The organism is Enterococcus sp. AZ063 (genome assembly GCF_051715045.1).
In the GTDB taxonomy this organism is placed as follows: domain Bacteria; phylum Bacillota; class Bacilli; order Lactobacillales; family Enterococcaceae; genus Enterococcus_D; species Enterococcus_D casseliflavus.
On the sequence record NZ_JBIOTA010000001.1, the window covers coordinates 812,844 to 870,514 of the forward strand.

General features: G+C 41.5%; 51 protein-coding genes, 1 tRNA gene and 1 pseudogene (1 of these 53 only partly in view). 41 read left to right on the top strand and 12 right to left on the bottom strand.

Going from position 1 to position 57,671, the window contains the following annotated elements; translation table 11 throughout:
* Positions 1-544, bottom strand: the start of a protein-coding gene (locus IGK61_RS03695; RefSeq protein WP_005225272.1) for an APC family permease. The gene continues 884 nt to the left of window position 1, outside the view; only the first 544 of its 1,428 coding nucleotides appear in the window; the start codon lies at positions 542-544; the stop codon falls past the left edge of the window.
* Between the two features lie 509 nt (positions 545-1,053).
* Entirely contained in the window at positions 1,054-1,641 is a 588-nt protein-coding gene (locus IGK61_RS03700; protein ID WP_438844691.1) for a hypothetical protein, read from the bottom strand.
* A 140-nt stretch (positions 1,642-1,781) separates the two neighbouring features.
* Here IGK61_RS03700 and IGK61_RS03705 point away from each other — a divergent pair, with 140 nt between their 5' ends.
* From IGK61_RS03705 to IGK61_RS03725, 5 genes are all read left to right on the top strand, one after another.
* A complete protein-coding gene (locus IGK61_RS03705; RefSeq protein WP_074536391.1) occupies positions 1,782-4,259 on the top strand; it encodes a vitamin B12-dependent ribonucleotide reductase in 2,478 nt (825 codons plus the stop codon).
* An 87-nt stretch (positions 4,260-4,346) separates the two neighbouring features.
* Entirely contained in the window at positions 4,347-4,736 is a 390-nt protein-coding gene (locus IGK61_RS03710) for a DUF4430 domain-containing protein (protein WP_005225275.1), read from the top strand.
* Positions 4,737-5,272: 536 nt separating this feature from the next.
* Positions 5,273-5,761: an AAA family ATPase gene (locus IGK61_RS03715; RefSeq protein WP_074536392.1), complete on the top strand. Its 489-nt coding sequence runs from the start codon at positions 5,273-5,275 to the stop codon at positions 5,759-5,761.
* 396 nt (positions 5,762-6,157) lie between these two features.
* Positions 6,158-6,409: a type II toxin-antitoxin system Phd/YefM family antitoxin gene (locus tag IGK61_RS03720; protein WP_074536393.1), complete on the top strand. Its 252-nt coding sequence runs from the start codon at positions 6,158-6,160 to the stop codon at positions 6,407-6,409.
* On the top strand, positions 6,394-6,660 hold the full coding sequence (locus IGK61_RS03725) for a Txe/YoeB family addiction module toxin (protein ID WP_074536394.1): 267 nt from the start codon (positions 6,394-6,396) through the stop codon (positions 6,658-6,660). Before IGK61_RS03720 ends, IGK61_RS03725 begins: the two co-directional genes overlap by 16 nt.
* 158 nt (positions 6,661-6,818) lie before the next feature.
* On the opposite strand, the pseudogene IGK61_RS03730 reads toward IGK61_RS03725, so the two are convergent.
* Positions 6,819-8,120, bottom strand: a pseudogene (locus tag IGK61_RS03730) (ISL3 family transposase).
* Between the two features lie 443 nt (positions 8,121-8,563).
* Between IGK61_RS03730 and IGK61_RS03735 the strand changes: the two are divergent.
* From IGK61_RS03735 to IGK61_RS03765, 7 genes are all read left to right on the top strand, one after another.
* Complete coding sequence (locus tag IGK61_RS03735) at positions 8,564-11,338, top strand: sigma 54-interacting transcriptional regulator (RefSeq protein ID WP_074536864.1); 2,775 nt, start codon at positions 8,564-8,566, stop codon at positions 11,336-11,338.
* Positions 11,339-11,421: 83 nt separating this feature from the next.
* On the top strand, positions 11,422-11,841 hold the full coding sequence (locus IGK61_RS03740) for a PTS sugar transporter subunit IIA (RefSeq protein ID WP_074536866.1): 420 nt from the start codon (positions 11,422-11,424) through the stop codon (positions 11,839-11,841).
* A 10-nt stretch (positions 11,842-11,851) separates the two neighbouring features.
* Positions 11,852-12,322 (top strand): PTS sugar transporter subunit IIB, encoded by a 471-nt coding sequence (locus IGK61_RS03745; RefSeq protein WP_074536863.1) that lies wholly within the window; start codon positions 11,852-11,854, stop codon positions 12,320-12,322.
* 17 nt (positions 12,323-12,339) lie between these two features.
* Positions 12,340-13,125: a PTS mannose/fructose/sorbose/N-acetylgalactosamine transporter subunit IIC gene (locus IGK61_RS03750; RefSeq protein WP_074536862.1), complete on the top strand. Its 786-nt coding sequence runs from the start codon at positions 12,340-12,342 to the stop codon at positions 13,123-13,125.
* Positions 13,112-13,930, top strand: coding sequence for a PTS system mannose/fructose/sorbose family transporter subunit IID (locus tag IGK61_RS03755; RefSeq protein WP_170920130.1), 819 nt, complete (start codon positions 13,112-13,114; stop codon positions 13,928-13,930). The genes IGK61_RS03750 and IGK61_RS03755 overlap by 14 nt, the downstream gene beginning before the upstream one ends.
* Positions 13,931-13,942: 12 nt before the next feature.
* Entirely contained in the window at positions 13,943-14,992 is a 1,050-nt protein-coding gene (locus IGK61_RS03760) for an SIS domain-containing protein (RefSeq protein ID WP_074536861.1), read from the top strand.
* A gap of 11 nt (positions 14,993-15,003) precedes the next feature.
* Complete coding sequence (locus tag IGK61_RS03765) at positions 15,004-16,008, top strand: SIS domain-containing protein (RefSeq protein WP_074536860.1); 1,005 nt, start codon at positions 15,004-15,006, stop codon at positions 16,006-16,008.
* Between the two features lie 688 nt (positions 16,009-16,696).
* Here the strand turns inward: IGK61_RS03765 and IGK61_RS03770 are convergent.
* Positions 16,697-16,769 (bottom strand) — tRNA-Lys (locus tag IGK61_RS03770).
* A 269-nt stretch (positions 16,770-17,038) separates the two neighbouring features.
* Here IGK61_RS03770 and IGK61_RS03775 point away from each other — a divergent pair.
* From IGK61_RS03775 to IGK61_RS03820, 10 genes are all read left to right on the top strand, one after another.
* Positions 17,039-17,605: a DUF1836 domain-containing protein gene (locus IGK61_RS03775; protein ID WP_010747605.1), complete on the top strand. Its 567-nt coding sequence runs from the start codon at positions 17,039-17,041 to the stop codon at positions 17,603-17,605.
* The gene (locus tag IGK61_RS03780) at positions 17,598-18,458 is read left to right on the top strand and encodes a DegV family protein (protein ID WP_005225280.1); all 861 of its coding nucleotides are present in this window, start codon (positions 17,598-17,600) and stop codon (positions 18,456-18,458) included. The genes IGK61_RS03775 and IGK61_RS03780 overlap by 8 nt, the downstream gene beginning before the upstream one ends.
* 132 nt (positions 18,459-18,590) lie before the next feature.
* Complete coding sequence (gene yycF, locus IGK61_RS03785) at positions 18,591-19,295, top strand: response regulator YycF (RefSeq protein WP_010747607.1); 705 nt, start codon at positions 18,591-18,593, stop codon at positions 19,293-19,295.
* A 3-nt stretch (positions 19,296-19,298) separates the two neighbouring features.
* Complete coding sequence (walK, locus tag IGK61_RS03790; RefSeq protein ID WP_074536548.1) at positions 19,299-21,140, top strand: cell wall metabolism sensor histidine kinase WalK; 1,842 nt, start codon at positions 19,299-19,301, stop codon at positions 21,138-21,140.
* Positions 21,137-22,447, top strand: a complete 1,311-nt coding sequence (locus IGK61_RS03795) for a YycH family regulatory protein (RefSeq protein ID WP_016610546.1) — start codon at positions 21,137-21,139, stop codon at positions 22,445-22,447. The genes walK and IGK61_RS03795 overlap by 4 nt, the downstream gene beginning before the upstream one ends.
* Positions 22,448-23,302 (top strand): two-component system regulatory protein YycI, encoded by an 855-nt coding sequence (locus tag IGK61_RS03800; protein ID WP_005225285.1) that lies wholly within the window; start codon positions 22,448-22,450, stop codon positions 23,300-23,302. It begins immediately after the preceding gene.
* Positions 23,303-23,357: 55 nt separating this feature from the next.
* On the top strand, positions 23,358-24,164 hold the full coding sequence (locus IGK61_RS03805) for an MBL fold metallo-hydrolase (protein WP_005231151.1): 807 nt from the start codon (positions 23,358-23,360) through the stop codon (positions 24,162-24,164).
* Between the two features lie 43 nt (positions 24,165-24,207).
* On the top strand, positions 24,208-24,945 hold the full coding sequence (locus IGK61_RS03810; RefSeq protein ID WP_074536547.1) for a MurR/RpiR family transcriptional regulator: 738 nt from the start codon (positions 24,208-24,210) through the stop codon (positions 24,943-24,945).
* Between the two features lie 155 nt (positions 24,946-25,100).
* Complete coding sequence (locus IGK61_RS03815; protein WP_074536546.1) at positions 25,101-26,393, top strand: PTS sugar transporter subunit IIC; 1,293 nt, start codon at positions 25,101-25,103, stop codon at positions 26,391-26,393.
* Positions 26,394-26,418: 25 nt separating this feature from the next.
* Positions 26,419-27,849, top strand: coding sequence for a 6-phospho-beta-glucosidase (locus IGK61_RS03820; RefSeq protein ID WP_074536545.1), 1,431 nt, complete (start codon positions 26,419-26,421; stop codon positions 27,847-27,849).
* Between the two features lie 42 nt (positions 27,850-27,891).
* On the opposite strand, the gene IGK61_RS03825 is transcribed toward IGK61_RS03820, so the two are convergent.
* Positions 27,892-28,536 (bottom strand): CPBP family intramembrane glutamic endopeptidase, encoded by a 645-nt coding sequence (locus tag IGK61_RS03825; RefSeq protein ID WP_074536544.1) that lies wholly within the window; start codon positions 28,534-28,536, stop codon positions 27,892-27,894.
* A gap of 217 nt (positions 28,537-28,753) precedes the next feature.
* On the opposite strand from IGK61_RS03825, the gene groES reads away from it, so the two are divergent.
* Both groES and groL read left to right on the top strand, forming a co-directional pair.
* A complete protein-coding gene (groES, locus tag IGK61_RS03830; RefSeq protein ID WP_005225291.1) occupies positions 28,754-29,038 on the top strand; it encodes a co-chaperone GroES in 285 nt (94 codons plus the stop codon).
* Positions 29,039-29,070: 32 nt separating this feature from the next.
* Positions 29,071-30,699 carry a chaperonin GroEL gene (groL, locus tag IGK61_RS03835; protein WP_005237384.1) on the top strand — a complete coding sequence of 543 codons (1,629 nt, stop codon included), beginning with the start codon at positions 29,071-29,073 and terminating at the stop codon, positions 30,697-30,699.
* Between the two features lie 206 nt (positions 30,700-30,905).
* Here the strand turns inward: groL and IGK61_RS03840 are convergent, their stop codons facing one another.
* Entirely contained in the window at positions 30,906-31,103 is a 198-nt protein-coding gene (locus IGK61_RS03840; protein WP_074536543.1) for a hypothetical protein, read from the bottom strand.
* A gap of 399 nt (positions 31,104-31,502) precedes the next feature.
* Here IGK61_RS03840 and IGK61_RS03845 point away from each other — a divergent pair, with 399 nt between their 5' ends.
* The 3 genes from IGK61_RS03845 (at position 31,503) to IGK61_RS03855 (ending at position 34,173) form a co-directional block, all read left to right on the top strand.
* Entirely contained in the window at positions 31,503-32,249 is a 747-nt protein-coding gene (locus IGK61_RS03845) for a YcjF family protein (protein ID WP_016610552.1), read from the top strand.
* 98 nt (positions 32,250-32,347) lie between these two features.
* Complete coding sequence (locus tag IGK61_RS03850; protein ID WP_074536542.1) at positions 32,348-32,854, top strand: hypothetical protein; 507 nt, start codon at positions 32,348-32,350, stop codon at positions 32,852-32,854.
* Entirely contained in the window at positions 32,854-34,173 is a 1,320-nt protein-coding gene (locus IGK61_RS03855) for a glycosyltransferase family 2 protein (RefSeq protein ID WP_015509139.1), read from the top strand. The genes IGK61_RS03850 and IGK61_RS03855 overlap by 1 nt, the downstream gene beginning before the upstream one ends.
* A gap of 64 nt (positions 34,174-34,237) precedes the next feature.
* Here the strand turns inward: IGK61_RS03855 and IGK61_RS03860 are convergent, their stop codons facing one another.
* Positions 34,238-34,936: a GntR family transcriptional regulator gene (locus IGK61_RS03860; protein WP_034858220.1), complete on the bottom strand. Its 699-nt coding sequence runs from the start codon at positions 34,934-34,936 to the stop codon at positions 34,238-34,240.
* Between the two features lie 199 nt (positions 34,937-35,135).
* Between IGK61_RS03860 and IGK61_RS03865 the strand changes: the two genes are divergently transcribed.
* From IGK61_RS03865 to IGK61_RS03880, 4 genes are all read left to right on the top strand, one after another.
* A complete protein-coding gene (locus IGK61_RS03865; protein ID WP_074536541.1) occupies positions 35,136-36,515 on the top strand; it encodes a glycoside hydrolase family 1 protein in 1,380 nt (459 codons plus the stop codon).
* 11 nt (positions 36,516-36,526) lie between these two features.
* Entirely contained in the window at positions 36,527-37,840 is a 1,314-nt protein-coding gene (locus IGK61_RS03870) for a PTS sugar transporter subunit IIC (RefSeq protein ID WP_016620624.1), read from the top strand.
* Positions 37,841-37,991: 151 nt separating this feature from the next.
* A complete protein-coding gene (locus IGK61_RS03875; RefSeq protein ID WP_074536540.1) occupies positions 37,992-38,291 on the top strand; it encodes a MazG-like family protein in 300 nt (99 codons plus the stop codon).
* A 72-nt stretch (positions 38,292-38,363) separates the two neighbouring features.
* Positions 38,364-38,822 carry a GNAT family N-acetyltransferase gene (locus tag IGK61_RS03880; protein ID WP_074536539.1) on the top strand — a complete coding sequence of 153 codons (459 nt, stop codon included), beginning with the start codon at positions 38,364-38,366 and terminating at the stop codon, positions 38,820-38,822.
* A 255-nt stretch (positions 38,823-39,077) separates the two neighbouring features.
* On the opposite strand, the gene IGK61_RS03885 is transcribed toward IGK61_RS03880, so the two are convergent.
* Positions 39,078-39,917, bottom strand: a complete 840-nt coding sequence (locus IGK61_RS03885; protein WP_074536538.1) for an AraC family transcriptional regulator — start codon at positions 39,915-39,917, stop codon at positions 39,078-39,080.
* Positions 39,918-40,031: 114 nt separating this feature from the next.
* On the opposite strand from IGK61_RS03885, the gene IGK61_RS03890 reads away from it, so the two are divergent.
* Positions 40,032-40,910 (top strand): DMT family transporter, encoded by an 879-nt coding sequence (locus tag IGK61_RS03890; protein WP_074536537.1) that lies wholly within the window; start codon positions 40,032-40,034, stop codon positions 40,908-40,910.
* Positions 40,911-40,984: 74 nt separating this feature from the next.
* On the opposite strand, the gene IGK61_RS03895 is transcribed toward IGK61_RS03890, so the two are convergent.
* Positions 40,985-41,125: a hypothetical protein gene (locus IGK61_RS03895; protein WP_005237363.1), complete on the bottom strand. Its 141-nt coding sequence runs from the start codon at positions 41,123-41,125 to the stop codon at positions 40,985-40,987.
* Between the two features lie 612 nt (positions 41,126-41,737).
* Here IGK61_RS03895 and IGK61_RS03900 point away from each other — a divergent pair.
* Together IGK61_RS03900 and IGK61_RS03905 are read left to right on the top strand one after the other, a co-directional pair.
* Complete coding sequence (locus IGK61_RS03900; RefSeq protein ID WP_074536536.1) at positions 41,738-43,381, top strand: C40 family peptidase; 1,644 nt, start codon at positions 41,738-41,740, stop codon at positions 43,379-43,381.
* 244 nt (positions 43,382-43,625) lie between these two features.
* The gene (locus IGK61_RS03905; RefSeq protein ID WP_074536535.1) at positions 43,626-45,398 is read left to right on the top strand and encodes an oleate hydratase; all 1,773 of its coding nucleotides are present in this window, start codon (positions 43,626-43,628) and stop codon (positions 45,396-45,398) included.
* An 87-nt stretch (positions 45,399-45,485) separates the two neighbouring features.
* Here the strand turns inward: IGK61_RS03905 and IGK61_RS03910 are convergent, their stop codons facing one another.
* Positions 45,486-46,274, bottom strand: a complete 789-nt coding sequence (locus IGK61_RS03910) for a MerR family transcriptional regulator (protein ID WP_074536534.1) — start codon at positions 46,272-46,274, stop codon at positions 45,486-45,488.
* 73 nt (positions 46,275-46,347) lie between these two features.
* Here IGK61_RS03910 and IGK61_RS03915 point away from each other — a divergent pair, with 73 nt between their 5' ends.
* The 4 genes from IGK61_RS03915 to IGK61_RS03930 all read left to right on the top strand — a co-directional run bounded on the left by IGK61_RS03915 (position 46,348) and on the right by IGK61_RS03930 (position 50,916).
* Positions 46,348-46,971, top strand: a complete 624-nt coding sequence (locus IGK61_RS03915) for a GNAT family N-acetyltransferase (RefSeq protein ID WP_074536533.1) — start codon at positions 46,348-46,350, stop codon at positions 46,969-46,971.
* A gap of 156 nt (positions 46,972-47,127) precedes the next feature.
* The gene (locus tag IGK61_RS03920; protein WP_074536560.1) at positions 47,128-47,967 is read left to right on the top strand and encodes a Cof-type HAD-IIB family hydrolase; all 840 of its coding nucleotides are present in this window, start codon (positions 47,128-47,130) and stop codon (positions 47,965-47,967) included.
* A gap of 108 nt (positions 47,968-48,075) precedes the next feature.
* The gene (locus IGK61_RS03925) at positions 48,076-49,023 is read left to right on the top strand and encodes a hypothetical protein (protein WP_060792887.1); all 948 of its coding nucleotides are present in this window, start codon (positions 48,076-48,078) and stop codon (positions 49,021-49,023) included.
* Positions 49,024-49,251: 228 nt separating this feature from the next.
* Complete coding sequence (locus tag IGK61_RS03930) at positions 49,252-50,916, top strand: peptide ABC transporter substrate-binding protein (protein ID WP_016610573.1); 1,665 nt, start codon at positions 49,252-49,254, stop codon at positions 50,914-50,916.
* Between the two features lie 193 nt (positions 50,917-51,109).
* Here the strand turns inward: IGK61_RS03930 and IGK61_RS03935 are convergent, their stop codons facing one another.
* Positions 51,110-51,694 carry a polymer-forming cytoskeletal protein gene (locus tag IGK61_RS03935; protein ID WP_010747631.1) on the bottom strand — a complete coding sequence of 195 codons (585 nt, stop codon included), beginning with the start codon at positions 51,692-51,694 and terminating at the stop codon, positions 51,110-51,112.
* A 245-nt stretch (positions 51,695-51,939) separates the two neighbouring features.
* On the bottom strand, positions 51,940-52,749 hold the full coding sequence (locus IGK61_RS03940; protein ID WP_015509153.1) for a MurR/RpiR family transcriptional regulator: 810 nt from the start codon (positions 52,747-52,749) through the stop codon (positions 51,940-51,942).
* 107 nt (positions 52,750-52,856) lie between these two features.
* On the opposite strand from IGK61_RS03940, the gene IGK61_RS03945 reads away from it, so the two are divergent.
* Genes IGK61_RS03945 through IGK61_RS03955 form a run of 3 tightly spaced genes read left to right on the top strand, consistent with a single transcriptional unit; the run spans position 52,857 to position 57,629 of the window.
* Positions 52,857-54,728, top strand: a complete 1,872-nt coding sequence (locus IGK61_RS03945; protein ID WP_005225328.1) for a beta-glucoside-specific PTS transporter subunit IIABC — start codon at positions 52,857-52,859, stop codon at positions 54,726-54,728.
* Positions 54,725-56,167 (top strand): glycoside hydrolase family 1 protein, encoded by a 1,443-nt coding sequence (locus IGK61_RS03950; protein WP_016610579.1) that lies wholly within the window; start codon positions 54,725-54,727, stop codon positions 56,165-56,167. The genes IGK61_RS03945 and IGK61_RS03950 overlap by 4 nt, the downstream gene beginning before the upstream one ends.
* A gap of 1 nt (position 56,168) precedes the next feature.
* On the top strand, positions 56,169-57,629 hold the full coding sequence (locus IGK61_RS03955) for a glycoside hydrolase family 1 protein (protein ID WP_074536531.1): 1,461 nt from the start codon (positions 56,169-56,171) through the stop codon (positions 57,627-57,629).
* Positions 57,630-57,671: the final 42 nt, after the last annotated feature.

Consider the following 57,671-nt stretch of genomic DNA (forward strand, 5'->3'; position numbering starts at 1 on the left):
TTTCAGCACCAGTCATTGCTGGAGCTGTGACTGCTAAAAGAATAAAAAGAATCGACATCACGAACATGGCTGTTCCGGCGATGTTCCCAATCATTTTTAAGGTCGTCAATCCTTTAGAGGCAATCCATAAAAAGAATAGAAAAATAGCTAAACAAATCAACGAGACTTCCATGGAGCCCATCGTTGATACAAATGTACCATTTCCTTTAAATAACCAACTCAATGATACTAAGATTCCTTGGGGTTTTTGTGCCAAATAAGGCACGTGAACGACCCAATAAGTCCAAGCAGCAAAAAAAGCCAACCGCTTTGTTGAGGTTTCTTTGATCCATGAGGAAACCCCACCACTTGACTCTTTGAAGGTCGATCCTAACTGACCAACACTTAATGCATAGGGTACAAAATAAAGAGCCATAATTAATAGCCACGAAACAACAACAGTCAATCCTTGTTGAGCGTAGTTGTTTACAACATTTCCCAGTCCCCAAACAGAGACGAACGCCATCAGTGCAATATTATACCAGCGTAATTGTTTCTCATTCATCGCTTTCTCCTTCTTAAAATGATTTTTCTGACTGATTAAAATAGAGCGTTTTTTGAAATTTAGTGAGAAAAAAATTTCTTTCCATAAGCGCTTGATCACGATCAAGTTTCTTATGCATTTTTTCACAAATGTCAAAGGTCAAATTGAATAAAAAATTTCACTTGCTTCTTTTTTATCCAGTCGTTGATTTTCCATAGCTAGGATAAACCTCTGAATTCTTTTGGTCAAGAAAAATTAAATTGTTATTTAAAAAAAATAATAAATTTCTGATGATAGCAAAAGCAAACATCATCATTCATTAATAATCTGAAAGAAATCCAACTACATTCGGTCAAGGGCATGGATGAAAGAGGGATCATTTCATTTAAATGAATGGACGTATAAAGATGGAAGAAACCCTTTCGAAAGGCTTTTCACTGGTGCTTTTTGGATAGATTTTTAAGCAAAGGAAACAGGAGAGTAGTCGTAGTTTTTTTGTTTTTTTTTAAAAATTTTACGCGAACATTCTTTCAAAGAAACACGAAAACAAAGTTAGCCGAATGCTTCGTTCCATCGAAATTACTCGTTTTTTTCGCCAATTTATAGGAGGTGGGTGTTATTCGCTCAAATACTGGCCATAAAAGCAGATAAAAGACGAAGTTTCCGCTGGCATGGAAGAAATCGAACAGTAGTCCTTGAAGGTAATAGGCAAGAAACGAAGGAAACTGATAAAGCCAAACTTCCATCAACGAAACGATCAAGCCATAAAGAAGTCCGCAAAGAAAGGCAAAGAAAGCTTGCAATAAGCGGTTTTTCTTGATGATCGGTATTTTTCCAAACTGATGAAAAAGAATGATGGTGATAGTAAGTGCAGCAAATTGACTGATCGTCCAGGGACCCATGCCTAGATAGATATTTGTTCCGAGCAAACTTAATAAGGCAATCATCAACGCATCAGATAAACGGTAAGAAAAAGCCACTAAAAATAAAAGGGCACTCATAGGCTGAATGTTAGGGATAAAGACAAAAACTAACCGTCCAACGATACAAGCCGCAGTGATCAGTGCTAAATGAGAAATTCTTTGGATGGAAAATATCTTGGTTTGGGGAGGAAGCATGAGAATCGTCGTCTTTCTAATTGATAATCATTCTCATTATACATGGAAAATAATGAAATTCAAGATTGAAATACACATTATATAGTATGATAATAAAAAACAAGCACAATATGTTGTGTTTTAGAAGGCGAGGGAAAGAAATGGAATACAAAAAACAAACGATTGAGAAATTGAACGAGGATATCAAGTTGTTCCAAGAAGTTTCGGCGATCACACCAGAAATGACCCAAACATTTGAGGGAATCGCTCGTTTGATTATGCTGGATCGTTATTCATACAAAGATCAAACCCATCAAACATTGCGTAAGGATGATTTGGTGATTTTGACAACGAAAGCTGATCCTAAATATCCTGCGCGAGGAATCGGTGTTGTGAAAGCAATCGATGGGGAACTAGTCTCTATCGAAGTGGAAGAGGCCTATCGCTCAGCGTTAGAAGATATTGATGAACAAGCGAGTGGACTTGTTAAAAGAAGAAAAAGTGACATTGAAAAACCGTTAGAACTCTTTTTTGAGCAAGTGGCGCATCGTGTAGCCAAAGGGATTTCTGCCAACGAGGCCCATGACCAGGAGCGCTTCTTTGAGGCGTTTTACCAACAAATCGTAGCGCAAAACCTAATTCCTGCAGGCAGAGTACTTTATGGAGCAGGAACAAATTCTCACGTTACCTACTTCAATTGCTTTGTGATGCCTTTCATTCATGATTCCCGAAAAGGGATTGCTGTTCATCGACAAGAAGTTATGGAGATCATGAGTCGAGGTGGCGGGGTTGGAACCAATGGGTCGACCTTGCGACCAAAATCAAGTGTGGTCCACGGTGTCAGTGGTCGGTCTTCTGGGGCAGTTTCTTGGTTGAATGATTTGGCAAACTTGACGAACCTTGTCGAACAAGGAGGTAGCCGCCGTGGAGCGCAGATGATTATGATGGCAGATTGGCATCCAGATATTTTTGCATTTATTCTTTCTAAAATTCAAAATCCTGCTGTATTGCTTCACCTAAAAAAAACAATCACAAATGCGACGATCAAACAACTGATCAATGAAAAACTGCAATTTGACCCTCTGACAAAAATGGAAGAAAGAATGTTCGCTTATCTAGCACAACTGCCTGAATCGTCAGATAAGGAACATAATGAAATGATCCAAAAGGCAAAAGAAAAATTGCGCATAGGTGGCAGCTATACGGTGAAAGAAAGTGATTTCTTAACTGGCGCGAATATCTCAGTCTGCTTGACAGAAGAATTCATGGAAGCAGTGAAGACAGATGGGTGGTATGAGCTACGCTTTCCAGATATCGACAATTATTCAGAAGCAGAGATGGCGCAATATGATGCAAAATGGGCTGAAGTCGGGGATGTGCGAGAATGGGCAGCTGCTGGCCATAAAGTCAAAACCTATCAAAGGATCAAAGCTCGTGAGTTATGGGAGTTGATTACTTTTTGTGCAACATATTCTGCTGAGCCTGGTATTTTCTTTATCGATAATGCCAACAAGATGACGAATGCTACAGCATACGGACAAAAAGTCGTGGCAACCAATCCGTGCGGTGAACAGCCCCTAACCCCTTATGCGGTCTGTAACTTGGCAGCCATCAATCTCGCAAACATGGCGGATCGCCAAAAGGGCACCGTTGATTTTGCCAAACTAAAAGAAACCGTGAAAACAGCGGTTCGTTTCCAAGACAATGTTATTGACGTAACGCCTTACTTTTTTGACAAAAATGAGCAGCAGGCGAAAGGGGAAAGACGTGTTGGATTAGGGATCATGGGCTTGGCAGATTTATTGATCTACTGCGGGAAAAAATACGGATCGGCAGAAGGAAATCAATTCGTTGATCAAATTTTCGAGGCAATGGCAGTCACTGCCTATGAGGCATCCATTGAATTGGCGAAAGAAAAAGGCAGTTTTCCCTTCCTGATTGGAAAAAATGACCAAGAGACGCAAGCGTTGCGGAAGAAATTTATCGATACAGGATACATGAAAAAAATGCCAGCGCACATCCGCGAAGGCGTGCTGCGATTCGGTATTCGCAACTCTCATCTTTTGACTGTTGCGCCAACAGGATCGACAGGCACGATGACGGGAGTTTCAACTGGTTTAGAACCTTACTACTCCTTTTCTTATTTTAGAAGCGGTCGACTAGGTAAGTTTATTGAAATCAATGCGGAAATCGTTGACGAATACCTGATGGATCATCCTGAACGAACCAAAGCGGAGTTGCCGGCATGGTTCATTTCCGCTATGGAGTTGACGCCCGAAGAGCATGTCGGTGTGCAATGTACCATACAACGCTGGGTGGATAGCTCCATTTCAAAAACGGTCAATGCACCAAAAGGATATACAGTAAGCCAAGTAGCCAAGGTTTATCGAGATCTTTATGAAGGAGGAGCCAAAGGAGGGACCGTCTATGTAGACGGCAGCCGAGATTCACAAGTACTTACCTTAGAAGCGGTTGAAAATGAGCTGACCGCACAAGTTGAACCGCTGTCTGTCGTTCAAGTAGATGAACCCGTCGCCTCTGGTGAAATCTGTCCCATCTGCCACGAGGGAACCATTGAGGAAATCGGCGGCTGCAGTACCTGCACAAACTGTAAAATCCAATTAAAATGCGGGCTCTAAGAAAAAACGAGATTGATAAAATAACTCTTATCCGCATACTGGATAGAAAAACGATTAGTATTTTGACTATTGGAGAGGAAGAAATAGATGAAAAAAGTATTTGTCGTATTCATGTTAGTGAGCACACTACTTGTCGCTACAGGATGCCAACAGGCAAGTGTAACGCCAGAAAGCACGCAGCAAAGTTCCTTGAAGCAAGACCAAGGAACAGCAACGATCGTCATCCAAAATCAAGAAGCTGTGACCTCAAAAGAAGTAACATTCCGAGAAAATGAGTCGCTGCTGGAAGTAATGAAAGAAAACTTTGCGATCAAAGAAAAAGATGGCTTTATCACCTCTATCGACGGCATCAGTCAAGATCAAAAAGCCAATCTATTTTGGGTCTATACCGTCAATGACGAAATGACCGATAAAGGGGCACAAGCGTTGTTTTTAAAGAACAATGACACTATCACATTTGATTTGAAAGCATTCTGATTTGTTTGATTCTAAGGATCTTTACTGGTACAAAAGAATTTGCCCATAAAGAGCTTTATCTATAAAGATAGACCCTTGCGTTGATTTTGGAGGCAGTTTTGCATTCAAGTTCTACTCAAGAGTCTATTCTTGTTTTTCTATCAGGGGTTGGGGTGGTCACTTAGTTTATTTTAAAATTGGAATAATAGAAGTAAAGATACCATTACATACATAAGTTTTAACGATGATGCTTCTTTCGTATTTTGGCTTGCGTTCCTATTTTTGTAGAAAATAATTTTTTATAGAAGAGTGGAAATGGACAAAAATTTGATTTATCCGTTAGCTTAAGTGGCTAACGCTTCTATTCTCTAATATATGATTTTACTTCCTATTTTTCTTGCGATTGTTTCCCAATCTGCTTGTTGTTCATAAAAACAATGTTATCATTGTATCATCAGATGTAGGTGGCAAACAGTGGTCTAAAACACGAGTGTTGATTACAAATAAGGTTTTTTCGTTCTCTTTATTTATTGATCAGAAAAGGTAGGAGGAGAATAATGGTTGAGGTACTTTTGATGTGTGGCGTTAGTGGTGCAGGCAAAACCACTTACTCAAAACAAAAAGAGCAAGAAGGCTATGTAAGACTAGCAATAGATGAATTGATTTGGAAAGACTATGGCGTTTATGGTGTTGATTACCCTTCGGAGAAATATGCAAAAGTTTCTTCATTATCTTCAGTTAAATTAAAAGAGCTTACAGTAAAGGCTGTTCAAGAAGGAAAAAACGTAGTTGTCGATTCTAGTTTTTGGGCTAAAAGTCACCGAGACGCTTATAGAGAACTACTGGCAGCATATGATGTGACGATTAAAGTAATCTATCTAAAAGCTGATTATGATACTTTACGAAAACGATTAGCGATCAGAAATAAAGTCCAGACTGCAAATTCCGCTTTTCCTATTACAGAAGAAATCCTTCAACGGTTTTTTTCAGGATTCGAAGAACCGGTAAATGAAGATGAGGTAGTGATCGAGCAAAAGAATATATGAAGTAGTATCAAAACGTTTTTTACTCTTTTTCAATACAGTTAGTCTTATTACTGTGCAGGACACGAAGGACAGTCATGCTAGAAGCAAAATAGTGATTGGCAATTTCTTTTCTTGTTGTATTCTTCGATTAATAAACGGATCAAAAAGCAAGCCGCTGAAGACCAAATGACTATTACAGCTACTAAAGACCAAGAATCAATACAAGAAACCGCCCATTTGGTAAATAGGACGGCAAACAGTAAGCACCTTGAGCAATCGAAACCACAAATTACGGCTCAAAAAACGATTACTACAAGACTTGTAAGAAAAATTAAATATAGTCTTCCTCTTTATTTACGTACGCTAGAACGTACGCTATAATATACTTAAGATATTTAAAGAAAAGGAGGAGAAAACATGGAAGTAATTACACCAACAAATGCGAGAAAAAATCTTTATGGAATCATTAAGCATGTTGTGGCTGACAGTCAACCTGTAGAAATTGCGAGTACAAAAGAGGAAGAAAGCGTCATTATGATTAGTAAGAGCGATTGGAACTCCTTACAAGAAACGCTCTACTTACAAAATGTGGGCGTACTTGATCGGATCAAACACTTTGAGAATGAAGAAAGTGAAGACTTAGGTGAAATTGATTGGGATACAATGTAAAGATCAAAAAGAATGCTCGCAAAGATTTGCCTAAATTGAAGGGTGTCAATCTAACTAGTAAGTTTGATGAACTGATCAAAGTCATTAAGGAAAATCCTTTTCAAACACCGCCACCTTACGAAAAATTAACAGGATTACCTTACTATTCAAGACGTCTCAATATAAAACACAGGTTGGTATACAGCGTGGAAGAAGAGAGTAAAACGATCACAATTCTCTCTGTTTGGTCACATTATGAACGTGGACTATAATATGATAAACTATTTCGACTCTTTGTCAATAATGACTGATGAGTCGTACAAAATCAAATCTGGGTCAGAATGAACCACATTCTGGCTCAGATTTTTGGCTCTTCGACATTTAGTGTTGGTAGAGAGAGAGATACAACTGAAAATTTAGTCATAACCAGTTAGGCAGAGTGCTTAACTGGTTTTTGTTTTACTTGGAAGATCAAGCCTTGAATGAGATAAATTCTTGCTCGAAAGTTGTGGAAATTTCGATAGCCGTAGGCTACTCGTTTTATCACTTTTATCTTGTTGTTTGTTCCTTCTAATGACCCATTACTATACCTGGTTTTTAAAGCATATTGAATCCCTAATTTGTATTTATTTAAAAACGTCAGCTTCTTACAAAACCATTGTGGGAGGCGTTGATCTAAGCTGTTGATGGTATCGAAAAAGCTTTGGCTGTCCTTGTGTTTAAAATGATAGAGGAGGAGCTGACAGGTCTCGTAAGCCCTTGTTAATTGCTCGTCATAACTCAAAAGTTCATCGACGATCGCTTTTTGTGTCATTGGTCTACGAAAGAATCGATCCTATTGATAATTGGAACTATCTAGATCATAGGCATGCTTAAGGAGTAATTTCCAGAATCGCTTCAAACGTCGATACCTTATCGGTTCCGTTTTTTTAAAGCTGTTCATTGTTTTAATTCGCAACTGATTTAACGCACAAGTGATTTGTTGGACAATGTCAAAGCGATCGGTCACGATTTTGGCGTTTGGGAAGACCGCCTTTACAAGTTCAAAATAAGGGGCATTCATATCCATCACGACGTATTTTACGTTCGCTCGTGCTTTTCGAGTGAATTTAAGGAAATAGAATTTTAAGAAAGCCAGGCGACGATTCTCCAATACACCGATTAATTGCTGGGTCTGCCCATTCATAAAGACAAAACTCATTTTTCCACTGCAGGATTTCATCGATTTGAACTCGTCAAAACAAAGGACCGAAGGTAATGTATCAAAACGAGGATGATACGTTTTTAAACAGGTGTGTAGGACACGCAGAACGGTTACGTCAGAGACAAAATAGCGATCGGCAATTTCTTTTCTTGTTGTATTCTTCGCCAGTTCCAAGGCAATTTGAACCTTTAATTCCTTTGAAAGATAGCAGTTTTCATCCACCAAATTGGTCTGAGCGTTGAATGTCGACTGACATTCTTTACAGTAAAAGCGCGTACGTACCAAGCGTAATTCTGTTTTGATGTCCCGATAAGGCAAAAGTTGGACTTTTGTTTTATGTGAGCCATTCTTGATGATTTGTCCTTCATTTTTGATACCACATTTACGGCAATGGCTTGGTATATAGCTAAGTTTGGCATGGATAAGATTGGTGCGAAACCCCTCTTCTTCTATAGTCTCTAACCATTCTTCTTCGAAGAATAAATTTTCATCTGTTAAACCTAACAAGTTTCTAGTACAATGATCCATGGAGATATCCTTTCTTGATGTGGTTTTGTTTTAGTCGACTAAATTCTACCAGTTAGGTTATCTCTTTTTCTATCTTTTTTTACAAAAAAAGTGTCAGTAGAAAATCCGTAGATTTTCCACCAACACTAACTATTGTAGAACCAAAAAACTGAAATAATATGAGTACAATACTGTTTCAACTTTTTTTGCAGCTTTTTATTCATTGACTGATCAAAAGGATCTTGTTTACGTACTCTCAAATGATTGAATGGGCATTTGATTATATAAGATACAACGGTACTTTCTTCTAGACAATATCATCTTATGCAAATAATACTTAATGATTAGTAGAAAAGCATAATATTTTAGAGTATTTAGGAAATAATTACTTTAATGCACGTTCTATAGCAACTCCAAGCTTTTTAAGTTATGATAATCAGAGAAAGCGGACAAGGAGAACGACAATGAAAGAACAATTACTCGCGTACTTGCAAAATCAAACAGCTTTTTTCTCTATCGAAAATGTAAGCGATGTCTTTACTGCGAAAGATATTGCCGAGAAGTTTTCCGTCAAGAGAAATACCATCAGTCACTACTTGAATCAGTTAACGGAAGAAGGTCGCCTTGTGAAAATTGCGACCCGACCCGTTTATTTTTTTCATAAGCAGGCATTTGAAATCCAAAATTATCCTTTAACAAAAAACGTGTATGATAGTCTGGCTGCTGTGGCGGAAGAAAAGCCTTTCTTTGATCAAAAAGAAGATTTCTTTTCCAGTGTGATCGGTAGCAAAGGTAGTCTGGCAGAAGTCATTGAACAGATCAAGATGGCAGCCTTCTATCCAAATGGCGGGCTTCCCTTCTTATTGACGGGAGAAAGTGGAACTGGGAAGAGTTTTCTCGTAAAAATGTTCCATCATTATTGTGTGGCAAATGAATTACTAGAAAGTGATGCTCCGCTGATTACGATCAATTGCGCACAGTATGCCAATAACCATGAGCTATTGACGAGCAATTTATTTGGACATGTAAAAGGAGCCTTCACTGGCGCAGAAGAAGATCGTGCTGGTGCTTTTGAAGCAGCAGACGGTGGAGTCCTCTTTCTTGACGAAGTTCATCGACTGAATGCTGAAGGACAGGAAAAATTATTCACTTTTCTGGATCAGGGAGTTATCTATCGAATGGGGGATACGGGCCGGCCAATCTCAGTTGATTGTCGGTTGGTGTTTGCGACCACCGAAGATTTGAAACAAACATTTCTAACAACCTTTATTCGGCGAATTCCGATCCAAGCGACACTGCCCGCTTTAGAAGAACGGACGGTTTCCGAAAGGAAGCAGTTGATTTTGCAAGCATTTATTGAAGAACAAAAACGTATCGGTTTGCCGTTAGAGCTCTCACCTCAAGTAATCGAAATTTTAACGACCAGTCATTTTTCTGGGAATGTCGGTGAATTAAAAAGTACAATCAAAATTATTACGGCCAAAAGCTATACAGCCAGTTTAAAACGAGAAGTAAAAAAAATAGCAGTCACTGTGTATCATTTGCCAGAACACTTACTGCAACTGACAGAAGAACCTAATGAAATGGGGACAATCCAACCGGTTCTTATTGATAGCCAAACTCAAATCCAGCAGCTAACTGCGGAAAGTGAACCCGAACAACAAAAGATCATTCAAACGTATGAACAGATCTTACTTAATTATGTCCAAGCAGGGCAGGACTTTGCGGCGGCAGCCGAGCCTATTTCAAAAGTGATCGAAAGGCTTTTCGAAAATTTATTGTTTGATCATAAACAGGAACAAAAGCAGCGGACAATGATTTTTGTGACAGAGCATGTTCAGCGAATGATGGAGCAGATCGAGCATTCTTTTCAAATCAGTTTTAATGGTAGCATGGTTTATACAATCAGTTATTATTTATGGTTGCGGAGAAATGTGGAGTGGCTGCCGGATGATCAAGACAAACTTTTATTGACAGAAAATCTATTGAAAAGTGTGAAAAAGCATTATTCTACAAGTGACCGTTACACAGAGAATTTGTTAGGCCTAGTGCAAAAAGCATTGGATATCGAGTTAACAAGTATGGACCGAATCATTTTTACACTTTATATCAATGATATGGGGTATTTCAAAGATTCATCGCTCCCCCGCAGCATCATAGTAGCCCATGGTTACGCAACCGCCAGTAGTATCGCGAATGTTGCGAACCGCTTATTGAATGAATCGGTTTTTCAGTCTTTCGATATGCCATTAGAGGTCACGCCCAAACAGATTGCGGAAAGGGTTACCACCTATATTCAGAAAAACGATGTTTCTAATGGGCTCGTTGTCTTGTTCGACATGGGATCTTTGAAAGAAGTCTATCAATATATTCCAGAATTGGCGGTTCCAATTGTTATGATGAACAATGTAACGACAAGTGTAGCCCTCGCTGTGGGGGAGTGTATCCAACAGAATATTTCGTTGAGAGAAATTCCAGAGCGAGTAAATACCTTTCACCAAAACGAATGGGAAATCATTCTTCCAAAAGTGAAAAAAGAGAAAGTTGTCATTACAACTTGTTCAACCGGAATTGGAACTGCTGTTCAAATCTCTACCTTATTAGAAAAGAGTATTCCTGATCATTTACAGATTCGGATCCTTCCTTATGAATTCAACCAGCTGGAAAACAGTGAACATATAAGACAGACATTGGCAGCGTATGACATTGTTGGTGTTGTGGGAACCACTAAACCTCGCCAAGAGCTGGCTCCTTTTATTTCTTTAGAAGAACTAATTTCGGGTGCTGGGACAGAGGTGCTATTAAGTTGGCTAAAAGAAGAATTGGATGAAGAGATGATTGCCTATGTGAACAATCAATTAGTAAGAAACTTTTCATTGGATCGAGTGATTCAATCGGTAACGATTCTAGATACAGAAAAAGTGATTTCTCAAATGGAATTTTTCGTGGGAAATCTGGAGCGCATGTGGCAGCAACGGATCGCCAATGATCGCAAACTCGCGTTGTTTGTCCATACGAGTTGCTTAATTGAGCGTCTTATTCGAAATGAAGCCATTGATACTTATCATGCCAGCGACACATTACTCCAGTGTCATGAAAAACAGCTGAATGAGATCAAAAAAGCGTTTAGTGTCATTGAGAAGGTTTACAGTGTCGCGATACCGAAATCTGAAGTTTGCTACATCTATGATGTTTTGTTTGGAAACACTGATTCTTCAATGGTTGAAGCGGATTTTTAATCGATAAGAAAAGCGTGCCACTTTTTTTGGCACGCTTTTTGCGTTTAGTAAGATGTAACTTGGAGCAAAGTGAGGTGAAAGCAGTGGAACGACTCGTTATTTTAGCATCCCACGGACGATTTGCATCAGGAATCTTGCATTCGTTAGAACTTATCTGCGGTAAAAAACAATCAGTCCTTGCGATTGACTGTTATGTGGACGAAGCATTTGATCTAACGACAACGGTAGATACCCTGATGGAAACATATAAAGAACATGAAGTGATCGTTATCACAGATATTTTTGGCGGCAGCGTGAACAATGAATTTTTGCGTTATATCCAACAACCCAATTTTTATTTAATCGCAGGTTTGAATTTGCCATTGTTGATTGAATTGACGACACAACTTCAAGGGGGAGGTGCAATTTTAGAAACGATCCATCAAGCGCTGGCAAATTCGAAAGATATGATCCAGTTTTGCAATGATAGTGTAGCAAAAGAAATCGAAGAAGAAGAATTTTAGGAGGGACGACATGATTATTTTGACACGAGTCGATCATCGGCTATTGCACGGCCAAGTCGCATTTTCTTGGACCCAAAATTTAGGCGCAGATTGTATTTTGATTGCCAATGATGATGTACTGACAAATGATATTCGTAAGACAACGATCAAATTAGCAAAACCGCAAGGCGTAAAACTGGTGATCAAATCAATTGAGGATTCAATTCATGCCCTGCAAAGCGGTGTGACGGATAAATACAAATTATTCATCGTAGTTGATTCCATCAAAGATGCGTATAAGTTAGCAGAAAACTGTCCAGAGATCGACAAGATCAATCTCGGTGGGATCAAAGCCAAAGAAGGCTCTAAAAATATTGGCAAAGCAGTCAATGTTTTACCAGCAGAAGAAGAACTCTTGACAAAAATGGTTGCAAAAGGAATCGCTGTCGATATCCGTCAAGTACCTTCGGATAAAAAAGTCGCTGTCGAAGATGTTTTATAAAGAAAGGAGAAAAAGAGATGCTGCAAGCAATATTACTTGGAATTGTTGCATTTATTGCGCAGTCTGAATACGCATTAGGAACGTCATTACTGTCGCGTCCGATTGTCACTGGATTGTTTACAGGAATCGTATTGGGGGACATAAACACTGGAATTATTATGGGTGCAACACTAGAGTTAGCGTTTATCGGCTCATTTTCTGTCGGTGCTTCTATTCCGCCAGATGTCGTAACCGGAGGGATTCTGGGTACAGCTTTCGCAATTACGGCAGGAGCGGGAACCGAGACGGCTTTACTGTTGGGACTTCCAATCGCCACATTGACCCTTATCTTGAAAAATGTTTACTTGGGGCTGCTTATCCCAATGATGAACCAAAAAGCCGATTTATACGCGGCAGATGGAAACTACAAAGGTGTAGAACGAATGCACTTATTAGCAGGTTTTGGCCTATCTCTGATGTTAGCCCTTGTAGTGACGATCTCCTTTATGGTAGGCAGCAATACGATTAGTAAATTATTGGCTATGATTCCAGCATTTGTACAGAACGGCCTATCTGTCGCAACTGGTTTGATTCCAGCCCTTGGGTTTGCCATGTTGGCTAGGTTACTGATTAACAAACAAGTTGCACCGTACTTCTTTTTAGGTTTTGCATTAGCAGCTTATTTAGAGATTCCTGTTACAGGGATTGCAATCTTCGGAGCAATAACGGCTGTTGTAGTCGTGAATTTAAGAAACATTCGTGGACAAGGGCAATCTATTCAAATGACTTCAGGGGAGGTACTAGATGATGATGAAGACTTCTAATGAGAAATCCGAAATTACCAAAAAAGAGTTGAATCGTGTCTTCTGGCGTTCATTTCAAATGGAGTTCTCATGGAACTATGAGCGACAGATGAACCTAGCTTATGTCTATGCGATGATTCCGATTTTAAAGAAACTCTACAAAACAAAAGAATCGATGGCCGATGCGTTGAAACGGCACCTGGAATTTTTCAACACGACCCCGCATATCGTCACGCTTATTTTAGGAATCAATGCGGCGATGGAAGAAGAAAATGTCAATGATCCAAATTTTGATTCTTCAGCGATTGATAACATCAAGACCTCTTTGATGGGCCCTTTAGCGGGAATCGGAGATTCCTTCTTTTGGGGAACATTGCGGCTAATTGCTACTGGGGTAGGAACTTCATTGGCATTACAAGGAAATATCCTAGGTCCGATTCTGTTTCTAGTGATTTTTAATGTTCCTCATCTACTATTTCGTTATTTTGCGACTGGTTGGGGATATAAACTTGGGACAGGATTTTTAAAGAAAATTCAGGAAAACGGTTTGATGGAAAGTTTAACCTATGGCGCTGCAATCATTGGTTTGATGGTCGTAGGAGGAATGACCGCTACGATGATCGATATCAACATTCCGTTGCAGATTGGTTCAGGAGAAAATGCAGTTACGGTTCAAAGCATCTTTGATGATATCGTTCCGAAAATATTGTCATTGGGAGCCTTTGGGGCTGTCTTTTATCTTTTGAAAAAAGAAGTCAAGCCGCTAATTATTCTGCTGGGATTAGCAGTCGTAGGTATTTTGGGATCCTTGATTGGACTCTTTTAAGGAGGAATTGTTGTGGCAACGATGATGGACTATATACAAGAAGAGCAAGCAACACTAGTTGAGATCTTGCAGGGGTTTGTTCCTAAAAAAGAAGAAAAAAGAGCTGCAATCGAGAATTTACTGATTTTGGCAACGGGCTCTTCTGCCAATGCCTGTTTAGCAGCAAAGTACGCAATGGAGAAATTAGCGCAGATCACTGTCACGATTGAAGAGCCATACCACTTTAATCATTACGGCCATCTTTCTAAAGAAGTCGAGACAGTTTTGGCGGTTTCGCAAAGCGGAAAAAGTGCTTCTACGATAGATGCAGTGGCGCAGTTGTCCAAGCAAGATATTTATACGATCGGTTTAAGCAGTGATCCCGAAAGTCCCCTTGCTCAAAAAGTTAACGAAAGCATTGATCTAGGAACTGGGATCGAGACCGTTGGATTCGTGACCAAAGGATATGTAGCAACAGTATTGCAACTCTATTTAATGGGGGTATCTATTGGCTACAGCAAAGGTATATTATCCGACGACCAAGTGTCGATGATCAAAAATCAGTTAGAGGAGATGATTGAAGCCATTCCTCAGGTCATTGCTAAGACAATTGATTTTTTTGAGAAAAACGCAAGTATTTTTAAACTAGCGAACCGTTTTGTAGCAGTCGGTTATGGACCAAACTGGGGAACCGCTAAAGAATTTGAAACGAAGTTTACGGAAACCCTACGAGTCCCTTCTCAAGGATTTGAATTGGAAGCATATATGCACGGGCCATATCTTGAAGCAAACCATGAACATGTGCTTTTCTTTATTGAAGCTCCTAGCCTAAATCAATCAAGGTCCCAACTATTGCATGATTATATCGCTTCTTATGTGGGAAAAGCTTATACGATTACCACAGCAACGGCAAAAAATTCCGATACACTTGGGCTGGATGTTGCATGTGAAGAAACGTTTTCTTCTTTGCTCTTAGTTATTCCGTTCCAAATTTTCTCCTATCTTGGGGCTGCTGCTAAAGGGATCGATTTGAGTAAACGTATTTTTGATGACTTTGATCAAGTGCTAAAAAGTAAAATTTAGAGGTGGAAAAGATGTTGAAATTTAATGAACAACAACAAATTGATGATATTCAAGGAATGTTAGCGTTACGTCCAGAAGTTGAAAAATTAGTCGACGCCATTGACGAAAATGGCTTTGATGCGATCTATTATCTAGGAATTGGCGGTACCTATGCTTCTGCGATGCAAGCTGTCACTTACATTAATGGAAAAAGTGACTTACCGGTTTACGTCCAACATGCGGCAGAATACTATACAACCGGCAACCGTCGATTGACCAAAGACTCATTAGTCATCTTGTCCTCTGTTACCGGAACCACACAAGAAGTGGTAAAAACTGTCGCAGAAATCAAAAAAGTAGGAGCGACATTACTAGGATTTATTGATACAAAAAGCAGTATCTTAGCAGAACAATGTGACCATGTCATCACGTATCCTGCACCAGGAACAGAACAAATCAAATTTTTCATGGTGGCAGATCGGTTAATGAAAAATCACGGAGATTTTCCTGATTACGACGCCTACTATCAAGAATTGGATCAATATTTAGCGAAAGGGTTAGTGGAGGCTGAGAAACAGGCGGATGAATTTGGGCGAGCATTTGCGGAGAAACATCGTCATGATGCGATGCATTATTTCATCGGTGCAGGAAATCAATGGGGCGCAGTCTATTCTTACGCCATGTGCTACTGGGAAGAACAAAGCTGGTTGCGTTCAAAATCGATCCATGCTGCTGAGTTTCTTCACGGAACTTTAGAAATCATTGACGAAACCACACCTGTCACAGTGTTTTTGGGAGAAGACGAGCAGCGCCCATTATCAGAAAGAGTTGCTAAATTATTGCCAAGAATTTGTGGAAACTATACATTGATCGATACCAAGGACTATCCTATTTCAGGAATCAGTGAAAAATATCGCGGCCGAGTGTTATCCCACTTATTGATGCATTGTGTGACGCAGCGCATTGATGCCTATGTCGAACAAATGAATTGTCACCCAATGGAAATTCGGCGCTACTATCGCCAATTCGAGTACTGATAGAAAACCAAGAGGAATAGGATCGATAGAAAGATAACCCAAAAGAACACTGAAATATAATGTTTCTATGGAGTGGATAGGGAAGCATCTGAATAAGAAAAAGTGATCTATTCTTAAACACCATAAATGAAGAACACCTGAATTCTTAATTTAACAATGTATAGAGCGTTTCGTTAACCAAATGTTGATGGAACGCTTTTTTGGTATTTATTGGAGGAGCAAAAAGAAACGAAAAGAAAAAGGGAAAGGATTTGAAAGGATTTAAACAGTTACTAAAATTTAATACCTTCTGGATGATAATAAACTAACGAAGTGCAATTAAGTTAGTTTGAAGTTAACGGGAAAAAGAGGGAGGCTGAATCAAAAGGTTTCTAATATTTGTAAAAAATGGGAGCAATCTATCGTCGAAAGACGTTTGAGAAGTGGGAATTCTTCCTAAGAATTTAGACCGAATTACTTTGATTCTTGAAAAGAACATAGCTGAACTACCTAGAAGCGAAGTGTTTTTTGGGGATAGAGATGAGTGTTAAAGATAGTCATGTAGTCTTCCGAACGATCAACAGTGAAGAAGAAAACCCTTATGCATCTTTTCAAGGTGATAATTATAAACAAAAAAATTGGAACAGCATAAATGTTTTCGAAATGCTTTCGCACCAACATTTACCTGTTCCGTGGGTTTGGCACCCAATGGGCCGTGAGGGGCTCGAACCCGCGACCCGCTGATTAAGAGTCAGCTGCTCTACCAACTGAGCTAACGGCCCGTACCAAAAGTACTTCATTATCTTAGCACTCCGTTGTTTAAAAATCAATCATTCTTTTGAAAAAAATGTGCACTTTTTTCAGTTGAAAATCAGGGGTTATCTTAAAAAAACACCATTCGTTCCCCAATTTCAAATGATAGGAAATTCTTAAAAGATTGATCAGATTGCTTTAAAAACTCAGAAAACCGTGATAAAATGTATCTAGTTATCATAACTAGATGATTAGTTTGTGATAATCTAACCTTCTGTTCGTCAAAATGGAGGATGACATGGAAAAATTACAAGCAGACATGAAAAATTGGGGCAATTCATTGCTGAAGTTCCACCTGCCGAGATGGGAAGAATTGCCAACGCTGGAACTGTATATGGATCAGGTGATCACATTGATCGATCAATATTTATCGCCGGTGATCCAAACGGAAAAGCATCCGCTATTGACCTCTTCCATGGTCAATAATTATGTCAAAAAAGGGATGATTCCAGCACCAGAGAAGAAACGTTACAATCAAAAGCATCTCGCATTTTTGATTGCGATCACGATGCTCAAGCAAGTGCTGACGATTCCTGAAATAAAGACGGGGATCCTTTTTCAAGGGAAAGTTGTCGGCATCAGAAATGCCTACAATGTATTTTGTGAAGAACAAGAAAAAGCGATCCACCTTGTCGGCAAAGAAGCGATGGGAGAACCCGAACAAATGACGTCGGAACCGATCCCAATTGAATTAGTAGCCATGAAAGGTGCGACGCGTTCCTTTGCCAATAAACTATTGGCAGAAAAAACGATTGAATTAGAAGTCATTTATTTAGAAACACATAAAGGAGAAGCCCATGAATAAAGAGAAAATTGCCCTATTAGTTGATTCAGGTACCGATGTTCCCGCACAGATCATGGAGCAATACGGCATGTATATGCTGCCATTGCAAATAATCTACAAGGATCGGACCTATACCGATAAAGTTGATATTACTGCGGAAGAAATTTACGAGCGCTTGCCGCAAGAGATCCCGAGTACTTCATTACCTGACGGTGCTGCGATCGGGGAAATCTTTGATCGGATCAAAGCCGATGGGTATGAGAAAGTCTTCGCCGTAACCATCTCCAGCGGATTGAGCGGAACGTTTAACGTCGTTCGCCTGTTAGGTGAACAACGGACCGACCTTGAAGTTTTTGTTCTTGATACGAAAAATATCGGGATCGGTGCAGGGCTGCAAGCGATTCGTGCAGCAGAACTGTTAGAAAAAGGCGTGACTTGGGAAGAACTGCGGGCACAATTAACGAATGAAGTGCCGAAAAACAAAGTCTTTTTCAACGTAGCTACCTTAGAGTATTTACAAAAAGGCGGCCGGATTGGTCTGGTTGCATCCATCTTAGGCAATGCTTTGAAATTGAATCCAATTATCTCTTGTAATGAAGAAGGGATCTACTATACGGTCGCAAAATCTCGTGGACGGAAGAAAAGCTTGGACAAAACCGTCGACTTGATCAAGCAATTTATCGGTGATCATCGCCATGTGCGTTTAGCCGTTGCCCAAGGTGATGCACTACAAGAAGCCAAAGAGATGAAAGCACGATTAGAAGCCGAATTTCCTAAGGTCAAAGAAATCTTATTTGGACAAATCTCTCCCGCATTAGTCGTCCACACGGGTCCTGGGTTGTTAGGGATCGGTATCCAGCTTTTAGAAGAGTAAAAAAGAAAGGCCCCGTGCCTTTCTTTTTTTGTGCTTTCCTTAAGAATGAGGCGGCGGTTTTTGGGAAAGATGAAAAGCCAGTTTAAATAATGTATAATAAGTAAGAAACCAAAAAAAATTGAGGTGACATTTTTGAAAAAGATCCTAGTCGTGGACGATGAGAAACCAATTTCTGATATCGTCAAATTTAATTTAACCAAAGAAGGATATGAAGTATATACCGCCTATGATGGAGAAGAGGCATTAGAAAAAGTAGCCGAGGTCGATCCTGATCTGATTTTGCTTGATCTGATGTTACCAAAAATGGATGGGTTGGAAGTTGCACGGGAAGTGCGCAAAACCCATGACATGCCGATCATCATGGTCACAGCCAAAGATTCTGAAATCGATAAAGTACTAGGCCTTGAGCTTGGTGCGGACGATTATGTAACCAAACCATTTTCAAACCGGGAATTGGTGGCCCGCGTCAAAGCCAATCTGCGTCGTGGCTCGGCAGCTGCGAAGGAAGCAGACGATAACGCCAACAGCGAATTAACGATTGGTGATTTAACCATTCATCCTGATGCGTACATGGTCACTAAAAATGGTGCAGCCATCGAATTGACGCACCGAGAGTTTGAATTGATGCACTACTTGGCAAAACATCTTGGTCAAGTGATGACCCGGGAGCATTTATTGCAAACGGTTTGGGGTTATGACTACTTTGGTGATGTTCGGACCGTTGACGTGACGGTGCGTCGTTTACGTGAAAAAATCGAAGACAGCCCGAGCCATCCAAATTATTTGGTTACTCGTCGCGGAGTGGGCTATTACTTGCGGAACCCAGAACAGGAATAAGCTATGAAAAATAAAGTTCGCTTTTTTCAATCGGTGAACTTCAAAATCGCCCTGACTTTTATCTTGATCTTATTGATTGCGATCCAGATTATCGGGGCGTATTTTATTCGCGAATTGGAAAGAACAACGGTCGATGCCTTCAAACGCGACATGGAGGCACGTGCCAGCACGTTAGTGGTAACGTTAGGCTCTGAATTGAGTCGAATGGATAATGATGACGGTTTAGATTGGGATTCCATGAATGCTTCCTTGAATCGAATCTTAACGAGTACCAACTCATCGGAAATTTTGGAGATGCGGGTGGTGGATGAGCAAGGGATCATTCGTGCAACCACCAATATCAATGATCGTGGCTCGGTGGGAGAAAAAAATGATTACCGTGATTACGATACGAACCGCAGTGAAGTCCTCTATGATGAATCCAGCGGTCAGCGGGTGTTCAATATCGTGCAGTCGATCCAATCACCGACAGGGGATACCGTTTTAGGAACCCTTTATTTACGGAGCAATCTTGAGTCAAAATACAATGAAGTCAGTACGACTGCGGTCATTTTTGTGACAGCCTCGCTGATTGCGGCAGTGATTTCGATCATTGTGGCACTATTGGTCTCTCGTTCCATCACCCAACCGATCGGAGAGATGCGCGAACAAGCGATTCGCATCGCCAAAGGAGATTATAGCCGCAAGGTCGCGATTCATGGGAAAGATGAATTGGGGCAACTGGCGGAAACCTTCAATCAACTAGGGGAACGAATCGAAGAGACTCAAGAAGCGATGGAATCTGAGCGAAACCGCTTGGACAGCGTCTTGTCTCACATGACAGACGGCGTTGTTGCCACCGACCGACGAGGCAAAGTCATTACCATCAATGAGATGGCGATGTCCTTGTTGAATGTCACCAACGAAGAAGCGATCGGGCAGTCGATTTTGACGTTATTGGAAATCGATGAAGAATATACGTTACGAAAGCTTTTGGAAAATCCTGAAGACATGCTGTTGGAGCGTCCTAGCAATGATTTGACGGGAACAAATATGATTTTGCGCATCGATTTCTCCATGATTCGTCGAGAGTCTGGCTTTATTTCTGGGTTAGTTGCGGTGATGCACGATGTTACGGAGCAAGAAAAAAATGAACAGGAACGGCGAGAGTTCGTTTCTAACGTTTCTCATGAGTTACGGACACCATTAACGAGTATGCGCAGCTACATCGAAGCGTTGAGTGAGGGTGCTTGGAAAGACCCAGAAATTGCACCGAACTTTTTGAAAGTGACGTTGGATGAAACGGATCGAATGATTCGGATGATCAATGACTTGTTGAGTCTGTCGCGGATGGATAGCGGCAATTCGCAACTGCAGTTGGAATACATCAACTTCAATGAAATGGTCAATTTCGTGTTGGATCGTTTTGACATGATGGTGACGAATGAAAGCAAAAAATACTTGATTCGTCGGGAGTTCACTAAACGAGAATTATGGGTGGAAGTCGATACCGATAAAATGATCCAAGTGATCGATAACATCATGAATAATGCCATCAAATATTCGCCAGATGGCGGGATCATTACGGTGAAATTGATGGAGACCCATAACAACATCGTACTTAGCATCAATGACCAAGGACTAGGGATTCCGAAAAAAGATCTCACGAAGATCTTTGATCGTTTTTACCGAGTCGACAAAGCTCGTGCCCGTCAGCAAGGAGGTACTGGCTTAGGATTGGCGATCTCACGAGAAGTCATCAAAGCTCATGGCGGTGCGATTTGGGCGGAAAGTCGAGAAAATCGCGGGTCAACATTTTACATCATGTTGCCGTATGAACCGTATGAGGAGGATTGGTGGGTATGAGAATCTCAGAAAAAATCATTCGTGTAGGCTTGATCGTAATGATCGCCTTGAGTTTTTATTTCTCCTATATGATTTGGCTGAATCCGACTGGGTTCAACAATGCCAGCACGGAAACAGATACCGGCGTCAATCCTTCGGTTCAAACCTACAAACAAAAAAGCGATTTGTTTTTGCCCCTGTATTTGACTTGGAATGACGAGGACGCGATCAAAGAAACCAACTCTGAAGCGGTGATTCGTGAGATCCAAGAGGCGATCAATGAGGCAACGATCAGTGATTTGACGCTGCGAACCTATGGCGAGGAACAAGCTTTTTCAAAAGCCCAAGAAGTCAATCAAGGGGTGTCCTTAAACTACTATACAACGTTTTACTTGAAAGATTATGAGAAAACCTTTGAAAAAGAGCTGTCCTTAGAGGACGAAAGTGAAACAGAGGATTTTCCGTTTTCCCGCATCCAGTTTGACCTTGAAGAAAACACGATCCAATTTGTTGATTTTACCCATCAACGAGTGGTGCGAGGCAAAATCGACTGGGACAAAAGCCAAGTAAAACACTTACTAGCAGACAACCCTCGGGAATGGACGACAATGGTGGCAGATGAAGAACGATCCAGCAAGCAATATTATACGCAGGATTCGATCAAGCTGAAAAAATACAGCTACTATTCTTCGACCCAATCTCAGAGCTTGTTTCGAGAAGCCTTTTTCAGCAATCCTAAAAACGTCAAGATCAATGATGAAAGTGTCGATACCTACTATTATGAAGGTGGGCAAAACATGACGGTCTTGCAAGATCAGCAGCAAGTCAAGTTTGAAACTACCACAGACAGTTCCGATGAAACGGATCTGGCGATGTTGAGTGCGGATTATATTATTCGTTTAGGCAACAATTTTGGGACGATCCGCTATTTTGATCAACAAGACAAGCACTTGGATTATCGGGTTTTCGTTGAAGGCTATCCAGTCTTTAGTACTGGTGGTCAAGGGGTGATCAGTGTGGCTTTTTCAGAAAGTGGTCAGACCGGCAGTCGGGAAATGACGATTTCTGCCAGTTTGAACGCGATTCAAGTGCCGATTCCTTCTGAAACCGAGATTGAATTGCCCTCTAGTTTGTCGGTCAAAAATGAGCTGATTGCGGCAGGGGCTGATCCTGATTTATTGCAACAGATCATCGTTGGCTATCAATGGGGGGAGATCAAAGATGCACCACTCGTTGATTTGACGCCTGCTTGGTATGTCAATTATGACTCGTCTTGGATCAGTTATGATGCATTAATGACAAAATTAGCAGAAACGGAGGAGAATTAATTGGATTTTAAACGAATCGAATGGATTTTTTTCCTCGCTTTTCTTGGTCTGAACGTCTTTTTATTCAATGTTTACAGTGAGGCTCGCAGCGAGCATCAGATGGTTTCACAATCAAACCAAACGATTCCTATCGAACAACGCCTCGAGTCTGAGGACATTCGGTATTCTGGCGAATTATCAGATGAGGTCTTGAGTGGCTATTATTTGAGCGGTGAACAGACGGATTTTGATGTGGAGCTACGAAATCCGCAACTCAATACGCAGTTCAAAAGAGGGTCGACGGTCAAAGGGCAGCAGTTGATCCATGTCTCAACCAATGGCTTTTACATCAGTGATGATTCCCAAACGGAAGAAACCGTCAATGGTTTTTTGCAACGAAAAGACCAAGTCCTGTTTGGGGATGAATATGACTATTTGGAAAACCTCTCTGTCTTGAACGCCAATCATCCGACCGTGGTGGCGGTTCAATCCTATGAAGGCATTCCTTTCAATGACAGCTCAAGTCGAATCGATATCACCTTAGAACAAACGGATGATCTATTGCAGATTGCCCGTTACACGCAAACACATATCTCCAATATTACGCCTCTAAGGGAAAAGATGACGGTCTATTCAGAAAAAGAAGCAGTAAATACGCTTTATCTAAACAACAAGCTGCCGAGTCACTCGAAAATTCTCTGGACGGAATTAGCCTATACGATGATTTTGAAGGTTAGGGAAAAAAATGTGTACATTCCTGCATGGTTTATTGCGTTCCAATTAGATGGCGATGACACCATCCAAATCGAAACGGTCAATGCCTTTAGCAATCGGATCATCACGAATAATGCCGTTCAAAAGGTAGAAAATCCATAAAAAAGCGGGTATAATGGAACTCGTTGAAACAACCAGAGAGGAAGTCACGTAAACCATGATGAAGGAAAATGCCTTTCAAGTAAGTATTCTAGCCAGCGGAAGCTCAGGAAATTCGCTCTATATCGAAAGCAATAAAAAGCGGATCTTAGTGGATGCCGGTTTGAGCGGCAAGAAGATCACTTCATTATTGGATGAAGTAGGGCGTAAACCAGAAGACTTGGACGCCATTCTTGTGACCCACGAACATCGAGATCATATCCACGGTGTCGGAGTACTGGCGAGAAAATACAAACTTGATGTCTATGCGAATACAAAAACATGGCAAGCGATGGATCCAATGATCGGTAACGTCGCTGTCGAACAAAAACATATCTTTGAAATGGGAAAAGTGCTGACCTTGGGTGACTTGGACATCGAAAGCTTTGGCGTCTCTCACGATGCTGCAGCGCCGCAATTTTATCGTTTCCATAAAGACGGCAAATCATTCGTGATGTTGACGGATACCGGTTATTGCAGCGATCATGTACGAGGCATTATCAAAGGCGCCGATGCGTACCTTGTGGAAAGCAATCATGACCTAGAAATGCTGCGAATGGGCCCTTACCCATGGAGCCTCAAACAGCGAATTCTTGGAGATCGTGGTCACTTATCGAATGAAGATGGCGCTCTGGTCATGACGGATATCTTGACCGACAATACCAAACGGGTCTATCTTGGTCATTTAAGTAAAGAAAACAACTTGAAAGAGTTGGCGCACTTAACGATGGTCAACACCATGAAAGAACATGATCTAGGTGTTGGAGAAACATTTGAAGTCTATGATACCGATCCTGACAAAGCGACGGAATTATTTGCAATCTAATCGATCAAACAAAGGATAAAATTGTCGGGTGGAGGCAGCAGGTATGTTTGATGAAGAAAAAATCAAGCGTCTGAACGAGCTTGAAATGGCTGTTTATAAGTACATTGTCCAGCATTTTGAAGAGATCGATCAGTTGACGATCCGCGAATTGTCAGCTGCATGCCATGTCTCGACCTCGACGATTTTACGATGTATCACGAAATTAGGCTATCGCGGGTATTCAGAGTTAAAGTATGCGATCTGTCAAAAAAAGGAACAAGATGCACGAGCGTTTGATCTTTTCTATGATGCAACGATCCAAGTCAATACATTCTTAAAAAAAGTCAATAATGAAGATAACCGTAAGTTTATCCAGCCGGCGGTAGAGCTGATTCTTTCCGCACGCCATGTGGCGTTTTCAGGTATCGGCACAAGTGGCATTCTGGGCACCTATGGCAGCCGCTATTTTGCTAACTTAGGCATCAATGCTTATAGCATCGTTGATCCCTTTTTGCCAGTACCGCCCCGCGGAATGGAAAATACGTTAGCGATCATTTTATCGGTGTCGGGTGAAACCATTCAAATGATCAAGCAAACGGAGGACTTCAAACGCTATGGAGCAAAAGTACTCAGCATCACCAATGATGAAAAATCGACGATCGCCCAAATGGCAGACTACAATATATCGTATTATATGCCCGTCGTAAGTGGCGGAAAAGAAGTCGATTTGAACCTGACAACGCAAGTCCCGGTGATTACACTGATCGAACTTTTAGCCCATCAAGTCTACAAGCAAATCTAAGCGATCGTAAAAAAACAGCTTCGGCTGTTTTTTTTGTTGGAACATGTTTCATAACTTAGAAAAGCTATAGGCAAGGGGAATATTATCCATTAAGATTTATTTGTAAGCGAATTCACTGGCCGGTGGATGGAATTTTATTTTAGGAGTGATGTGAGATGAACGAATGGATCAATGAGAAATTATTACCCCCAATATTAAAATTTGTTAATACGAAAGCAATCACTGCATTAAGAAACGGTATGCTTTATACGATGCCCTTTTCAATCGTAGGATCGATTTTCCTGCTATTAGCAAACTTTCCCGTCCAGTCGATTGCGGATTGGGTAACGAATAGTGGCTTAGGTGAATACTTCAACCAAGCCTATGGCGCCTCTTTTGCAATTATGGCCTTTTTCGCCGTAATGGGTATCGCCTATTCGTATGTAAAAGCAGAAGGTTACGAAGGACTCCCAGCAGGAATGATTGGTTTAGTTATTTTCTTATTAACTATGGAGTCAAGTGTAACGGATGCTGAAGCAAATGTGACCATCGCAAATGTCATTGATAAGACGTGGACCGGTGGACAAGGAATGATCAGTGCCATCTTAGTGGGACTTTTTGTGGGTTGGGGCTATACATGGTTCTTGAAACGCGACATCCGAATCAAACTGCCAGAGCAAGTACCCACCAATGTCGCAAACTCATTTACAGCATTGATTCCAGCCGCTGTTTTGACGACCATCGCATTAGGCATTTATATTTTCTTTGATAAAGTTTTTCAAACAACCGTGGTCGAATGGATCTACACCGTGATTCAAAGTCCAATGCAAGGGGTGACGGATTCCCTTGGTGGTGCAATGATGCTAGGCTTCTTAGTGCCATTCTTGTGGTTCTTTGGGGTTCACGGTTCGACGATCGTGGGCGGGATCATGGGACCAATTTTACAAGCCAATTCACTAGCCAATACGGCTATTCTTGAATCTGGTAAAGCATTGACATTAGAAAATGGCGGACACATCGTGACCCAGCAGTTTTTGGATCAATTTATGACGGTAACTGGCGCAGGAATGACGATTGGGATCGTGCTATACATGGTGGCTTTTGCCCGTTCGGCGCAGTTCAAACAATTAGGACGTCTTTCCTTGATCCCGGCATTCTTTAATATCAATGAACCAATTATTTTTGCGACACCGATCGTCATGAACCCAATCATGTTATTACCATTTATTTTGACACCGATGGTTTCAGGCGTGATCACGTATTTTGCACTTTATACCGGTATCGTACCGCTATTTACTGCTGTGCAAGTTCCCTGGACGACTCCGCCGATCATTTCAGGTTTTCTAGTAGGTGGCATTCGGACTGCTATCTTACAATTTGTTGTTTTAGCAATCGGCTTCTTTATTTACTATCCTTTCATTCGTAAGGTCGATAGTTTGAACTATAAACAAGAAACAGAGATCGTTTAATACCAAGGAAGCAGGTTGAATAGAAATGAATAAACTAAGAAGCGATTTTTTATGGGGTGGCGCAGTCGCTGCTCACCAATTGGAAGGCGGCTATCGTGCGGGTGGAAAAGGCGTGAGTGTCGCTGATGTCATGACTGTCGGAGGCAACGGAATTCCTCGCCGAATCACGGAAGGGATCCAACCGGGCGAAAGCTATCCCAATCATGAAGCGATCGATTTTTATCATCGGTATCCTGAAGACATCAAGCTTTTTGCCGAATTAGGGTTGAAGTGCTTCCGAACATCGATTGCCTGGACCCGTATTTTTCCAAAGGGGGATGAGCGCGAGCTGAATGAGGAAGGCCTGGCCTTTTATGATCAATTATTCGATGAGTGTTTACGCTATGGCATTGAGCCAGTCATTACCCTGTCTCACTTTGAAATGCCTTATCATTTAGTGACCGAATACGGAGGTTGGCGTAACCGTAAGTTGATCGATTTGTTTGTCCGCTTTGCAGAAGTTTGTTTTACGCGCTATCAAAAGAAAGTGAAGTATTGGATGACCTTCAATGAAATCAATAATCAAGCAAACTATAAAGAAGATTTTGCGCCATTTACCAATTCTGGTCTGTTCTTTACGGAAGGAGAAGACCGAGAAAAAGTCATGTACCAAGCAGCTCATTACGAGCTCGTTGCCAGTGCAAAAGCGGTGGCGCTAGGACATGCAATCAATCCTGCGTTTCAAATCGGATCGATGATCGCGATGTGCCCAATCTATCCGTATTCTTGCGATCCCAAAGACATGATGGCAGCTACGGTGGCCATGCAACGGCGCTATTGGTTTTCAGATGTTCATGCCCGTGGGCACTATCCGAGTTATATGCGCAGCTATTTTGAAAGAAAACAATTTGACTTAGATATCACCCCTGAAGATGAAGCAGCTTTGGCAAAAGGTTGTGTTGACTACATTGGTTTTAGCTACTATATGTCTTTTGCGATCAAAGGCAAGGAGAATGATCCAACCTATGACTATGATGAGAGCCAAGATCTGGTGGACAATCCTTATGTCGATGCTTCTGAATGGGGCTGGCAGATTGATCCCGTAGGCTTGCGCTATGCCCTGAACTGGTTTAACGAACGCTACGAATTGCCGCTTTTCATTGTAGAAAATGGCTTTGGTGCGGTGGATACGGTGGAAGAGGATGGACAGATCCACGATGACTACCGTATTGACTACCTAAAAGCCCATATCGAAATGATGAAAGAAGCAGTAGCTTATGATGGCGTTGACTTATTAGGTTATACACCGTGGGGCATCATTGACTTGGTTTCTGCGGGGACAGGGGAAATGAAGAAACGCTATGGTGTGATCTATGTGGACAAAGACAATGAAGGAAATGGAACCCTTGCTCGTCAGAAGAAAGATTCATTTGCATGGTATCAGCAAGTGATTGCGTCCAATGGCACGAAGGTCTAAAGAAAAAAACGTTACGCAAAATTTCTGCGTAGCGTTTTTTCTTTAGGGCATTTGGATATAGCCGTAATGAAGCAATAACTGAATAATAATAACTAAAGTGTTCATTCCCACATGGGTGATCATGGAAGTCCAAATACTGCCGGTCAAAGCATAAAGCCCAGAAAAGAACAGTCCTAAGAAAATATAGACTAAGAGATGATTGTCATTGTGGGCAAAGGCAAAGGCTACGGCGCTGACAACTACACCAACCCAAACATTGCTGTATTTCCCAATGATGCCAACTAAGGCTCTGCGGAAGACAAATTCCTCCATAATTGGCCCACCGACCATTGCTGCGAGAGCAAAGAGTGGGTTTTGCACCACGATGGCAATGATGTTTTCGGTATTTTGCGAAGCGCTGACTTCTCCGAAAAAGGATTCGATAAAGATGGCTAGATTTTGCAACAAAATCGCTGCGACAATGCCGGTTAGCCCGTAAATAAGAATCGCTGAGACTTTGGTTTTTTTGTGTTCAAACGATAGCGGTTCTGTTTGTCTGAAATACAAGAAAAACATGATCGCTGCACCAGCTAAGTAACCGATCGTTGTTGCTGCTACTTGATGTCCGCTAGGGACGAAGGCGATCGGTAGAAAAAAGACGATGCCGTAAGTAAGAATCGTGGACAAAGAATATTTTGATAAAGACATAGTTGTTTCCTCACACTCCTTTGCTTCATTATAGACTAGGTTGCTTCTAGAAACAAAAAATCCTACTATATTTATCAATCAATTAGAAATGCAAAAAAAATTTAGCAAAAGGCTTGCAAAAATTTGGGAAAATGAGTAATATTGAAACTGTAAGTTAGCACTCGATACAAGAGAGTGCTAATGCTAAATTCTATAACATTCATTGGAGGGATTTATCGTGTTAAGACCATTAGGTGATCGTGTGATTATCGAAGTCGCAAAAGAAGAAGAAAAAACTGTAGGCGGAATCGTGCTTGCATCAGCAGCAAAAGAAAAACCACAAACGGGTACCGTTATTGCAGTCGGCGAAGGACGCACGCTCGAAAACGGTGAAAAAGCTCCTGTTGCTGTCAACGTTGGCGAACAAGTAATGTTCGAAAAATACGCTGGCACAGAAGTGAAATATGAAGGAACAGAATATTTGATCGTTGCTGCAAAAGATATCATTGCAGTAGTAGAATAAGAAAAATAAAAAATACTTGAGGTGATGAAATCATGGCAAAAGAAATCAAATTTGCAGAAGACGCACGCGCAGCAATGCTTCGTGGGGTAGATAAATTAGCAGATACAGTAAAAGTAACCTTAGGCCCTAAAGGTCGTAACGTGGTTTTAGAAAAATCTTACGGTTCACCATTGATCACAAATGACGGTGTAACGATCGCTAAAGAAATCGAATTAGAAGATCATTTTGAAAACATGGGCGCAAAACTTGTTTCTGAAGTCGCTTCAAAAACAAACGATATCGCTGGTGACGGAACAACGACTGCTACGTTATTGACACAAGCAATCGTTCGTGAAGGATTGAAAAATGTCACCGCTGGTGCGAACCCATTAGGTATTCGTCGTGGGATCGAAATGGCAACAAAAGTGGCTGTAGAAGAGCTACACAACATTTCATCAATCGTTGATTCAAAAGAAGCAATCGCACAAGTTGGTGCTGTTTCTTCTGGTAGTGAAAAAGTTGGTCAATACATCGCTGATGCAATGGAAAAAGTCGGCAATGACGGTGTTATCACTATTGAAGAATCAAAAGGGATCGAAACAGAATTAGATGTTGTGGAAGGAATGCAATTTGATCGTGGTTACTTATCACAATACATGGTAACTGACAACGATAAAATGGAAGCAGCGTTAGAAAATCCATACATCTTGATCACTGACAAAAAAATCTCTAACATCCAAGATATCTTGCCATTGTTAGAACAAATCTTACAACAATCAAAACCATTATTGATCATCGCTGATGACGTTGATGGCGAAGCATTACCAACACTTGTATTGAACAAAATCCGTGGAACATTCAATGTTGTTGCAGTGAAAGCACCAGGATTTGGTGACCGTCGTAAAGCAATGCTAGAAGACATTGCGATCTTAACTGGTGGTACAGTGATCACTGAAGACTTAGGTCTTGAGCTGAAAGATGCAACCATCGATAACTTAGGTCAAGCAAGCAAAGTGGTTGTGGATAAAGACAACACAACAATCGTTGAAGGTGCTGGTGAAAAAGAAGCAATTGACGCACGCGTTCAATTGATCAAAAACCAAATCGCTGATACAACTTCTGACTTTGACCGTGAAAAACTACAAGAACGCTTAGCAAAACTTGCTGGTGGGGTTGCTGTGATCAAAGTTGGGGCACCAACTGAAACTGAATTGAAAGAATTGAAATTACGTATTGAAGATGCATTGAATGCAACACGTGCCGCTGTTGAAGAAGGCATGGTCTCAGGTGGGGGAACTGCCTTAGTGAATGTCATCAACAAAGTTGCAGAAATCGAAACAGATGGCGATGCAGCAACAGGTGTCAAAATCGTTTTACGTGCCTTAGAAGAACCAGTTCGTCAAATTGCTGAAAATGCAGGCTACGAAGGTTCAGTCATCATCGACAAATTGAAAAACGCTGACTTAGGCGTTGGTTTCAATGCAGCAACTGGCGAATGGGTAAACATGCTAGAAGCTGGGATCGTTGACCCAACAAAAGTGACGCGTTCTGCATTACAAAACGCAGCTTCTGTTGCCGCATTATTGTTAACAACTGAAGCAGTCGTTGCCGACAAACCAGAACCAGCAGCGCCAGCAGCTCCTGCAATGGACCCATCAATGGGTATGGGCGGCATGATGTAAGCAAGCCTTGAGAACTCCTCTTTTGAGGGGTTCTTTTTTTGTGCGATCTAAAAATACTTCAACACAGAAAAAGACAAAAAACCTTTCTTCTTAGTATTCTAAGCACCAAAGAATTGGTTCATTGCTTGAATAAAAGGAGAAAGGATTGGTAGATATAAGCTATCTATTTGTCTTGTAAAGGCAGCGAGTTTTGTAAGGAACGTCAATTACAACCGTTCCCAAAATCCCTGTGCAAAACCAGTAATAAATTCGTAGAGAGCCGGCAGTATCACCGAAATACATAAAACGACAAAGACCATTTTCTGAACAGCGGTTAATTGTTTGAGGAAATGTTTTTTTGTGAACAATAAATACGCGATACAGATAACGGCAAGCAGCTGCAATAGATCAAATAAAATGGACAAGAAAATCACCTTTTCTGATTAGATTGAATGGACGATAGAATGATGGATTCTCTCAACATAGAGCAAAGAGTTGAATGATATGGTTCTGAGAAAATGTGAAGATCAACGTTTATAAAGAAACGGTATTTCGACGCCAAAGAATGCGAAGATCCCGCTTAAAAGAAAGTAAGTCAATAAGCCTAGATAAAAAAGGACTTTCCAATTCAATTTCTTTTTCATTCGATCCACTCCTTTTGTGTATCATAGCATAAAAAAACGATAATATAAATAAATAATCTAAAGATGCAAATTTGCATTTTTCAGCAAGTGTAAGCTCTCTCAAGCTACATTTTCGCTATCTTGAAAAACCTGAGCTAAAATAGAAAGAGGAACAAAATCATGGCTCACTTTGATTTTTAAATGAACAACGAGTCGAAAGAAGGAGACATTTCTTTGAAAAAACCATGGATAAAACGCAAAAAGAAGCAAAACGAAAATGAATTATTAACGGAACAGTCCGTTCAAGTCGAGCAAAGTCAAACGAGAGAAGAGCTGCAAGAAGAAGCGGAGTTTACTTCTTTTTTTGCGGATGTCATGAAGCGAATGCCGAAAAAATCGGCTTCCCTGGTGATGAAAGGCTATGACGGATCAAAAGCCCAGGCGGAAAAAGTGTTAGCGAAAAGCAAGGATCAATTTGATCAGGTGTTTGAGGAGTTTTTGGTTGGCGTAGATGATGAAACGCGGAAAAAAGCCCACCGCACGATCCATGCGGCTTCTTTGACGGCGGCGATCATCGGCTGTTCACCGATTCCCTTTTCAGATGCAGTGTTACTTGTGCCAGTTCAGATGACAATGATGGCCCGTTTGTATCGTATTTTTGGGCGAACATGGCGTGAAGGGTTAGCGAAAAGTATTTCGAAAGAGCTAGTCGTTGTGAGTTTTGGTCGCAGTGCCGTTGGCAATATCTTGAAATTTGTCCCAGCAGTCGGCACCGTTGCTGGAGCTGCAATCAATGCCAGTGTGGCTAGTGGTATCACCGAAGCATTAGGCTGGGTGACTGTCAAGATGCTGAATGATGGGGAAGATGTGTTTGAGCAAGTGATGTCCTTTAAAGGCCAATTTCACACGCTGTTCAATGCGTTGAAAGTTGGCAAGAAATCCAAGTGAGACAAACAGAAGAAGAACGAAGCAGGTCCAGAGGACTTGCTTTTGTTGCTTCTTTTTCTTCACAGCAAATAAATAGTTATTTTAAAGGAGTGAGTAAAATGAAACAACGAGTGACACGGGAAGAAGTCAAAGAACGGTTGGTCACCGATGCGTATTTTCAAAAAGGTCGTTCTGCTTTGAAGACCCGCCAAACGATTTTGACGATTCTTGCTTGGCTGATGGTCTTGGTTCCCTTTGTCTGGCTGGCCATCCCGCTGACTTTACCGAATCTGGCGGATCGGATTGCCTTTCGGACATATCTGGAAGAAGCAGTGACTTTTGATTTTTTGGCGTTGTTCTTAGGAATTTCTTTTTTGGTCTTGGTTCTGACGTTTACTTTGTTGACCTTGAGGAACAACCGCCGCTTCAAACGATTGCTGCAAAAGCAGTCGATGCATGATGAAGCTGCCTTGGAAAAGCGCAAAGAGTTGCTAGAAGCATTTTATGAAGAACGCTTCGGGACGAAAGAAGAACGCCATGGGGCAAAATACTATGCGGTTGCACCGGAGCAAAACATCGGAGAAACGGAGATCCAAGAACTTTTCCGTAGAAATGGGGTGGGCTGATGGTTGTCAATTTTGATACTGGGTTCCCATGGTTGGATACATTTTTAACAGTCGTTTTAATGATTCTCTTTACGTATCCGATTTTAGGCGGCTTTGCTTGGTTCATCGGGGTGATCTGCAATCGTTTTTTGTTCCGTTATCGTCAATTAGAGTGGATACCGATCCCCGAAGAGATCGAGCCGATGATCACGATTATGGTACCAGCTCACAATGAAGAAATCGTTATTGAAGACACGATTCATTATTTAATGAACAATCTGAACTACAGCAATTATGAGGTGTTGGTGACTGATGATGGCTCAACGGATCAAACCCCTGTGATATTAGACCGATTGATGGAACAGTACCCAAATCTAAGAGTGTTGCGCATCGAAAAAAACCAAGGAAAGGCCCATGCCTTTAATATTGGGGTAGGGTTTGCCAAAGGGGAATTGATCTTGAGCAACGACGCAGATACGGTTCCTGAACCTGATGCGTTATGGAAATATGTCAATTATTTCATCCGCCAAGACTCCATCAATATCTCTGCCATTACGGCGAATATGGACGTTCAAAACCGCACAACGATCGTAGGAAAATCACAAACTGTTGAGTTTTCAAGTATCGTAGGAATTATCAAACGGACACAGCAAGCCGTTTTCGGCGTCATCTATGCCTATAGCGGTGCCAATACGATGTATCGCCGCGCGGCATTGATGGACGTGGGTCTGTTTCGACAAAATCGAGCCACAGAAGACATCAGTATTGCCTGGGACCACCAATTCCGAGGTTGGCTGTCTTTATTTGCTTCACGAGTGATGTTTTTCATGGAGGTGCCAGAAACACTCAAGATGCTCTACCGACAACGGAAACGCTGGGCGAAGGGCGGTACAGAAGTATGGCTGACCAACTTTAAAAAGGTCTTTTTGCATCCTTTTGAAAACATTGGTCGAACCGCTATGTTTGTCGATCAAACATTAAGTATCATCTGGTCATTCTTTTTCTGGCTTTCATCTGCCTTGTTTGTCTTCTATCTGATCTATTATGGTGCAACTGGGAATTACGAACGGATCTATCATATGTTTACGATGGCCTTTCTCTTCGTTTGTTTCGAGATGATTGCGGGGGTCATGCAGCTATTTACCAGCCTCTTGGCGGATGATAACCGCAGCAAGCTGAAGTATTTCCGCTTTGCCCCTTTTTACATGCTGTTTTACTGGATGATTAATGCCATAACGATCGTCACTACCTTTATTCCAGCCGTCAAGACCATACTTGGCTACGGCAGCGGCGTTTGGGTCAGCCCTGAGCGAACGGCGAAAAAAACCGAAGAATCTTAACGAATTCACCTTCCCTGGACAATAAAAACAAGTCTGAGTTTTCTTCAGACTTGTTTTTTTGCCATTATGGTTCAGAAAGATAGTAAATCTCACGATTTTGGTAAGGATAACGAGTTTGCGAAAATTCGAAGGGTCGTCCGTCGGAGAGACGAGCAACTTGTTCTAATTCTAAGATCGGATCATTGGGATCGACTTCTAAATATTTGATATCATAGGAATCCGCTTTGTCGGCACGGATTTTACGTATGGCGGGACCTATTTTGAGATGTAAGGAATCAGTGATATATCGATAGATCGAGTGTTCAAGGATCGCCATATCAATATCGGGAATGGTTTTGATGGGCATGATCGTGTACTCCAATTCAAATGGTTCGTTATCAACATAGCGCAGTCGTACGATATCATAAACCGGTTCGTTTTCTCGCAAAGACAAGTAATCCATTTCGTTGGCTTCTGGAAAACGTACATTGAAACTAATGATTTTACTTTGCACTTTATGCCGTCCGCCATATCGGTTGACTAAACCGATATACTCATTGATCTGTCCTTGGTAGGTCGCTGAATTGACATAGGTGCCATGACCTCTTTTGGTAGAAATCAGGCCTTCTTGCTTCAATTGATTTAGCGCTTTTTGGATCGTCATTCGCGAGGTTTGAAATCGTTTGGCTAACGCCGTTTGTTCCGGTAGTTTTGATAAAGCAGGAAAAACTCCTTCATAAATATCCGTCCGCAACTGATCAACGATCTCTTTGTATTTTGTCATAGTCATCACTCCTTATGTAAAGAAATTCATGGACTTGAGTTTTGTTTGAAGGGGATAAAAACAAGGTCTATCACTAAAGAATCCGCTGAAATTCACATGTATAGAAAAAGCTTTACATATGTTTTTGAAAAATTTACATGCCAGTTTCACCTAATTATAATAGGTTTTGTAAGCGAATACAAATAATGGAGGAATCAATATGAAAAAATTTTACTGGGGAAACAGTGTCAGCAGTATGCAGACAGAAGGTGGTTGGAATGAAGGCGGTAAAAGCTTATCCGTTTATGATATACGGGAAGCTTCGGAACAGGCTAGCGATTGGCATGTAGCAAATGATAACTATCATGCGTATACAGAAGATTTTGATTATATGCAAGATTTGGGGATGAACATGTATCGTTTCCAAATTTCTTGGTCAAGGGTCGTTCACGATGGAGATGGTGCCTTTAATGAAGAAGGGATCGCCTATTACGATCGTTTTATTGATGATCTGTTAGCTCGAGGGATCGAACCTATGATTTGTTTGTACCATTTTGATATGCCCCTGCATCTAGCGAAAACCTATAACGGTTTCATCAGTAAAGAAGTGAAGGACGCATTCATTCGCTTTGGAAAAGAAATGGTGGATCGTTTTGCGGATAAAGTCCATTATTGGTTAACCTTTAACGAACAAAATCTTTTCCACCAAGACCATGGTTTTAAGATCAGCGGCTATTTAGAAGGGGAAGAAACAACAGAAGAATTGTATCAAATTTTCCACAATGTCATGGTTTGCCATGCAGAGATCTGTAACTATCTTCATGAAACAACAAATGCGAAGATTGGCGGCATGCTGGCGTATTCTGAAGTGTATCCAGCGACTTGTCGTCCACAAGACATCAAAGCAGCAAGAGAGTTTGATGAATTTGCGAATTTTACTTTATTAGATTGCTATGCGCACGGCAAGTATTCGGCAGCACAAGACCGATACGTGAAAAATCATCAACTCAATATGAATATTTTACCTGGGGAATTAGAAGCGATCGCAGCGCAGAAAAATGATTACATTGCCTTTAGCTATTATGCTTCTTCTACCTTGAACGCTGAAAAAATCCCTGAAGGAACGCCGCCAAATCGGTACATGACTTTTGGAAAACAAGACAATCCGTATATTGAAACGACGGAATGGAATTGGCAAATTGATCCGCTCGGCTTCCGTGATGTCTTAAATAAAGTCTATCAGCGGTACCGGTTGCCAGTGTTTCCGATTGAAAACGGAATTGGTGTCAGAGAGCATTGGAATGGCAACGAACCGATTCAAGATGATTACCGGATTGCCTACCATCAAGAGCATATTCGAGCGATGTTTGCAGCGATGGTGGAAGATGGAGTGGTCTGTCTTGGGTATCTTGGCTGGGGACTGATCGACATTTTGAGCTCTCAAGGTGATATGGAGAAACGATACGGACTTGTGTATGTCAATCGTGGCAATCATGAGTTGCGAGATATGAAACGTGTGCCAAAAAAATCGTATGAATGGTTCAAAGAAGTGATCAAAACGAATGGTAGTACGATCTATACAAACCCATATGCAGAATAGGAGGAACAAAAATGGCAGCAGAAAAGCGCACGTTTTTAGATAAATTTACAGAGTTTTCGGTCCGTCTCGGCAATCAGGTTCATCTCAAAAGTCTTCGTGATGCGTTTGCGACCTTAATGCCTGCCTTTATTATCGCAGGGATCGCTGTGTTGTTTAATAATGTCTTCTTTCCATGGTTTTTAGAAGGGGCTGCCTTGGCGCGAATGCAAGTGTTTGGCAATTCCATCACCAATGGAACATTGAATATCGCCGGTCTGCTGATCGCCCCGATGATCGCTTATTTTCTTTGCCGCAACAAAAACAATCCGAGCGCCATCAATGCAACCTTTGTGGCAACGACTTGCTTAGTGGTCATGTTGGCGATGGCTCATGCCGTGATGCCAGAAGGCGCTCAAGCAGAAGTGACCATCAGTGGTGTGATGCTATTTGACGATGTCGGGACCAAAGGGATGTTTTCTGGAATCATTTGTGGGTTAGTTGCCACGGAATTATTTATTCGATTGTCAGAAAACAAGCACTTAAAAATCAATTTAGGGGATCAAGTTCCTCCTGCCGTCAGCAAATCCTTCAGCACGTTGATCCCTGCTATTTTGGTGATTTCCTTCTTTGCCGTAGTTGCGACCGTGCTAGCAGCCTTTGATACCGACCTGATTCAAATCATTTCAACAGTGATCCAAGAACCACTGCGTTTATTGAACACATCGATTTTTGGGTTCTTGATCATCTATTCAACGGGCAATTTTCTGTTTACTTTAGGCATTCACCAAACCGTCATCAATGGCACCTTGTTAGATCCATTGCTGTTAGTCAATATGAATGAAAACATGCAAGCCGTGCAAGAAGGCGCTACGCCACCCAATATCTTAAATTCAGCATTCGTGACGGTTTTCGCACAACTAGGCGGGACTGGATTTACGATCAGCTTGATCATTGCAGTGCTCTTATTCGTCCGCAATTACCAACCTTTTCGGGATGTCGTCAATCTATCCCTAGCTCCGGGTATTTTTAATATCAACGAGCCAATCATCTTTGGTTTACCGATCGTCTTCAATTTACCCATGATCATTCCCTTCGTTGCAAGTCCAATTGTTGCAACGTTGATTGGCTACTTTGCTACCGCAGTAGGATTCATTGAACCGCTTTCTGTGATGGTTCCTTGGACGACACCACCAATTCTTAGTGCATTGTTGGCATCAAAAGGGGATTTCAAAGTTGTTTTGGTTCAAGTGATCATCATCGTCGTCTGTGTAGCAATCTATTTTCCATTTCTAAAAATCGCTCAACGGGTTGCAATCAAATCTGCTGAATTGGAGCGTGCAGAATAAACAAAACAGGATGAATCCTATACTAGAGTGACCTACAAAAGTTAGAACAAAATTCTAACGTTTTGGGGGTCACTATTTTTTGAGGTGATTTTTTACTAAGTTTCTATTTTGAATTTTAATTAAATGGTATACTATCCCAAAAGGAGCGACTATGAAACTTTCAGAAATGCAAAAAGCGATTTATCAAAACAAAATCGATCACCAATTCAATGTCACAAATATTGAAAAAGAGTTTTTGGCTTTATATGGTGAAGTAGGGGAAGCCTTTGACGCGTATCGGAAGCAACAAGAGGTAGGAGAAGAATTGGCGGATGTGGCGATTTATCTTCTTGGGTTAGCAGAAATCCTTTCCATCGATCTTGAAGCTGAGATTCATAAAAAAATGGCCGTCAACCAAAAGCGTCGTTATACGAGTTATGGCAATGGCTATGCCAAACGAATCGATAGTTGATACACGCACAAAAACTAGTGGATTCCTCGAGTATAGGCCCTTACCGAAATAGAAATGGAAGCAGGAGATAGGATGGAAAAGAACGTAAGCATGCGTGAATTGACCACGGCAGATTTAGCAGAAGTCGTGGACCACTATATTGCCGTATTTTCAGCAGAACCATGGAATGACCAATTGACAGTGCCGCAAATCACCGACTATGTATCATCAATGATGGCAATGAATACTTTTAATGGTTATCGACTAACAGACCGAACATCGAATGAATTGATTGGTCTTTCATTAGGCTTTATCAAGCCCTGGTATCAAGGAAAAGAGTATGTGATCGATACCTTTTTAATTACTGGCACGCACCAAGGAAAAGGCCTGGGTTCCACTTTTTTAGAAAGGATCAAAGAGGATCTGCTCAAGAAAGAGATTCCAACGATTTTGTTAGATACCGAAGAAAGTATGCCAGCAGCGGATTTTTACAAAAAGAATGGCTTTAAACCGCTACCAGATAATGTAAGCTATTATTTATCTCTAGAATAATAATAACTTGTCAATAAATAAAAAAGTCTGCGAAAAAATCGCAGGCTTTTTAGTTATGCACAGTTTCAACAGGTTTATCCACAATATGTTGTAGGAACATGTTTTCGCCTACTAAATATTGGGTGTGTGGTTTTTAGAAAAGGATTTCAAAGAGACTCTTATGGACCAATGAGCGTAAAAGTGAAAAAAGTACTGAAACGCTTATAGAATATAGCAAAATTTATCTAGATGAGAGGCTCTGTTGGTACCGATCAGCTAATTTCTATCATCTTCGCGATAGGTCTTGCGATACTGTAGCGGCGTTAAACCAAATTTACGCTGAAATCTTTTGCTAAAGTAGCTCAAGTGATTGAAGCCAACGTGGTAGCAGATGGTTGAGATCGGCTCATCCGTTTCGATCAATAGGTTTTTGGCTTGAGACAATCGATAATCAATCAGATAGTTGATTGGGGTCAATGTCGTGTATTGCCGAAAAAGGGCGGTACAAGTACGTGTATTGATGGCAGCAGCTTTAGCGATCGCAGGAACCGTTAATGGTTCTTGATAATGCTCATGGACAAATGCCAGCATTAAGTAGATAGTTTCTTTCTTTGGTGAAGCAGGTCTTGCAGCCATTAGCTGTGAAAGGGCAGCTAAAAACAATTCATAGAGAGTAAATCGTTGTTCAATAAGCAGAGGCAGACGCACGGTTTGAACAAATGCTTGATGTTGGGCGGTTAAGGTTAAGCGCCGATAGCTGCGGGTGCGATCGTGGACTAATTGTTCAATCGCTTCTTTAAAAGCAGGGTCAGCAATAAAGCCTGAAGAAAAATCAAAGCAGCAATATCGGACGTTTTCTGAAGCTAAAACAGCACCATGGAGTACACGGCTATTAATAATGATCGCCTCATTCTTGCTTAGCAAAATTTGCTCGTCGTCTATCGTATACACGAAGCTACCTTCTTCGACCCATACAATTTGCAGCTCGTCGTGCCAATGCAGAGGCAATTGGTCGCCACGCTTTTGTTGCAAGCAACGTTGATAAATTGCGAAGGAGCGATTTGTAGTTGTATGTTTGGTCGTTTCTTCGTTTTCTTCTGTGCGTTCAAAGTACATACCGCACCACCTTTTTACAGAATAGTGTTAAAAACAATCAGGATATTGACAAAAGTTCACTATCTGATTCGGTATAATACTAACAAAGTAAAGTGAAAGACAAAAGGTGTTTTTATGAAAAAAACAGTTGGGATTGTTTATGCTTGTTCAGCAGCAGCTTTGTGGGCAGTTTCTGGCATCGCTGGACAAATTTTATTTACGAAATATAGTATTTCAGCAAATTGGCTCGTTTCAACACGATTGGTTCTTTCAGGGTGTTTGTTGCTAAGCATTGGGTTAAAGGATCGCGCTCGATTGATTTCCCCATTTCGGGAGAAAAAGGACTTCATTCAGCTGCTCTTGTTTTCTTTCTTAGGCATGTTTCTCGTTCAATTTACCTACTTTAAAACGATTGAGCAAAGCAATGCTTCGTTTGCAACGATTATTCAATATACAGGACCTTTCTTTGTTTTACTCTATGCCGCGATAGCCAAAAGGCAGCTCCCCTCTTTAAAGACATGTTTCTGGTTATTGGTAACCTTACTTGGTGTGACGGCTGTGACCTCAAAAGGACAGATTGAGCAATTAGCGACTTCCCAATCTGCACTAGGCTGGGGGTTAGCATCAGCGATATCACTAGCTTTTTATTCTATACAGCCGCGTAAACTCTTGCAAAAATATGGGAGTTTACCAATTGTCGGCTGGGGGATGTTGATTGGTGGAGGCTTGGGGAATGTGGTTCATCCAATGTGGCAGATCGATAGTCAACTGAACGTTCAAGTAATTCTTTATTTGCTGGTGGTCATTTTATTTGGAACAGCACTAGCGTACTTGATTTTTTTAACAAGTTTACGCTATTTATCCTCAACACTTGCAACAGTTTTAACAGCAGTTGAGCCACTGCTGGCTGCTTTCTTATCGATCATTGTTTTTCATGATCACTTCACAGTGGTGGAGCTAGTAGGATTTATGGCAGTTATAGGGAGCATCATGTGTTTACAAAAAAAATTGTGAAAAAGACGAGATTCGCCAAAATCGGTGAAGTCTCGTCTTTTTTATAAATCACCAGAAAAAGAAAACGCAGGAGTCTACGCTTTCTTTTTCTGTTCTTCTTTTTTCTTGTCTGTGGTCGGTACGGAATCTAGGGCTTTTTTGAAAATCTCTTCTTTTTTCGTTTTATAGTTATGTTGTCGTTCAGCATACACTTTTTCTTTCGTTTTTGTTTTCATACTCGGTCACCTCTTCCTTTTTTTTAAGTATAGCATGATTTCACAAACTTATGCAAATTCTTGGTTTTCTCCTTGGTGTTATAATCTTTCTTGTAAAATACATTGTGAAAATATTTCTTTTGGCAGAGATGAGGGACTTCTCTATCAAGAAATTCGCATCCGGTTGGAAGCGATGTAACAGGATTTCATCTAAGCGTCGATCACACAGGTGAAAGCAGCGTTCTTTTTGAAACAATTTTTTCACAGAATCCCTCGTGTAAAAAAGGAATGATAAATGGGTGGTTTTAGTATCGATTTTTGAAAAAGGGGATCAGGAAAGAAATGTTATTCAAATAACAGTCTTGTTTTTCAAAAAGTGGGTTTGTTTGCAAAAAAAATCCTGTTTTTATTCGCGAATTAAAATAACGTTGAATGAAATAGTGTTTTTCTGTAGTTTATAGAAATCTTTGTAAATAGAGTGCCATTGAGCAACACCAAAGAGAAAGTGATCAAAAAGAATAACGCAGGAAAATAAATGACACGTTTTATTAAACGTAAATTAAAAAAATACAAAACGAAAACAATATCAAAAAATATTAATTTTTGTTAAAATGGGGTACAGGGGGTGTTTTATTGGAATCTCGGAAAATCAAACGTAAGCGTTTAGTGAAACAAAAACGGTCCCTTTTCGTACAAAAAGGATTGGGTATCACAGCAGCGTTAGCATCGACTTCAGGTGTCTTTACGTCTCTTGCTCATGCGACCGAAACGACGAACGCTTCGTCATCAACCAACACAACTGCTACTCTTGCCAGATCGTCAGCTGAAACGGCGATCAATCGACAATTTAAAACAACAGCTTCACTGAATGTTCGTTCAAATGCTTCAACGAGTGCCTCTATCGTAAGTGGTGTAGGAGCAAATACAACAATCACTGCGGTGGCTCAAAAGAACGGTACCTCAGTGAATGGCAATACAACATGGTATAAGCTATCAACAGGCGGATGGATCTCAGGGGCTTATGTGAAAAGCACCTCAGGCTCTTCTTCTGCCAATACAGGCTCGTCCAATTCGTCGTCTTCTTCATCGGAAAAAACGATTTCGAAATCAGTGAAAACGACTACTGCATTGAACGTCCGTTCAAATGCAACGACCAGTTCTAGTGTCGTACGCGGTTTGAGCAGTAATGCGACAGTACAAGTCGTTGCACAAAAGAGTGGAACATCGGTGAATGGCACGACCACTTGGTACAAATTGTCCACAGGCGGTTGGATCACGGCAGCCTATGTCAAAGATGTTTCCAGTAGCTCGACAGGCAATAGTTCTTCTGGCGGCAACACAAGTGTTTCTGCAGAGACGGCTATCAGCAAGAACGTGAAAACAACAGCGGCATTGAATGTTCGTTCGAGTGCCTCAACAAGCGGCAGTGTCGTTGGCAGCCTAAGCAGCAGCACGACGGTGAAGGTCGTTGCCCAGAAAAATGGCACATCCGTTGGCGGCACCAATGTATGGTACAAAGTATCGACTGGTGGCTGGATCACAGCGGCATATGTGCGTGACGTCACGTCTAGTTCTGGAAATACAAGTAATAACAATAATTCAAACACAGGTTCAAGCAACACTGGTTCATCAAACGGCTCAAGCAATGCGAGTGAGCAAGCCATCAATAAGACGTTCCAAACAACCACTGGGATGAATGTGCGCTCAAATGCATCGACTTCTGCAAGTGTGGTCAGCAGTTTGGGCAGTAATGCGACCTTCAAAGCAGTGGCTCAAAAACAAGGCGCGTCAGTCAATGGCAATACCACTTGGTATAAGTTATCAACTGGTGGCTGGGTATCTGCAGCATATGTCAAAGAAGTCAGTGCGACGACTCCTGGCAACAATAACAACGCAGGCAATACCAATGTTCCAATGAGCGTGAACGGAGCAGCGATCGTTGCAGAAGCTAGAAAACATATCGGCACTCCTTATCAATGGGGAGGCAAAGGACCAGATGTCTTCGACTGTTCTGGGTTTACACGCTACGTCTTCTTAAAAGTGACGGGCAAAAACATCGGTGATTGGACAGTCCCACAAGAAAGCGCAGGGACGATCATTCCTGTCTCGCAAGCACAAGCTGGCGACTTGCTGTTCTGGGGTCAAAAAGGGAATACCTACCACGTAGCGATCGCTACCAGTAATACAAGCTATATCCATGCGCCAAGCACGGGTTATACAGTCACCGAAGCACAATCAGGCTTTTCGACTGCTAGCTTCGCTCTACGCGTGAAATAAATATTTTATTGAAAAGGCAAAGGGTTTGTCCTTTGTTAGAAACGCCCCTAAGAAAGCTGCCATCAGTTTTCTTAGGGGCGCTTTTTGGGTTGGGCGCAGATCTTTTTAAAAGGTGGGGCTTTGCCCTGTTTTTTTGACAAAAAGGCCGATTTGTCAAAATCACTTGTTTTTACTAGTACAAATTTTTGTCAAAAAAAATAGTTACTGATACCATAAAAACGTACCAATATTAGGAGGGATCTACATGAGATATACGAACGGAAATTACGAAGCTTTTGCAAGAAGCAGAAAACCGAAAGATGTCGAAAAGAAAGAAGCCTATATTGTTGGTGGGGGATTAGCAGGACTTGCTGCGGCAGTCTTCTTGATCCGTGACGGCCATATGGCGGGTGAGAAAATCCACGTCCTTGAAGAACTTTCTTTATCAGGCGGTTCATTGGACGGAAAATTCATTCCCCATGATGGATTTGTGACCCGCGGCGGTCGAGAAATGGAAAATCATTTTGAATGTCTGTGGGATCTATTTCGCTCGATTCCATCTTTGGAGGTGGAAGATGCTTCGGTGTTAGATGAGTTTTACTGGTTGGACCACGATGATCCAAATTCGTCTAACTGTCGGATCATTCACAATCGCGGCCAACGAGCAGCAGATGATGGAGAATTTACCTTGTCTGCGACAGCACAAAAAGAATTAACCCAATTATTTATGACTTCAGAAGATCAATTGATCGGGAAAAAAATCGAAGATGTTTTTGGCGATGAATTCTTTGAATCCAATTTTTGGCTATACTGGTGTACGATGTTCGCCTTTGAAAAATGGCATTCGGCGATTGAAATGCGCCGCTATGTGTTGCGTTTTGTGCACCATATCGATGGCTTGCCTGATTTTACTGCGTTAAAATTTACCCGTTACAACCAATATGAGTCATTGGTCAAACCACTACTTGCTTATTTGGAAGAACAAGGAGTTGACTTCCAATATGAATGCACCGTCAGCAATATTGATGTTCGGATCGTGGGCGAGGAAAAAGTTGCTCAAAAACTTGTGCTAGAAAAAGCGGGGGCAATCGAAGAAATTCCTTTATCAGAAGATGACTTGGTCTTTGTTACCAACGGATCGATCACTGAAAGTTCCACGCAAGGGGACCATTATACTCCAGCGCCTATCTCAAAAGCACCTGGTGGCAGTTGGCGTTTATGGAAAAACTTGGCGGCGCAATCGCCTGAGTTTGGTCATCCAGAAGTCTTTTATGAAAACTTACCTGAAGAAAGCTGGTTTGTTTCGGCAACCGTGACTTGGCAGAATTTTGATGTGGAACCTTATTTAGAAAAATTGACCCATCGCAAGTTACGAACAGGCAGAATCGTCACTGGCGGGATCATCACCATCAAAGATTCCAATTGGATGATGAGCTTTGCGACCCATCGCCAACCGCACTTTAAAGAACAAAAAGACCAACAAACGATCACATGGGTGTATGGCTTGTTGTCAAATACACCAGGAAACTACATCAAAAAACCAATTGAACAATGTTCTGGACAAGAAATCGTGCAAGAACTGCTTTACCATTTAGGCGTGCCAGAAGCAGAAATCCAACGCATTTCAAAAGAATCAAGTGTGGCAGTTCCAGTCTACATGCCGTTTATCACTTCTTACTTCATGCTGCGTGAACCAGGGGATCGGCCATTGGTTATTCCAAATGGCTCCAAAAACTTAGCTTTTATCGGTAATTTCGCAGAGACTGAACGAGACACTGTTTTTACAACAGAATATTCCGTTCGGACTGCAATGGAGGCTGTTTATCAGCTATTAGCTGTGGAACGTGGGGTACCAGAAGTGTTTGCTTCCGCTTATGATCTACGTACTTTGGCCAAAGCTGTCTATTATCTGACCGATAAGAAAAAAATTACGGAAATGGAGCTGCCATTTATCGAACGGAAACTATTGGAAGGCTTCGTTAAGAAAACCGAACATACCTACATTGGCGATCTGTTGAAAGAAAACCATTTGATTTAAATCAAACGCAACGACAACGAGGCGATAGAAACTGCTCGTTGTCGTTGCGTCTTTTATTTATGTGTCCAACGCTGTTTGAAGGAATCCTTATTCCTCAGATAAAATCCGAACTTGGATCTCTGTCAAATAAGCTTGCTCGTTGCTAAGGGTCGTTTCGTGAATCGATCGTTCATAGAAGTAGTCATCGATTTGCCATTGGTGCGCTGCAATCAGCTGCTTGAGTTTTTGATAGAACTGCTTCAATCCTTCGTCATCCCCCTGATAAATGGTGGTTAAATAGCAACCTGCCGGTTTCACAAAGGAAGCTCGTTGTGGTTCTTCTTGCCGCACATAAACGTAGTCGATGTCCTGCGTATTGTCTTTGTTCGTCCGAATCATAAAACCGTACTCGTTATTCGAGAAAAGATAAGGCTGTGCCATCAAAAGATCGTAGGCTTGGGTGATCATCTCTGGGATGGAGCTGCCGTTTAATCTAGGACTGAGGGAGAAATATTCCTCTGGCTGTTCCTTCAAGGTGAAGGGGGAAGTTTTTTCTGCAGCCAGGCGCAAATCCGCCGCTTTTCGTTCGATGATTTTTTTGATGTTGGTCAACTGCTGAATTTTTTCATCGATGGTTTGCCGCTTGGCTTCCAATAAGTTTCTCATGGTCTCGGCATCCCCCTGCAGCGCTGTTTGGATCTCTTTTAAGGGCATCGATAATTCTTTCAATGACAGGATCAATCCGAGATCCAAAAGTTGATCAAGGGAATAATACCGATACCCGTTCTCGTCTTTACTGTTTGGTTGAAATAGCCCAATCTCGTCATAATAGTGGAGTGTCCGAGGATTGATCCGCGCTAAGCGTGCCATTTCCGATACTTTTAATTTGGTTTTCATGGGGCTCCTCCTTGACTTTACAGTTACTGTAAACTTTATATTAAAGATAGTCAACTACTGGGAGGAAGATAGAATGAATAAACAAGTAACATATCGACCATTTAAACGAGAAGATCTGCCTGCGCTTGTGCAAGTAATTATTGATAGCTGGAACTACGACAAGCAATTTGACAAGAAGACCGCCAAACACTTTGCTCATGTCTTTTTGTGTTATGAACTTGCTCGTGCGACCTATTCGCGGGTGGCTCTTTTAAATGGTGAAGCTGTCGGCATCTTGTTAGCAGACAGTAAAAGCGGGAAGAAGCTTCATCCAGCGCGCTATTGTGGGAAAACGATTTGGCATGCTGGCTGCTTACTGCTTACGAAAGAAGGGAGAAACACGCTGCTGCATTATGCCAAGGAGGTGGCTGAGTTAAATCAAGCGATGTTGAAAGATTTACAAACTCCTTTTCAGACCGAAGTGGGTTTGTTTGCCGTTAGTCCCAAAACACAAGGATTGGGTGTAGGCAAGCAGCTCTTCACTTCCTTTTTAGCGATGGTCCAGCAGGAAAAAACGGCTCCGTTTTTCCTTTATACCGATACCACCTGTAATTTCGGTTTTTATGAGCATATGGGCTTGAAGCGGGCAGCTGCTGTGAAACGATGGATCAAAAAACCGATTAAGAAGGAAATCGAGTTTTATATCTATACTTCCTAAGAGTGCAGCGATGCACTCTTTTTTCATTGGCTAGTATGGTAAACTGGAAGCAAAGAAGGTCAAGGAAGTTGTTTTCGTTTTATGGAAACGGCGCTTATTTTGGTCGAAAGCGATGGCTCAATCCGCTTTCGTAAAAAGGATGGGGAATGGGAAAGGATGGTTTATTTGGAAAAAAAGCAGATAGGGTTTATTTTAAGTGATATTGATGGGACGATCTTGGATCATAAGCATCAAATCGATCTGGATTTGATTGAAGAAATCAAACGATTGAAGCAGCAAGCGATTCCTTTTGTTTTGGCTTCCGCTCGCTCCCCGAAAGGAATGCTACCGATAGCTCAAGAATTAGGGATAGAAGACTGGCCCTTGGCTTGTTACAACGGTGCCCTGATTGGAGGGTACGATCAAAAGGGCACACTGGTACCGATTTTCAGTCATGAGGTCAAAAAAGCAGAAGCAAAAACTTTGGTTGCGCGCATCAAAGCTGATTTTCCTGGTGTTTCCATCAATGTCTACTCTGGTGATCAGTGGTATTGCGAAAGAGTGGACCAATGGGCACGAGCAGAAGCGGCGATCACCAAAGAGACTCCTGTAGAAACTTCATTAGAACAACTGTTGGCACAAGAAGCTTTTGAGGTTCATAAGTTTCTTTTGATCGGCACAACGGCAGAAATCCAAGCGCTTCATGCTGCCTGCCAGAACGCTGGATTTTTAGAAAGCGCCTTTTACTTATCCAAAGAGAATTATTTGGAAGTCACTCATCAAGCTGTGGGAAAAGATAAGGCGCTAAATGAATTGGCGGCCTATTTTCAAGTGCCGCTGTCGCAAACCTTAGCGATTGGCGATAATTTTAACGACCTGCCAATGATTGCTTCAGCTGGTATTGGTGTTGCGATGGAGAATGCGCCCGAATTGGTCAAAGCAAAAGCTGATTTTGTGACGACTAGCAATACAGACCATGGGGTTGCTGATGCGTTGCGGCGATTTGTCACAGAATAGATAAAAAAACTAGGTTTTTTGAACAAATTGATTGACTTTCATTTCTACTCTCCTTAAACTTTTAGCTATACCTAAAAAGGTAAGTGTTTGTTGGAAAGAAGGAGAAAAATGAATAAGAAGATCGAGAAGACATTGACCAAATTTGCCGAGCCGTTGGGGCTCTCCGTTGATACTTCCACTGGGGTGATTTATGGAACGTATCATAGTTATAAACTTTTTTTAGTTCAAGAGAATAACAATAGTTATTCTCTAGTGGCTCATTTTTCACTTAGCAAAGATGGCGAACTTCCCAACCAAGAAGAAGTCAAAGAAGTTTTAAGTGAGTCAAAAGAGATCATCGACTGTGTGATCCAAGGATATCAAGTTGCCTATACTTTACGCGGAGCGATGACTGCAGGGAAAACCGTGGACAAGTTACGTACTGCGTTGGACCAGTTGACGAATTTTTTGAAGACGAAAGGCTTCCAAAATGCTTGTACCTTCTGCGGCGCGGTCACTGAGCCGGTTTCGCTGTATGCTATTGGCGGCGCTCCCGTCATTGCCTGTGAAGCTTGCTTTAAGAAACAACAAGAAGCAGTCCTTGCGCAAGAACGGGAAAAAGGGCAGAAAAAAGAAAATTGGTTAGCTGGAACCGTGGGTGCGTTTCTTGGCTCACTGATTGGTGCCGGCGCAATTATTTTATTAGGACAACTGGGGTATGTTGCTGCATTGTCTGGGATCGCGATGGCGATCTGTGCCATCAAAGGGTATGAATTATTAGGTGGAAAACTCAGCACAAAAGGTATTATTAGTAGTATTATCGTCATGATCATCATGGTCTATGTCGGGAATCGTATCGACTGGTCGATCAGTGTAGCAAATTATTACACGGACGTTGATGTCTTCTATGCCTTCCGTATTTTACCTGATTTGATTCGTGAAGGATATTTGGAAGCGAGTCAATATTACGGGAACTTAGGTCTGGTCTATCTCTTTACGGCGATTGGGGCTGTGCCAACTATTATCGCTACGGTACGAGAGGGGAAAGTGACGCGTCAAAGCTATAAAATGGAGTAATCCACGTTTCTATCCAAAGATAAAAAAACACAAAGCGAGATCTTTTTCGCTTTGTGTTTTTTGTTTTTGTGTCATAAATAATAACATGCAGTGTTAACATAAAAAATAAATAATAATAAAATGAGAAAAATAGCTTGCTTTTATAATTAATATTTATTAAAATCTTATTTATATTCAGAGTTTTGTAATAATTCTGAAAATTTTGGATTTTCATAAGGGGTAGGTAAGATGAAGAAAAAATGGGGATATGGTGTCGTCGCTGTTTGTGGAATCGTATTAGCAGGTTGCTCAACAGGAGGGACATCAAGTACAGGTGAAAGTTCAAGTGGTAGTGGGACAGCAGCTGCCGAACAAATTTTTAATGTTGTGGTTCAACAAGAAATGCCGAGTGCCGATCTATCCTTAGCCACCGATACGATCAGTTTCAGTGCTTTAAATAATGTGTATGAAGGGTTGTACCGCTTAGATGCTGATAGTAAGCCCGAACCAGCAGGTGCCGCCGAATTAGCGGAAGTCAGTGAAGATGGTCTGACCTATAAATTGAAACTACGAGAAGATGCCAAATGGTCAAATGGAGAACCAGTAACGGCAGCGGATTATGTGTTTGGTTGGCAACGCACCGTAAGTGCGGAAACAGGTTCTGAGTATGCGTACTTATTTGCGCCCGTAACCAATGCCGAAGCGATAACAGCAGGTGAAAAAGATGCCTCAGAATTAGGGATCAAAGCAGTCAGTGACTATGAATTAGAAATCACGCTGACGACACCTACGCCATACTTCCAATACTTATTGGCATTTCCATCCTTCTTCCCACAAAGCCAAGCAGTCGTAGAAGACAACGGCGATCAATATGCTTCAACAAGCGACAATGCCGTTTACAATGGACCCTTTGTGTTGGCTGGCTTTGATGGGCCAGGAACCGATACAGAATGGTCATATGAAAAGAACGACCAATATTGGGACAAAGAGACGGTGAAACTTGATACCATCAATGTTAGTGTCGTAAAAGAATCATCGACCTCCTTGAATCTATTCCAAGATGGGCAAGCAGACGACGTCATCTTAACAGGAGAATTGGCGCAGCAGATGGCCAATGATGAAGCGTTTGTTTCAGAACCATTAGCCCGTACTTCCTATATCGAGTTGAATCAGCGAGAAGAAGATTCGCCATTCCGCAATGAGGATCTGCGTAAAGCAATCTCTTATGCCATCGATCGTGATGCATTAGTGACATCGATTTTAGGGGACGGTTCATTGGCTTCCACAGGATTGATACCAAAAGGAATGACCTTTAACCCAACTGATAATACTGATTTTGTCGATGAAGCGGAAAGTGTCATTGAATACGATCAAGAAAAGGCCAAAGAACATTGGGAAAAAGCCAAAGAGGCGTTGGGAATCGATTCCTTGAGCTTTGAAATTTTGGCTTCTGATACAGATTCAACCAAAAAAGCCATTGAGTATATTCAAAGTGCGATTCAAGACACGCTGGATGGGGTGAAAGTTAGCCTAAGTCCTGTTCCTTTCTCCGTTCGTTTAGATCGTTCAAACTCAGGTGACTTTGATGTCGTCATGGGTGGTTGGGGAGCTGACTATGCGGATGCTAGTAGCTTTACTGATTTGTTTGTTACCGACAATTCCTACAACCGCGGTCGTTGGACAAGTGAGGAGTACGATGCAGCAGTGAAATCGTCTGCCACGACAAACGCTGGCAATCCAGATGCTCGCTGGCAAGATTTGTTAGATGCAGAGAAAATCATTATGGATCAACAAGGGGTCATCCCTGTGTACCAAAATGTTGAAGCTCATTTACGCGCACCAAAAGTAAAAGGGGTCGTATCACACGGTGCTGGTGCGCAATATGACTACAAGTGGGCAGTTATTGAAGAATAAGCGCCTAAAGAAGAAACTGGTTTTGCGTAAGCAAGCCAGTTTTTTTCTTGGGCTTTGTTCTTACTTACACAATGTTAGTAATGAGAGCGGATGCAATTGTTTATAAAAAAACAAAAAAAGTTGGCAAGGGATCAACGATCGACTTGCCAACCTCGTTTTTTGTTCATCTATTTCACAGAAATCCAGTGAAAGATTATTCGCTAACTGTTACGTCACCTGTTACAGAAGCGCCATCTTCGTCAAGTGTTGCTGAATCTTGGAATTCTTTTGAAGTGAATGTTACGTTACCTTCAACTTTTGCACCGTTCAATACAAAGCCGTTAGCATTCACTTCAACGTCACCTTTGATTACACCGTGAACGATGTTGAAGTTTTCTGAGTTAACGATCAATTTAGGAACAGTTACTGTGTATTCAGCTGTTACGTTGCGGTCTTCATCTTGTGAGTACAATGCAAATTTACGGTAGATATCAGCAGAGTCGTCACCTTTGTCGTGGAATTCGCCATCAACGGTTACATCGTTATCAAATGTCATGTCGCCAGTTACAGCAACGATCCAGTTACCATCTGCGCTCAATGCTTTTTCGATCACTGAAGTTTGGTCACTGATAGAAGCAGTTGAAACAACGTCATCTGATGATTCAGTTGATGCAGCAGTTGAAGCTGCTGTTGATGATGATGAGCTTGCAGCTGTATCGTTATCTGAACTACATGCAGCTAAAAGAGTGCCTCCCATAAGCAATGATGCAGCGATTAAAGTGATTTTAGTTTTTTTCATGTTTCCTTCTCCTTTGTATTCCCATAGTTTTCTTAAAAACAAAATGATTATACCATACCGAGGTGAAGTTTGTGAAACAAAAAACATAAATGAGGAGAATTTTAATAAATAGCAGCTTAGGATTAAAAAAATTTCAAAGAAACTAGGAATAAATGAGTGACGCTTACGAATGAATGAGACATCTTATTCACAAAGAACCCTCCATTATGGAAGAAATGCCCTTCTTCTATAATGGAGGGTCATTACTACATGCGCTTTCGATCCGTCAACTGCTTGAACTTCGATACGATCAAATCCATGATGAACTGATACATAAAAGCATGGGTTTGAAAATGGGTTTGGTGAGGGAAGATGATTGCTTCTTGGACAAAGGGCAGTTCCGAGATCTGTGGATTAGCGGTGATCACGATGACTTTGGCTTTGGTTCGATCGAAGAAATCTTTCCGTGGTGTTCCATTTCGAATTTGCTGTTTCGTTAGGTAGTCACCGGAGTTGGTAAAAATGATAAACAGCGATTCTTCATCAGCGGTCTTGATGATTTCTTCCTGTACAAGATCGTCTTGGAAGGTCCGAATGAACTTGCCGTTGTATGCTAGTTTGATCTGGAAATCAATAGCAGCCGATTCTGAGAATAAAATTCCAAAAGCAAAGACATTTTTATGCGTCACAATGGCTTTTGCGACCCGTTCGATGGCTGGCAGATCAAGATGATGACGCAGATAATCGATGTCTTGTACAACTGCGTCAAAATAGGAGTCTACGCCCTCTTGCTCTAAGGCAGACAAAATATTCGAACGATAATTCAGGGGATTGTTGAAGCGGTTTTCGATAAAGGCAGCGTTGTCTTTTAGATCGCCATAATCATCAAAGCCCAAGGTGCGAGCGAATTTTGAAACGGTTGACTTTGACACATGGCAAAGAGCAGCGAATTCACCAATGCTTAGAGTTTGGATCTGATCATAATGGTTGATCATGGTCAAACCGATATAGTAGTTGGTGGAATCAGTGGGTGCATTATTTAAAAGATTCAATAAACGAATGATTAAGAGGCCCATTTTCTTTCCTTTCTTGTAAGCAGTTTCCAAATTGCGAACTTTCGCAGGTGAGAGAAAAAAATCTGCTATAGTAACGCCATAAAGCGCTTTATAAATCAAACACGGGAGTGAGTCATTTGGCAAAAGATTATTCAAAACTTGCTAGTGAAATTATAGCACAGGTCGGTGGGGAACAAAATATCGTTAGCCTGTATCATTGCATCACTAGATTGCGTTTTAAGTTGAAAGATGTCGAGTTGGCACGAAAAAATAAGGATAAGATTCAGCAGCTTGATGGGGTATTGTCTGTCATTGAAGGAAATGGCCAGTTTCAAGTCGTGATCGGTAATCATGTAGCGGATGTTTTTCAAACGATCATGAGTAAGTATTCGATCCAAAATGCTTTGGAAAGTGATGGGGATGCCGAAGAATCAACAGAAAAACAAGGCAATGTATTTATCCGATTCTTCAATGTATTGTCTGCGATCTTTAATCCAATCATTGTTGCTCTTGCAGGGGCAGGGATGTTGAAAGCTTTGCTAGTTGTTTTTACAACCTATCATTTGATGGATGCGGAAGGAAGCACCTATAAAATATTAGCTGCTGCTGGCAATAGTGTCTTTTATTTCTTGCCTTTATTTTTAGCGATCAGTGCAGCGCGGATTTTCAAAGTCAATATGTTTATTGCTTTAGCAATCGTTGGCGCGTTGCTGGAGCCGAATTTTACAGCAATGGTGACGGAAAACGGTGTGACGGTCGATTTCTTTGGCATCCCAGCTGTGTTGATGGGGTATTCGGGTACCGTGATTCCAGCGATCGTTTCGATCTATATCTACTCGCACTTGGAACGACTACTCAAACGGATCATTCCTAAGAGTATCGAGATTTTTGCTCTATCACTAGTAGCTCTTTTGATCATGGTGCCTTTGACCGTTTTGATCATTGGACCGGTCGGTGTAATGCTTGGGGACGGTTTAGGCAATGCCATGAACTTTATCAGCGACAAGAGCGGGCTGTTGGCTGGCTTGTTGATCGGTGGCGGTTGGACATTCTTAGTAATGATCGGGATCCATTGGGGAGTTGTACCGATTATGGTCAATAACCTAGCGGTATATGGCTATGATACGCTGCGCCCGATGATCGCAGCAGCAACATTTGCGAGTGCTGGGGTTGCTTTAGGTGTGTTTTTACGCTCTCGCAGAAAAGAAACCAAAGGCCTGGCGCTATCTTCTTTGCTTCCAGCATTGCTTGGAGGAATTACAGAGCCAATCGTCTATGGACTTTCGGTAAAATTTAAAAAGCCGTTGATTGCTCAAACCATCGTTGGTGCCCTTGCTGGTGCGTTTATGGGAATGATGCAAACCAAGGCCATCGTCTATGTTTTCCCAGCATTGACGACATTGCCAGCTTTCTTTGGGGACACCTTTGTGTACTATTTGATCGGCATTGCCTTTGCGTTCTTCGGTACTGCTATTTTGACCTATGTATTAGGATTTGAAGAAACGGTAGAACCTGTTTTAGAAGAAGGTGCAGGGCTGCAAGTGATGACACCAGTTGCTGGTGAAGCGATCACACTTGATGATGTCAAAGATGAAGTATTTTCTTCTCGAGCAATGGGGGATGGATTAGCCGTTTATCCATCAGCCGGCGATATTTATGCGCCACTTACTGGTACGGTTGTGACAGTTTTTCCAACTGGACATGCTTTTGGAATCCAATCAGCTGCTGGGACGGAAGTGTTGGTTCATATCGGCTTAGACACGGTTGATTTAGCAAAAGGCGTGTTTGAGATTTCGGTGAAACAAGGGGATCAAGTCGTGAAGGGGCAAAAAATTGGCACCTTTGACTTAGCAAAAATTATTGAAAAAGGATATGATCCGACAACCATGTTGGTCTTTACCAGTGTGATCAAAGAAGATGCATTGACAGTTGTGGATCAAGCGAAAAAAGACGTTACCGCTTTGGTAGCAAATGATTTATTAAAAGGAGCGATTTCATGAGTGTATTTCCAAAAAATTTCCTATGGGGCGGCGCGATCGCCGCAAATCAAGCCGAAGGAGCTTATTTGGAAGGAGGAAAAGGATTAAGTGTAGCAGATATTTTACCAGTTGGTGAAAAACGTATTGAGCAAGTTTCACTGCAGCTTGAAGAGGATAACTTTTATCCGAGCCATGAAGCCATCGACTTTTATCATCGGTACCCAGAAGACATTGAACTGTTTGCGGAAATGGGCTTGAAGTGTTTGCGTACCTCAATTGCTTGGAGTCGCATTTTTCCGAATGGGGATGAGACGGAACCCAATGAAGCAGGTTTACAATTTTATGATGATTTATTTGATGCCTTGAATGAAAAAGGGATCCAACCAGTTGTTACATTAGCTCATTTTGAGACGCCACTGCATTTGGTGACGAAATATGGTGGTTGGCAAAATCGTGCACTGATCGATTTTTTTGATCGGTATACAAAAGTGGTTTTTGCACGCTACAAAGGGAAAGTGAAATATTGGATGACTTTCAATGAAATCAACCATACCCATACGATCCCGTTACTCGCAGCAGGTATCGATGTGTTTTCTTTCGAGACTGAAGAAGAAAAATTACAGGCACTTTATCAAGCAAGTCATAATATGTTTGTTGCAAGTGCCAAAGCAGTTCTGAATGGGAAGGCAGTAGATGAAAACAATCAGATTGGCTGTATGCTGTCACTGAGCCCGATTTACCCTGCGACGTGCAACCCGCAAGATGTTTTTGAATCGTATCAACTGCGCCGTCGTTCCTTGTTCTATAGTGATGTGCAATTGCGAGGAGCATATCCGGAATACTTCGACCGCATCGTGAAGGATAATCATCTGTTGCTGGACATTACAGAAGAAGATCTAGCGATCATTAAAGCGGGGACCTGCGATTATTTAGGCTTTAGTTTTTACCGCAGCTCATTGCATGAAGCAGGCATGAAAATTTTAGGCAATACTGGCGGATTACTAGGGAAAAAGAATCCTTACCTAAAAGAAACTGCTTGGGGATGGCCGATCGATCCGCTGGCATTACGCTATGTTTGCAGCGAATTGACTGATCGTTATCAAAAACCATTATTTATCGTTGAAAATGGAATTGGTTTAAAGGATGTTGTCAATGAAGATGGATCGATCGTCGATGAAGAACGGATGGCCTATTTGAAAGACCATGTAGAAGCAATGGCGGAATCGATCAAAGATGGCGCAACGATTCTAGGCTATACATGGTGGGGACCGATCGATATCGTTTCTGCGGGGACAGGAGAGATGGAAAAACGATACGGCTTTATCTATGTCGATAAGCAAAATGATGGTAGCGGAGATCTTTCCCGCAAGAAAAAAGCTAGTTTTGCGTATTATCAGCAAGTGATCGCCACGAATGGGGAAGCGTTGGCGTACGAATCATTTTTGAAAGGCGGCAAGTAAAATGAAAAGTTATTTTCCAAAAGATTTCCTCTGGGGAGGAGCAACAGCTGCCAACCAAGTTGAAGGAGGTTCTGGAATCGATGGAAAAGGCTTGTCGGTTTCTGATGTCTATCTATTCGATTCCTCAATGCCGAAAGAACGATGGACTGACCAATGGCATATGATGACTCATCAGCAAGTTGCAGAAGCACAGGATCCAAACAGCACGAAATACTATCCGAAAAGACAGGGAATCGATTTTTATCATCACTTTAAAGAAGATATTCGTTTATTTGCTGAGATGGGCTTCAAAGCCTATCGGATGTCAATTGCCTGGACACGGATCTTTCCAAAGGGGGATGAGGTAGAGCCAAACGAAGCTGGATTGGCATTTTACGACGCAGTCTTTGATGAGTGTTTGAAGTATGGGATCGAACCAGTGGTATCACTATCCCATTATGAGATGCCTTTGTATTTAGTGACTGAGTATGGAGGATGGCCAAACCGGCAAGTGATCGACTTTTACGTCCGTTTTGCCAAGACGGTGATTGAGCGATACCAAAAGAAAGTCAAATACTGGGTGACTTTTAATGAAATCAACTGTGTTAAACACCATCCATATGTTAGTGTCGGGATCATTGAAGAAGGTCATCCTAATATTGAACAAGACAAGTACCAAGGGGCGCACCATCAATTTGTCGCCAGCGCAATCGTGACTGACTATTGCCATCGATTGATTCCCGATGCCAAGGTCGGCTGCATGATCAGCTATCAATTATTAACGCCGTACAGCTGTGATCCAGACGATGTCCAAAAAACAGTTGAAAGTCAACGAACCTCACTCTTTTTCAGTGATGTGCAGGCAAGAGGTTATTATCCAGCATATGCCAACCGCATGTTTGAAGAAAAAGGAGTTGAATTGGTGATCGAACCAGGAGACTTAGAAGTCATCCGAGAAAACCCGGTTGATTTTGTTTCCTTTAGTTACTATATGTCCAGCGCAGTCAGCGCACATCCAGAACGCTTGGAAAGTGCTGTTGGGAATCTGATCACTGGTGGGATTAAAAATCCCTATTTGCCAAGCAGTAAATGGGGCTGGCAGATCGATCCCAAAGGGTTGCGAACAGCATTGAATCAACTCTATGACCGCTACCAAAAACCTTTGTTTATTGCCGAAAACGGTTTGGGAGCAGAAGATGTCGTAAACGAAGATGGCACCATCGATGATTTTTATCGAATCGACTATCTGCGTCAGCATATTGAACAAATCAATGAAGCGTTGCATGATGGCGTCGAGGTCTTTGGCTATACGGCATGGGGCTGTATCGATATCATTAGTGCCTCAACCTCACAAATGTCGAAACGTTATGGCTTTATCTATGTTGACCAAGACGATGAAGGCAATGGCACAAAGAAACGCATCAAGAAAGCGTCATTTGATTGGTACAAAAAAGTAATTGCTTCAAACGGCGCAACTCTTTGATTTTTGATTCTTCCAGATAAAGCAATTGCTAGGCTTAATCAT

Coding starts and splice junctions, on each gene's coding strand:
- IGK61_RS03940 (WP_015509153.1), bottom strand. CDS start 52,749: ATGGGCCTCTTAATCATTCGTTTATTGAATCTTTTAAATAATGCACCC.
- IGK61_RS03810 (WP_074536547.1), top strand. CDS start 24,208: ATGTTTGATGAAGAAAAAATCAAGCGTCTGAACGAGCTTGAAATGGCT.
- IGK61_RS03765 (WP_074536860.1), top strand. CDS start 15,004: ATGTTGAAATTTAATGAACAACAACAAATTGATGATATTCAAGGAATG.
- IGK61_RS03935 (WP_010747631.1), bottom strand. CDS start 51,694: ATGAAAAAAACTAAAATCACTTTAATCGCTGCATCATTGCTTATGGGA.
- IGK61_RS03700 (WP_438844691.1), bottom strand. CDS start 1,641: ATGCTTCCTCCCCAAACCAAGATATTTTCCATCCAAAGAATTTCTCAT.
- IGK61_RS03875 (WP_074536540.1), top strand. CDS start 37,992: ATGAAACTTTCAGAAATGCAAAAAGCGATTTATCAAAACAAAATCGAT.
- groL (WP_005237384.1), top strand. CDS start 29,071: ATGGCAAAAGAAATCAAATTTGCAGAAGACGCACGCGCAGCAATGCTT.
- IGK61_RS03815 (WP_074536546.1), top strand. CDS start 25,101: ATGAACGAATGGATCAATGAGAAATTATTACCCCCAATATTAAAATTT.
- IGK61_RS03930 (WP_016610573.1), top strand. CDS start 49,252: ATGAAGAAAAAATGGGGATATGGTGTCGTCGCTGTTTGTGGAATCGTA.
- IGK61_RS03850 (WP_074536542.1), top strand. CDS start 32,348: ATGAAACAACGAGTGACACGGGAAGAAGTCAAAGAACGGTTGGTCACC.
- IGK61_RS03880 (WP_074536539.1), top strand. CDS start 38,364: ATGGAAAAGAACGTAAGCATGCGTGAATTGACCACGGCAGATTTAGCA.
- IGK61_RS03750 (WP_074536862.1), top strand. CDS start 12,340: ATGCTGCAAGCAATATTACTTGGAATTGTTGCATTTATTGCGCAGTCT.
- IGK61_RS03915 (WP_074536533.1), top strand. CDS start 46,348: ATGAATAAACAAGTAACATATCGACCATTTAAACGAGAAGATCTGCCT.
- IGK61_RS03805 (WP_005231151.1), top strand. CDS start 23,358: ATGATGAAGGAAAATGCCTTTCAAGTAAGTATTCTAGCCAGCGGAAGC.
- IGK61_RS03865 (WP_074536541.1), top strand. CDS start 35,136: ATGAAAAAATTTTACTGGGGAAACAGTGTCAGCAGTATGCAGACAGAA.
- IGK61_RS03795 (WP_016610546.1), top strand. CDS start 21,137: ATGAGAATCTCAGAAAAAATCATTCGTGTAGGCTTGATCGTAATGATC.
- IGK61_RS03735 (WP_074536864.1), top strand. CDS start 8,564: ATGAAAGAACAATTACTCGCGTACTTGCAAAATCAAACAGCTTTTTTC.
- IGK61_RS03705 (WP_074536391.1), top strand. CDS start 1,782: ATGGAATACAAAAAACAAACGATTGAGAAATTGAACGAGGATATCAAG.
- IGK61_RS03715 (WP_074536392.1), top strand. CDS start 5,273: ATGGTTGAGGTACTTTTGATGTGTGGCGTTAGTGGTGCAGGCAAAACC.
- IGK61_RS03910 (WP_074536534.1), bottom strand. CDS start 46,274: ATGAAAACCAAATTAAAAGTATCGGAAATGGCACGCTTAGCGCGGATC.
- IGK61_RS03890 (WP_074536537.1), top strand. CDS start 40,032: ATGAAAAAAACAGTTGGGATTGTTTATGCTTGTTCAGCAGCAGCTTTG.
- IGK61_RS03920 (WP_074536560.1), top strand. CDS start 47,128: ATGGTTTATTTGGAAAAAAAGCAGATAGGGTTTATTTTAAGTGATATT.
- IGK61_RS03860 (WP_034858220.1), bottom strand. CDS start 34,936: ATGACAAAATACAAAGAGATCGTTGATCAGTTGCGGACGGATATTTAT.
- IGK61_RS03855 (WP_015509139.1), top strand. CDS start 32,854: ATGGTTGTCAATTTTGATACTGGGTTCCCATGGTTGGATACATTTTTA.
- IGK61_RS03775 (WP_010747605.1), top strand. CDS start 17,039: ATGGAAAAATTACAAGCAGACATGAAAAATTGGGGCAATTCATTGCTG.
- IGK61_RS03955 (WP_074536531.1), top strand. CDS start 56,169: ATGAAAAGTTATTTTCCAAAAGATTTCCTCTGGGGAGGAGCAACAGCT.
- IGK61_RS03885 (WP_074536538.1), bottom strand. CDS start 39,917: ATGTACTTTGAACGCACAGAAGAAAACGAAGAAACGACCAAACATACA.
- IGK61_RS03925 (WP_060792887.1), top strand. CDS start 48,076: ATGAATAAGAAGATCGAGAAGACATTGACCAAATTTGCCGAGCCGTTG.
- IGK61_RS03780 (WP_005225280.1), top strand. CDS start 17,598: ATGAATAAAGAGAAAATTGCCCTATTAGTTGATTCAGGTACCGATGTT.
- IGK61_RS03710 (WP_005225275.1), top strand. CDS start 4,347: ATGAAAAAAGTATTTGTCGTATTCATGTTAGTGAGCACACTACTTGTC.
- IGK61_RS03895 (WP_005237363.1), bottom strand. CDS start 41,125: ATGAAAACAAAAACGAAAGAAAAAGTGTATGCTGAACGACAACATAAC.
- IGK61_RS03720 (WP_074536393.1), top strand. CDS start 6,158: ATGGAAGTAATTACACCAACAAATGCGAGAAAAAATCTTTATGGAATC.
- IGK61_RS03845 (WP_016610552.1), top strand. CDS start 31,503: ATGAACAACGAGTCGAAAGAAGGAGACATTTCTTTGAAAAAACCATGG.
- IGK61_RS03905 (WP_074536535.1), top strand. CDS start 43,626: ATGAGATATACGAACGGAAATTACGAAGCTTTTGCAAGAAGCAGAAAA.
- IGK61_RS03825 (WP_074536544.1), bottom strand. CDS start 28,536: ATGTCTTTATCAAAATATTCTTTGTCCACGATTCTTACTTACGGCATC.
- IGK61_RS03950 (WP_016610579.1), top strand. CDS start 54,725: ATGAGTGTATTTCCAAAAAATTTCCTATGGGGCGGCGCGATCGCCGCA.
- IGK61_RS03755 (WP_170920130.1), top strand. CDS start 13,112: ATGAAGACTTCTAATGAGAAATCCGAAATTACCAAAAAAGAGTTGAAT.
- IGK61_RS03820 (WP_074536545.1), top strand. CDS start 26,419: ATGAATAAACTAAGAAGCGATTTTTTATGGGGTGGCGCAGTCGCTGCT.
- IGK61_RS03870 (WP_016620624.1), top strand. CDS start 36,527: ATGGCAGCAGAAAAGCGCACGTTTTTAGATAAATTTACAGAGTTTTCG.
- IGK61_RS03745 (WP_074536863.1), top strand. CDS start 11,852: ATGATTATTTTGACACGAGTCGATCATCGGCTATTGCACGGCCAAGTC.
- walK (WP_074536548.1), top strand. CDS start 19,299: ATGAAAAATAAAGTTCGCTTTTTTCAATCGGTGAACTTCAAAATCGCC.